Here is a 55,426-nt window from a genome sequence, read left to right as displayed (position 1 = left end):
CCCTACGTCGACGATGGGAGGTTTGGCTCCCCCCATGTTGCGGGTAACAGTATCGGCTCGATCCGACAATCTTCGGGCAAGTGGACGAAGTGTTACCTCGTTGATGTGAGCTATCGGTTGCCGATGCGGGTTCGCTACAGCCATGCGTTGGGTGCGGTTGGATCGGTGGAGAAGGTCCGTGCCCGATGCCCGTGACCTGAGAGAACGATTAGACGAACAGCTGGCCGGTTCGCGCGAAATGGTCCAGCGGGGGGAAGTCACGCGTGTCGATCCACGGACGATCGACAACCTTCCGCGCGTCCTCGTGACTCACCTGCTTCCCCAGGGCAGCCGATAACACATGCAGAGCAAGCACGGGTGGAATCGCATTGCCGATCTGTTGGGCGATGTCGTTGCCCGACCAGGGATAATCGAGCGGGAACGTCTGCAGTCGGCCCGCCTCGGGCAGGCTGAACCGTGGAGTGTCGAGTCCCGTGCCGTCAACGATCTTGTTCCGAGACACCTTACCGGTGATTGTTGCCGATGGCTCTCGAGAATGGCGACGACCCCGAAGCTTGGGGTCGCCACCAGTGCCGTAGTTCGAGATGACGTGGAAGTCGTATCCGCGATTGAGCGCAGCGCCCATCGTCTCCCAGGGAAGCAGATCGGAATCACCCGCGGTGCGTTCGACGCCCTTACGGTAGGGGCGGTGGGTGGGCACCGGAAGTTCGCGTTCACCTTCGAGGCTGGCGATCAAAATGGCCCTACGGCGAGTCTGCGGAACGCCGAACTGTTCGGTACGCAGAACGCCGCACCGGACGCGATACCCGATCTTCTCCAGAATGGCGCCCATCTCTTGCCATATGGGCAAGACTGCCGGAACCTGTTCCAGCACAATGACTCGATACGGTTCGCGGCGGCGGTTCGCGGCCAACGCCCATCGCAAGGGTTCCAGGACGAGGCCTGTTCGCTCGTCCTTCAACGTCTCCAGATCGGCGGACACGTCTTCACCGTGACCCATTCGGACGACGTAACTTACGACCTCGTCGAGCGCCTTGCGGCCCGCTCCCGAACCGGCGACGGTAAACGTCTGACAGGGCGGCCCACCGGCTAGTATCCAGGCGTTCGGTGCTGTGTCGGGACCGAAGTCACGAACATCATGCGGGCGATAGTTCAGACCGGCAGCCGACCTCGTTGCGCATGCGTTCCGGTCCCACTCGAATCCATGGACACTCAGTCCCAACCATCGGGCCGCCACATCGAGCCCGCCCGGTCCGGCGAACAGGTCGACCATGTCGACCCGATCGGGTCTGGGCTGCTCATGTGGATCGGAGGGCATGACTCGCGATCTTAGCGGCGTGGCACAGCCTGCCTGTCCGGCGCTCAATGGTCGGTCAACGCTGCCCGCAGGGCAAGGCCAACCGCGAACGCGGCGGGCGGCGGGGTCGCATTTCCTACCTGGCGATATCGCGCCGTTTTGCGGCCTTCGATGCGCCAATACGACGGGAACCCCTGCAATGTGGCGACCTGTTCGATAGTGAGTTTCACCATGCGCTCATGCCCAAGGGCCGGATTCCACACGAAGTCGGCGGCTGGTGGCTCGTCGCTGATCGAACGACCGTTGACACCGATTCTCGCCCAAGCTCGAACAGAACCCTGAGGCCCGAGATCTGCACCGCCACGATCCCACGAGCCACCGACGATGGTGGGTGCGATCTCGTCCGCCTGAGCCGCCCACTCGTCGACTTGAGGCCAGCCGCGCGCACCCATGGATGCCCGCAAAACCGTGCCGACTGTCAGGTTCAAGCTCGGAGGCAGAGCCTTCAGATTCGTGTCGAAGCTCGCGATGCCTCCATCGCGTAAGGCGACCAGCAAGCCCAGCAGACGGTGCTGCGGTACGCCGAAGTCACGAGCGTCGATTACGAGCCACCGGTATTCGTAGCCAGCCTTATCGAGGTATTTTTCGACACAGGACCGGCTTTCGCGGTATTCGAGTCGGGTGACCAGCTCGGGCACATTCTCGATCAGCAAGGAGCGGGGTCGCAGCTCCGACGCCAACCGGCCTGTTGTCTCAAGCAATTCCAGTTCCCAGCCGCTGCCGCGCGGTCTCGACACCGTTGCCGCAGATTTCACTCTCGGAAGGCCGGCTGCCAGGAGATCAATATGGGTTGACCGTGGTAGATGCAACCGCGGTTCGAACCCCAGTAGGTCTGTGCTGAGGATATTCCAGCGAGGTCGATTCGCGCGCAGCGTCGCGCAGGAGGTGTCGCGATTGTCAACGAGCAGCGCGGGATCGAATCCCGCCTGCTCGAGACCTAGAGCGAGTCCACCTGCCCCTGCGCAGAGTTCCACCGAACGCATTCGCCGACCCGTGGGCACCACTCGTAGGTCGGTCTGTTCTGCGTCGGACAATGCCCCGCCTCCCCACCCGATAGATATTCTCACTCAGGATAGTGCGCGGCGGCATCACCATCCGCTGCCGCGCACTCGCTCTCGGGGCTCCGCCGGATCAACTGCTGAAGGATATCGTTCGAACGGCTGGCTCGATTCTGCATCGTCAGTCTGGTCTAATCGGATGTCGCCACTGGTTTTTCGGAGCTCGAACGGTCCAGTCGCGCTCGCGCACAACAGCTACAACTCGGATAGCCCGTTGACCTGCAATCGGGGCCCAGTCCGCGTCCGCCGAACGGACCGTCAAGTGGGGAGTCGTCTCTTACTGGGTCTCCCGCAGCCGTCAGCGCTGCACGAAGGTGGCATGAAGCAGCCTGGAAGTTCAGTTCGGCCGTCCGCGCTGTTTCTGTGCTGCGTCGTTGAACAGAAGTGTTGGCTCGGCAAGGATGTCGCGTGCTGTTTCGCTCCTGTAGATCTCGTCCACGCTGCCGAAGCGGGCAACGGAGTAGTCGAGGCCGAGGCGGGCGGCTGCGCTGCGGACCGCTGCCTCGTCGGCGCCTTCGATCTCGAGAAACGTCGGCAAGCCTGGCCAAGTGTCGATATCGAACACCGTGTCGCCCAACTTCCATTCCTCGCGGTAGTTCTCTTGGTATCGGACTTCGCGTAGGCCGAGATGCGTCAAGATCTCGGCCACAGCCTGCAGGTCACCGACGGTGGTCTCGATCTCGGTGGTGCCATCGATCGTGGTGGCATCGGTGACCTGCTTCAGCGTCAGCGTCGAGTGGGGTCCTTCGTTGCGAAGACGAACCCAGGCTCCCTGCGCGAGCGATTCGTTTTCAAATATCTTGCGGGTCAGCAACGTTCGAGGGATGGACTGGGTGGCGCCGAGTGAAACGAGCTTGGCTCGCACAGCCTCGACGTCTACGGACAGGAACTTCGCTTCGTACTCATGCTTCATCGTGGCTGGGTCCACCTTTCGTATAGCCGTCCGGATGCTTTGTGGCCATGAGCATGCCCATCCGGTGTGTGTGGTCGTGCATTTGCCCCACGTGGGCGCGCTCGAGGAAAGGGGCGGTCTGCAAGACCAGCAGCGTGGTCCAGGCGTCACCGAAGTGGCTGGCGAGTGCGTTTGGCGTGGTGTAATGCTCGATCTCATCATGCCGGTCATCGCTTGGCATCATGAACTCTGCCCCGCACAGCCCACCCGGTTGGACGAGCTGTTGCATGCGGGTCACGAATTCACTGAGAGGGCGCCGGTGGTTGACGCTGTAGTGCCAGGAGCAGCTCGTCCAAACCGCGTCGGAAACCAGCCCATCGACCTCGGTATCGAGGAAGTCCTCGGCGACGATGCGCACTCGCTGCTGCAAGTCGGCCTCTTTCAAGCGTTCGACCAGGCCAGGTGCATAGGCGAAGCCGGACACCGGGAGCAGGACCTCACCGCCGCAGAGCGCAAGTGGATCGTTCTCGATCGCGATGACATCGTATCCGGCCTCAGCCAGCGGCAGCACGAACTTGCCGTCACTGGCACCGATCACGGTGACGGTCGCGCCCGGCCGGCACTCTTCAGCGAGTGCACGGCGAAACTGTGGGAAGAAGGTCAGAGTGTGTTCCCAGAGGCTAGTGGATGGCATGGTCTACCTCGGCTGCGTTGAGTGACAAGATGCTTCGGACAACGTCGTCGGGTGTTGCCGCTGTGGTGTCGATCCGACGGACCGGGAACCGGCGGTAGGCGTCGGTGAGTTGGTCGGTTTGCTGCTCGGCGAGGACGTCCCAGCGCGTCATCGGTTTGTCCCGCTCGGCCAGACGTTTGAGTCGTTCGCGCGGCTCGCACACCAGTTGGTAGGTGACCGGCTGGGGCAGGCCCTCCGGGAGGGCGACTTTGAGCTGGGCGCCGAACACACTGTGAGTGGTCAAGCAACGAGCGAAGTAGCTCTCGACGACGACCGGGATCCCGGCGTCCAGGTAACGGCGGATCTGATCGGTCGCGGTGAACAAGGCGGACAGGAACAAGCACATCCGCGCGTCGGCGTTCTTGTAAAGGTCGAGCTCCCGGCGCAGCGGCTGGTACAACGGCGGTACCGTGGGTACCAGCACCGCCTGGCGAGCCTCGGCAAGCAGCGGCGTCACCGTCGATTTTCCCGTTCCAGGTAAGCCTTCGATGCTCTCGAAGAGGTTGCGGTCAGGCATTGCCGTACACCACATCCGGAATAGCCAGCGTCAGTTCGTCATTCGCCGACGGCCGGTATGTGATCTCATCCGCGTCCTTGTCGTACCAAAAGGCGTGCGAGTCCTTGCCCACCGCCTTGCACGACATGGTGAGCGCGCCGCGCGGGTCCGACTCGATCCGGTCGATCTCATGGCGCACGGTCGGTACCGCACAGATAGCAGTGCCGTTCTCGGAGAGGTCTTCGTCCAGGATCACCTCGATACCAAGTTGAGCATCACGCAGCTGCGCGCGTAGACGCACGTAGTGAGCCGCGTCGGTGACCAGCATGTCCGGGTGGTGGGTGGCGTTGCCGACAGGTCGCAGCTGGTGCAGTTTGAGCTGCGAAACGTCCAACGCCGCGAGAGTGCCGGCGAGCTCCACTACTTCAGTGATGTTGTACCGATTAACTGTCAGCGTGGCCCCGGTTTGCACGCCGAGATCGCGCGCCAGTGCGAGCGATTCCATTGCCGCGGCGTAACTTCCGGCGCGGCGAATCAGGTCATTGGTGGTGCCGACTCCTTCCAGCGAGATGCGAAGCAGGTCGATGCACGGCGCGATCTGGCGCAGGCGCGGGCCGATACGATAGCCGTTACTGCAGATCTCGACCGTCAGTCCGAGCGTGTGCTTGGCGTAGCGGACCACACGCGGCAGGTCCTTGTGGACGAAGGGTTCGCCGCCGAGCAGGGTCACGGCCTCGGTGGCGTACTGCTGTTGCATGAGTCGCATGAGATTGGATGCCTGCTCGGCGGTGAACGCGTCGGCGTACTCCAATCGCTCGCCGTGGAAGCAGTGCTTGCAGGCGAAGTTGCAGCGATACAGCAACTGCAGGTAGAGCATCTCGATCTTGCGAATGCCTATGGTTTCCCGGATCACACTGGCCCCCTTTAGGTTTTAGGAGAGGGAGACCATCGTGTCGGGCTACCCCGGGACCCCGTAACCGCGTATAGGACGCCAGGAGGGACGTCCTGGAACGTTCTGGGGACACGTCATGGTGTGCTTGCCCGACACCCCGCAGTTGGGTTCTATTGAAAGCGTGAACGTCCGGCTTCAGTCCGTGCTCCACCAGCGGGGGGTCATGCCCGAGTCGTTGGCTGATGTCTGCCAGGTCGACCCGAAGACGGTTAGCCGCTGGCTCAGTGGCCGGGTACCGCACCCCAGGCACCGCCGGCGGGTGGCTCACCACCTCCGTGTAGAAGAGACATTCTTATGGCCCCCGTCCCCCGACACGCCGCCGGTGTCGAAGAACATCGAACTTGTCACCACCTACTTCAACCGAGCCGAAGTACCACGGGAGACTTGGCTGTCACTGCTGCGCGATGCCACCGAGCAAATCGACGTGCTCGTTTTCTCCGGGACGTTCTTTGCACAATCGAATCCGCACGTTGCGAAAATGCTCATCGAGCGGGCAACGCAAGGCGTCCGCGTTCGCCTGTGCTTCGGCAACCCCGAAAGCGAGGCCGTCGCCGCTCGCGGCGGGGAGGAAGGCATCGGCGGCGACACCTTGGCGGCGAAAGTCCGGGCTTCGTTGAGCTACTACCGCTCACTGTTGTCGCACGAGCGGTGCGACGTGCGGCTCCACGGCACCACGCTGTACAACTCGTTGTTCCGCTACGACGACGTTCTGCTGGTCAACCCTCACATCTGGGGACAGCCGGCCAGTGCGAACCCGGTCTTCCAGCTCAGACGCGTGGGTGAGACCGGATGGTTCGACAGCTACACCGAAAGCTTCGATGCGATCTGGGCTGACGCACAGCCCTGGACACCCTGAGTGAGAGGCAAACGATGGGCAGGATCGAGTACTACCACGACCCGAAGGCACCCAAGCCGAACTCCCTTGTGGTGGCCTGCAATCTACTGGTCACCAATGAGTCCGGTGCGATCCTGTTACAGCGTCGCCGCGACACCGGGCAATGGGCGCTTCCCGGCGGTGCCATGGACTTCGGCGAAACTGCGGCCGAGTGTGCGGTCCGCGAATGCCAGGAGGAAACTGGCATCACCGCAGAGATTACGGGTTTCCTTGGCGTATACAGCAATCCGAACCACATCGTCGCGTACACCGACGGCGAGATCCGCCAGCAATACGAGAACTGCTACGTTGGCCGGCCGGTTGGGGGGGAACCGACGATCAACGATGAGGCCGACGGGGTGACCTTCGTTGCGCCAGAGGATCTGGATAAGTACGACATCCACCCGAGCATGCGCCAACAGATCGGCGACTATTTGTCAGGGAACTATCCCTACCTCGGTTGAACCTCTTGTGCGCGTTCGATCCGGCCCACGGCGGCGCGGATATCCGGGTCGGCCCGCTGAATGAATTTGCCTACCATGGTGTCTGGACCGTAGCGTGCCAGGATCTCAGCGACCCGATCAGCAGCCGTGGTCGGTGTGCCGCAGGGGGTGGTGGTCATATCGCAGTAAATCAAGGCATCGACCAGCAGCGGATTGTCGAGGATCGGAAAATTTTCTTCCAATTCTTTGCGTAACCCGCGCTCCTCGGCCTCCAGGAGCGCGTAGGTGTGGTTGGCAACCAGACGAAGAAGCCGCTCATCGGCTTGGTGCTCATCCCGCAGGAAGCGGGCACCGTCCAGCGGATGAAAGCCGGTCATCACGAGCCGGGGAGCATAACCCACGTCATGCAAGATCGCGCTGGCTATGAGGAGATCGTGGTCATCGTCCACCAGAATTGACAGCGCGGCGGCTGCACGCGCAACTCCCTGCGAGTGCGCCCAGCGTCGAGGCAATGCCTGCGCCAGTTCGCTCTGAGCTACCCGCCACGCCCAGGACGATAGGTGATCAGCCACTGCCCCACGCTACCGAAATCCACTGCCATCGGTTGATTCGTATTCTCCGACCTTCGCCAATAGAAAGCTCTGCCAGCCGGGTACAACGCTTCGACCGTTGCACGCAGCGCGGCGATCACAGCCGCCGCAACTACAACGAGCTGGCACCGCGGCGCGATAATTTCTACGCGTGCACACGTGCCGACCTCGAGGTTCGTAGCGGTGCACTTCCAGCCAGCTACCGTGATCGGCTTCCCTCGGCTCCGGCGGCAAACGATTTCGGGAATTCATGATCAGGCCCGAAGCTGGCGGCGATGGTGTCTGGGCGATCGATCCGGGCGAGCTCGTCGCCGGTAGGCGGGCCTACCGGCGAAGCGGAGCATCAGCGAACTTCGGCTACCTTGACCGGTCGTGCTTCCCGGCGGGAAAGTTCGCAGGCCTCGGCGATATGGAACGCCTCGAGGGCGTCGGTGGGGTGATAGGGATTGTCGAGATCGCCGGTTACGACGGAGGTGAAGGCGGCCAGTTCTTCGGTGTAGGCGCGGCGGAAGCGGTCGATGAAGCCGGGGTAGGCGGGGGTGAGGAAAAGGGGTGTGGTCGGGTTCGACCGACGACAACGGTGAACGGTCGTCCAGGCGGCGTTGGAACCCGATGTGCTCGAACTGTCACCGAATGATCCATCGTGGCCCACGCTGGCTCCAGCCGGACGAACTGCGTGAGCTACTGAACATCCAGTCATCGAAAAGATCTTCCGTCGGGAGAATGATTGGCCTTGCACTGGACAGCCATGTGCTCCTGACCTGACGTAGGGGGAGGTCAGGAGTGCACGTATTCAGGGCTCCAGGTGGAGGCTATCGAACGTGGCCATGTCTCGTATCCAGGTGACTCGTATTCGTAGCGATTCGGTCCCACAGCTTGCGCGGCATCAGGCCGAAACACTCTCCCGGGGATGGCGCCCGTGACTCTGGGTAGTCGTGCCGTCCTGATGCCGAACACTGACCACACGGATCACTCCGCTGTCTACGAATCATGTGGCTGCTACGCCGTCCCGTTCGGTGGGGTGCGTCTCGTCGCTCACGGCTCTACCTACCAGATTCCCGAGGTCCGGCACATGCGCGGATGGCCCCGATGACGGCCAGCCCGGACGGGCGGTAGCTGTCGCCTGGTGGCTGTACCTATACCCGAAACCCGTGCCGGTCGACCGGCGACGGGAGTGCGATTCGGGCACCGAGGCGGGCGACGGACGCATTGAGGCGGAACAGTTCCAGCCGCGGGCCGAGCGGGCGCAGTGGGCGGCGCTCGATCTGTACCCGCCGCACAGTCGGCGCGGGCCCGTGCAGATCGAGCTTCAGCGCGCTCTGTGCTTGGTACGCAGCGGAGACCCTAGCCAGGGCACCCGATACGCGACGACGACCTTGGAAGGCTTGCCGACCGAGCATCGGACCCGATTCGTCATGGGGTTAGGAGAACAAGTGCTTGCGGCGGTGGCATCCGATCAGCGCCGTAAACCAGCCGCTCAGGAACTCCACGAGCTTCTCCGGGACGATGTCCTACGCGCTCAGCGGGCGATCGAGTCATGACTACCGTCCCACTCGAGCTCGCGCGCTACGGCGCAGCCGAAACGCTCGAATTCGCCGACGAACTCCAGGCCGTCTACCTTGCCTCGCACCGCGAGCAGCAAGACAATCCGTGGTACAGCCCCGAGAAATTCTGGGAACGCTTAGCAGAGATGTACGCCCCCATACCGGGTTTCGAATTGGTGACGGGACGGATCGACGGACGCATGATCGGCTATTCCTTCGGCACCCCCTATGGCCGGCCTCGAGCCGTGTGGCACAAGGCTGTTCGGATCTACCCCGAACTACTCCCCGTATCGACGGGCGCACCGGTTTACATCTTCCGCGAGTTCGCCGTACACCCTGATCAGCAGGGCCGGGGGTTTGCGCGAATCATCCACGACGCTTTGCTATCCCAGCGTCCGGAATCACTGGCTTACCTGCTGGTGCGTGTCGGCAACCCTGCCAGAGCGGTGTATGAGTCGTGGGGCTGGCGGGTGATCGGACAAGACCAACCCTTCGCCGAGTCGCCTGTGATGGACGAGATGGCCCGGCGGTTGGCCTGAGCGCCGACACATGACGCACCTCGGCAGCGCTGGCAAGGCGTTGATGCCCGTCGCGCAGGCGCGCGGCAAGATCGATTCGGCGGCACCGCGAATCCGTCAAGCCGGTGCGCTTCAGGGTGGTAGATCGCCCGGCCGGCGGACAAGAGAGCTGACACGCTGGCGGACAGTGCTTTCCCCGCGTGCGCGTTGGTTACCGGCTGGCGTGTGTGGTGGGTGTCTGCTCGGTGAGGGTGGCGGTCGCGCGGTCGAGGAACTCGCAGAACAGGGTGTGCTCGTCGGGGGTGAATCGGTGGGTGAGGGCACGTTCGAGCACGACGACTTCCTGGTAGGCGCGGTCGAGCAGGTCGCGGCCGGCGGCAGTGAGGGTGGTGATCATGACTTTCGCGTGCACCGGGGAGGGTTGCCGGTCGATGAGTTCCTTGTTCTGCATGCCGGTCAGGACGGTTGCCATGCTCTGCTGGGTGACCCCGCACGCGCGGGCGAGCTGGGCGCCGGACATACCGTCCTCGCGGGACAGGGTGAGCAGCACCGTGTACTGGATCATGGTCAGCCCGTAGCCACGCAGCACCGCCTCGTGGTGGGCCATCAGCGCTTGCTCGGCGCGACGGATACGGGTGCACAGGTATTCCTCGACCGGCACGCCAGCCATGTCACAACTCCCTTACTTGACTCAGGTATCTGACATTGCGTAGGTTCTTGTATCAGGATACTGAGTCAAGACAGAAAGTTGAATGTGATGAAGGCTGTTGTTCTGGACACCGACGATCAGTTCCGGATGAGTGAGGTGGCCGAGCCCGTGCCGGGGTCAGGTGAGGTCGCGATCCGGGTCGCCTATGCCGGCGTGCAGTACGGGGATGTGCTGGTGCGCGAGGGGCATTTCCCGATCCCGCGCCCGTTCGTGCCGGGTTTCGAGGCCTCGGGTGCGATCGTCGCGGTCGGCGACGGTGTGGACCAGGCGCGCCTCGGGGAACAGGTCACCGCGCTGATCAGCGGGGGCGGCTACGCCGAGATCGTCATCGCGCCCGCGGTACTGGCGATCAACGCCGCCGGAATCGACTTGCGTGACGCCGCGGGGTTCGGGTGGGTCGCCCCGACCGCCTATGACCTGATCAACACCGTGGCGGCAGTGCGGGCTGGGGCCAGCGTGCTGATCCACGCCGCCGCCGGGGGTGTCGGTTCGCTGGCGGGACAGTTCGCGGCCGCGGCGGGCGCCGAACGGATTGTCGGTGTGGTCGGCAATCCCGGCCAGCTCGATTACGCCCGACGACTCGGTTACCACCAGGTGCTGACCCGCGACGAGTTCCCCGCCGCCCTGGGTGAGGAGTCTTTCGACGTGATCCTGGATCCGATCGGCGGTGAGACCCGCATCGCGAACCTGGCGCGGCTGGCGGCGCACGGCCGGATGGTGGTCTACGGCAATATCGCCACCTTCGAACCGGTCACCGTGTCCGCGAACGACCTGCTGATGCGCGGGCAATCCCTGCTGACCTACAACAGCAACCTGGCCAGCCAGACCCGTCCGCAGCGGCTGGCCGACAGCGCCGCCCGCGCCCTGGCCCTGGTCGCCGACGGGTCGGTGCGCATCGACATCACCGCCGAATACGAGCTGTCCGACGTCGAGACCGCGATCGAGAACCTGGCCGGCGGACGGACCCATGGCAAGAGCATCGTCCGCGTCGGCTGAGCCGCGCCTTATCAAGCCCAGAGTTGTCAGCTTGTCGCCGGTAGGCGGGCCTACCGGCGAAGCGGAGCATCAGCGAACTTCGGCTACCTTGACCGATCGTGCTTCCCGGCGGGAAAGTTCGCAGGCCTCGGCGATATAGAACGCCTCGAGGGCGTCGGTGGGGTGACAAGGATTGTCGAGATCGCCGGTGACGACGGAGGCGAAGGCGGCCAATTCTTCGGTGTAGGCGCGGCGGAAGCGGTCGATGAAGCCGGGGTAGGCGAGGTGGGGGGAAGGGGTGTGGTCGGGTTCGACCGAGGACAGCGGTGAACGGTCGTCCAGGCCGACTATGGCGTTTCCCTTGGAGCCCAACGCTTCCAGTCGGACGTCGTACCCCGCCGCGTTGTATCGCGTGAGGGAGACGGTGGCGAGGGTGTCGTCGTCGAGGCGCAGCACGACGGCGGCGGTGTCGACGTCGTCCGCGTCGGCGAAGAAGGACTCTCCGCGGTTGGCGCCGATCGCGTAGACCTCGGTGACTTCCCGTCCCGTCACCCATCGAATGATGTCGAAATCATGCACCCCGCAGTCTCGGAACAACCCACCCGACCGCGCGACGTACTCGGCGGGCGGCGGCGCCGGATCGAGGGTGGTGGCGCGCAGCGTGTGCAGCCACCCGAGATTGCCGGACCTGATGGCCGCGCGCGCGGCGCGGTAGCCGGCGTCGAAGCGGCGTTGGAACCCGATCTGGACCGGGACGGCGGAGTGCTTGATGTGGTCGATGACGGCGCGGGTGCCTTCGATGTCGGCGGCTACCGGCTTCTCGCAGAAGACGGGGATGCCCGCGTCGACGGCGCGGATGATGAGGGCGGGGTGGGAGTCGGTGGCGGTGGCGATGACGAGGCCGTCGAGATCGGCGGCGAAGAGGGTGTCGAGGTCGGGGGCGAATTCGACGCCGAGTTCGGTGGCGGTGGCGCGGGCCCGGTCGGCGTCGGCGTCGGTGACGACGACGTTGGTGACGTTCGGGAGGTGCTTGAGGGTTTCGGTGTGCAAGGTTCCGATTCGGCCGGTTCCGGCCAGGCCCAAGGTGATGGCTTGATGGGATGACATCGGCACTCCTTTCAGGTGAAATCTCGATGTGCGGCGGTGGTGAGCCGTCCGCGAGGGCGGTTCAGTGGCCGGGGGCGGCCGTGGTCGAGCGGACGACGAGGGAAGGCTGGAGACGGCGTCGGACCGGGGCGGTGCGTCCGTCGCGGAGGCGTTCGGCGAGCGCCTCGATGGCCAGGCGGCCCATTTGGACGCGCGGCTGGTCGATGGTGGTCAAGGCGACGTGGCGCAGCGCCGCCAACGACGTATTGTCGTAGCCGACGACCGAAACTGATTCTGGCACAAGTAATTCCGCTTCCTCGAGCGCGGACATCGCTCCGACGGCGTTGAAGTCGTTGCCGCAGACCAGTGCGGTGGGAAAGTTGTCGCGGGAGAACAGGTTCAACAGTTTCCGCACCGCGGTCATGCCCGCGGAGTCGGTGTGCTCGCTCGGGATGACCATCGGCTCCAGGCCGTGGCGCGTCATGGCGGCGCGGTAGCCCTTGCGGCGCGGCGCGGAGGTGAAGGCGGCGCCGCCGTCGAGGTGCACGATGCGCCGATGACCCAGGGACACCAGGTGGTCGACGGCCAGGCCGGCGCCGATCTCGCCGTCGTCGTTGACCGTGTCGATGTCGGCGACCGTGGAGCTGCGGGAGACCAGCACCAGCGGTGCCTGTTGTGCCGCTTCGCGAATCGCGGCGGCGGGCAGGATCGGGGAGAGCAGGATGACGCCGCCGGGACGGAAGGACAGCAGGCTCTCCAGAGCGGTGCGCTCGCGGGCGGCGCTGCGGCGGCCGGTGTTGAGAATCAGTTCGAGGCCGGACTCCTGCGCCGCGGCGTCCATGCCCTCGACGACGTCGGCGAAGAAGGCGTTGCGCAGGTCGGAGACCATGACGCCCACGATGTTGGAGGTCCGGCTGGCCAGCGAGCGCGCCAGGATGTGCGGCTGATACCCCAGGTCTTTCGCGGCTTCCAGCACGGCCCGGCGGCGATGCTCGCTGACCTTGGGGGAGTCGCGCATGACGAGCGAAACGAGGGCGCGGGAGACGCCGGCGCGCTCGGCGACGTCTTCCATTGTGGGTCGCGCCATGTCGCCTCCGTTCCGCGTTCGTGAACCGTGCCGGGTCGGACGATACAAGATCGGCGAGTCCTAATCAATAGAGCGCTCTAACACGACTTTTCTCGCAGGGTATTTCTCGGACGCGCTGCGTGAATTGGGAAATATCACCTGGTAGTAGCGATAGAATCGGTCCAGGGGGAACCTTTGACACGCTATGACCCACGTTACATAGTTGGAGCGCTCCAAACGCTTCAACTCGACACCGAAGGTCGGAGAAGTGCCGATGACGGAATCGCTTTACCCGCTGCGTATCGCGGGCGCTCCGATCTCCTGGGGAGTCTGCGAGGTTCCCGGCTGGGGCCGCATGCTCGACGCGCGCACCGTCCTGTCGGAAATGGCCGGGCTCGGCCTGTCCGCTACCGAGCTCGGCCCACCCGGCTATTTCCCGCGCGACCCGGCCGAGCTGCGGACGCTGCTCGGGACCTTCGGGATCGCCTCGGTCGGCGGGTTCCTTGCCCTGGTGCTGCACCGGAACCCGCGCGAGGCGATCGAAGAGGCGAAGGACACCACCGCGCTGCTGTCCGCTACCGGCGCCGAGGTCCTCGTACTCGCCGCCGCGACGGGACTCTGCGGATACGATTCGCGCCCACAGCTCGACGACGCCGAATGGCACACGTTGGTGGACACCACCACCGCCATCCGTGACGTCGCTGCCGAACGCGGCCTGCACACGGTGCTGCACCCGCACGTCGGCACGCACGTGGAGAGCGAAGCCGAGGTCGAGCGTTTCCTCGCCGACTCCGACCTCGACATCTGCCTGGACACCGGGCACCTGCTGATCGGCGGCACCGACCCCGTGCGGCTCGCGCGGCGGCATACCGAACGGATCGGGCACATCCACCTCAAGGACGTCCGCAGCGCACTGGCCGACCAGGTGCGCGGCGGAAAGCTGGAGTACAGCGAGGCGGTGCGCCGCGGGCTGTATGTTCCACTCGGCGAGGGCGACGTCGACATTGAGGCGCTGGTGCGCGGCGTCCGCGCCGCGGGCTACCGGGGCTGGTATGTGATGGAGCAGGACACCGCCCTGTTGCCGGCCGGCTCGGCGGAGCTGCCGCGCCGCGACACCGAACGCAGTCTGCGCCACCTCGCGGACATCATGCCTGCCGCGGCACGAATCTAGTGGGAAAGTAGTGATGACAACGATGTCTTCGAGACCACAGCGCGGTGCGACCGCGTGGTGGCGGCGTCAGGGCCGCCTGCTGCCGTGGGTTGCCGCGGCAGCCCTCCTCGCCGCGTGCAGCGGACCCGGCACCGACGCGCCCGCGCCGGCACCGACGCCGGTCGCCGCGGGCCGACTGGAGTCGGTAGCGGTGGTGACACACGGCAGCCCGGGCGACGCGTTCTGGAACGTCGTCAAGAACGGGGCGGAGGCCGCGGGCAAGGATCTCGGCGTCCGCGTGGAGTACAACGCCTCGGGTGACCCCGGCCAGCAGGCGAAGCTGATCGACAACGCGGTGGCGCAGGGCGTCGACGGCCTCGTCGTTTCGATGGCCAACCCCGAGGCGTTGCGGCCATCCCTTGAAAAGGCCGTCGCCGCGGGCATCCCGGTGGTGACGATCAATTCCGGTGAGGCCGAAAGCGCGAAGTTCGGCGCGTTCGCCCATGTGGGCCAGAGCGAATCGCTCGCGGGCCAGGCCGCGGGCAAACGGCTCGCGGACGCAGGGCGCGGCAAGATGCTCTGCGTGATCCACGAGGCGGGCAATGTCGGCGCCAGCGAACGCTGCGGTGGCGCGACGAAGGCCTTCGGCAACGCGACCACGCTCCAGGTGGACATCAACAACCCGACCGACGTGCAGTCACGGATCAAGGGCGCGCTGGAGGCCGACCATTCCATCGACTCGGTCCTGACGCTGACTTCCCAGATCGCCGCGCGGGCGGTGGACGCGGTACACGAGGCGAGATCGGCGGCTACGGTCGCGACCTTCGACCTGAATTCCGATGTGGTGGAAGCGATCCGGGCAGGCAAGCTGCTGTTCGCGGTCGACCAGCAGCAATACGAGCAGGGCTACCTGCCGATCGTGCTGCTGCAGCTCTACCGAGCGAATCTGAACACCGTCGGAGGCGGCGCGCCGGTGCAGACCGGCCCTGGCTTCGTCGACAAGAGCAACGTCGACGCCGTGGCGGCGCTGGTCGCACAAGGCACGCGGTGAGGTGGACGACATGACCGTTGTGACAAAGACTTCCGACGCGCCGCAGGACCAGACCGCGGGCGCCTCGCCGCTACAGCGCCTGTTCCTGCGGCCGGAGATCGGGGCCGCGCTTGGCGCGCTGCTCGTGTTCGTGTTCTTCTCGATCATCACCGATCGGTTCCTCAGCCCGCTCGGCGTGGCGACTTGGCTGGATGATTCGTCCACGCTGGGCATCATGGCGGTGGCCGTGGCCCTGCTCATGATCGGCGGCGAGTTCGACCTGTCGGCGGGCGTGATGACCGCCTCCACCGCGCTCGTCACCGCGTTGCTCGCGGTACACGCCGGGTGGAACGTGTGGTTCGCGCTGCTGGTCTCGCTGGTGTTCGCCCTCGCCGTCGGCGCGTTCAACGGCTGGGTGGTGATGCGCACGGGCCTGCCGAGCTTCATCGTCACCCTCGGCACGTTCCTCGCGTTGCAAGGCTTGAATCTCGGTGTGACGCGGTTGGTTACCGACACGGTTCAGGTGTCGGGTGTGCGCGCCGCGGACGGCTACCAGTCGGCGGGCTGGGTGTTCGCCTCGACGCTGAACATCGGTGACGCCCGCCTCCAGGCCTCGGTGGTGTGGTGGATCGTGCTGACCGCCCTCGCCGCGATCATTTTGGTGCGTACCAGGTTCGGCAACTGGATCTTCGCGGTCGGCGGTGAGCTGCCCAGCGCCCGCGCGGTCGGTGTGCCCGCCGATCGCACGAAGATCCTGCTGTTCATGGGTACCGCGTTCGCGGGCTGGGTGGTCGGTTCCTGCAACATCCTCCGCTTCGCGAGCGTGCAGGCCAACCAGGGTGTCGGGCTCGAGCTGCACTACATCATCGCCGCCGTGGTGGGCGGGTGCCTGCTGACCGGCGGCTTCGGCTCGGCGGTCGGCGCCGCGATCGGCGCGCTGATCTTCGGCATGGCGCGCCAGGGCATCGTGTTCGCCCGCTGGGACAGCGACTGGTTCATGCTGTTCCTCGGCGTGCTGCTGCTGGCGGCGGTGTTGGTCAACAACAGATTCCAGAAGCGAGCCGAAAGGGTACGCCGATGACCTCCCTCATCGAAGCCGTCGACCTCGGCAAGAGCTACGGCGGTGTGGTCGCTTTACGCGAGGTGTCCACCGTGGTGAACGCGGGCGAGGTGACCTGCGTGCTCGGCGACAACGGCGCGGGCAAGTCCACGTTGATCAAGATCCTGGCGGGGGTACACCAGCACGACCGCGGCGAGCTGCGGGTGGAGGGCGAATCGGTCCGGTTCTCCTCGCCGCGTGCGGCATTGGATCGCGGCATCGCCACGGTGTATCAGGACTTGGCGGTGGTGCCGCTGATGAGTGTGTGGCGCAACTTCGTGCTCGGCTCCGAACCCACCGTCGGATACGGGCCGATCCGGCTGCTGGATCGCAGAAAGAGCCTCGATATCGCGCGAACGGCGTTGGCGGACATGGGGATCGATATTCGCGACCTGGAACAGCCGGTCGGCACGCTTTCGGGCGGCCAACGGCAGTGCATTGCTATTGCGCGCGCCGTGCACTACGGCGCGAAGGTGCTCATTCTCGACGAGCCGACCGCGGCGCTGGGCGTGAAACAGGCCGGGGTCGTGCTGAAGTACGTCGTGCAGGCCCGCGATCGTGGCCTCGGCGTCGTGCTCATCACGCACAACCCGCATCACGCCTATCCGGTCGGCGACCGATTCCTGTTGCTCAAGCGGGGCGCCGTGCTCGGCTCGTACGAGAAACCGGAGATCGACGTGCAGGAGCTGACCCGCCAGATGGCGGGCGGCGCGGAACTGGACGCCCTGCAGCACGAGCTGCGGCGCGTGGTGACGCCGTGAATCCGGGCAGACGGGAGGCGGGCCCGTGACGGATCTGGAGGCTCTGACCATCGGCCGGGTCGGGGTGGACCTGTATCCCGAGCAGAGCGGCGTCGGGCTGGCACAGGTGCGGACCTTCGCGAAGTTCCTGGGCGGCACCGCAACCAATGTCGCGGTGGCCGCCGCCAGGCTCGGCAGGCGGTCGGCGGTGCTGACCAAGGTGGGGCCCGACGGTTTCGGCGATTTCGTGCGGTCGGCGCTCGACGATTTCGGCGTCTCGTCCCGCTACGTCACCACGGCACCGAATCTGCTGACGCCGGTGGTCTTCTGCGAGCTCGCGCCCCCCGCCGACCCGCCGCTGCTGTTCTATCGGGCGCCGATCGCGCCGGATCTCACCATCACCGAGGACGAGGTCCCCTGGGACGTGGTGGATTCGGTGCCGCTGCTCTGGGTTACCGGCACCGGCGTGAGCTCCGAGCCGGGGCGCGGTACCCAGCGCGCGATCCTGCGGCGGCGCGCGCGACGCGGGCACACCGTGCTCGACCTGGACTACCGGCCGATGTTCTGGCCCGACGTGGACACCGCGCGGGCCGAGATCGGCTGGATGCTCGACCACGTGAACGTGGTGGTCGGCAACCGCACCGAGGTCCAGGTGGCGGTGGGCACCGCGGACCCGGACGCGGCGGCGGACCGGGTGCTGGCGCGCGGCGTGCGCCTCGCGGTGATCAAGCGGGGCGCCGACGGGGTGCTCGTGGCCACCGACTCCGAACGATGGACGGTACCGCCGTGCCCCGTGGAGGTGGTGTGCGGGCTCGGCGCCGGCGACGGATTCGGCGGTGCGCTGATCCACGGACTGCTGTTGGACTGGGACCCGCGGCGGATCGCCACCTACGCCAACGCCGCGGGCGCGCTGGTGGCCTCGCGCCTCGCCTGCGCGGACGCGATGCCGACCGGGGCGGAGATCGAGGAACTGCTGTGCGGCTGAGTCGGAGCCGGACCGCGGAAAGGAGGAAGCAGTGCATGTGACCGACGGTCGCTGGCGTGAGCTGCTGCGCGTCCGCGCGACCGAACCCGCGGCGGTCGAACAGGCGTATGCGAAACGGGTGCGCCGCCCGAGCCTGCTTGCGGGCAAGCAGACCCTGTTCCTGGTCGCCGCGGATCACCCGGCCCGCGGCGCTCTCGGCGTCGGCGCGGACCGCACGGCCATGGCAGACCGGCGCACCCTGCTGGAACGGCTGCTGATCGCGTTGGAGAACCCGGATGTCGACGGCGTGCTCGGTTCACCCGACGTGGTGGAGGAGTTGCTGCTGTTGGACGCGCTGGACGACAAGGTCGTGATCGGCTCGATGAACCGCGGCGGACTGGCCGGCGCGGAATGGGAGATCGACGACCGCTTCACCGGTTACGACGCCGAATCCCTTGTGCGCTTTCGCCTCGACGGCGGCAAAATGCTGCTGCGTTTGGTCGATTCCGACGCGGGGACGGTGCCGACCCTGCAAGCCTGCGCGCAGGCGGTCTCCGAATTGGCGGCGCACGGGCTGATGGCGATGGTCGAGCCGTTGCCCTACCACCGGGACGATTCCGGCGCGCTGGTGATGAGCAAGGACGCGCCATCGCTGTCCAGGGCGATCACGGTGGCCTCCGGCCTCGGCGTCACCTCCGCCTACACCTGGCTGAAAATTCCGTCACCACAGGATATTTCGGTGCTGGACGCGACAACTCTTCCGGTGGTCGTGCTCGGCGGCGCGCCCTCCGGCGACCCGGCGGCGGATCTCGCGTACTGGCACGGCGCGCTCGGCCACGACGTGGTTCGCGGTCTGGTGGTCGGGCGGACCCTGCTATATCCGCCGGACGGCGACGTCGCCCAGGTGGTGGATGCCGCCGCCCGCCTGTTGCGGGACGCCCGATGAGACGTCGAGGCGCCCCTATGACGCGGCGCGGTCGCGGCGCCGACCGGGTGCGGGAGGAGGTGCGATGACGCAGCATCGGCCTGCGGGAACGCTGTGCCGCGACGACGACCCGATCGTGCTGACCCCCGAGGACGCCGGATGGACCTACACGGGACTGCGGGTGCTGCGGATCAGCGCGGGAACGTCGAGGACCGTGCGGACCGGGGAGTTCGAGGCGTTCGTCCTCCCGCTGGCCGGAGGATGCACTGTGCGCGTCGACGGTACGGATTTCGCGCTGACGGGACGGGAATCGGTCTTCACCCGGGTGACGGATTTCGCCTACGTTCCGCGCGACGCCGAGGTGGACATCGTGGCGGAGGGCGATCTGGAGGTGGCGCTGCCGATGGCGCGCTGCGTCCGTCGATTGACACCGAAATACGGTCCAGCGGAACAGATTCCGGTAGAAGTCCGCGGCGCGGGCGTGGCAACCCGGCAGGTCGCCAACTTCGGCGTACCCGGCGTCTGGGCGCACGCCGACAAGCTCAACGCCTGCGAGCTGATCACCCCGGACGGCAACTGGTCGTCCTACCCGCCGCACAAGCACGACGAGGCGAGCGACTGCGAGGTCGTCAACGAGGAGATCTACTACTTCCGCATCGCCGGACGTGACGGGATCACACCGGCGCGCGAGGGGTTCGGCCTGCACCGGACCTACACGGTCGACGGAGCGCTGGACGAGACCGTCGCAGTGCGGGACGGTGACGTGTTCCTGGTCCCACGCGGCTACCACGGCCCGTGCGTCGCCATGCCCGGCTACCCGATGTACTACCTCAATGTGCTGGCGGGTCCGGCGCAGGAGCGGTCGATGGCGTTCTGCGACGACCCGGCGCACCACTGGGTGCGCGCGCGATGGGACGCCGAGCCGATCGACCCGCGCTGCCCGGTGACCACTCACGAAGGACGGATCGGATGAAGCTGACCACGGCGCAGGCGCTGGTGGCCTGGCTGGTCGCACAGCGCTCCGAGACACTCGACGGCCGCGAAGTTCCGTTGTTCCCGGCGGTGTTCGGGATCTTCGGGCACGGCAATGTGCTCGGCCTCGGTACCGCGCTGCACGAACGGCGCGCGGAGATCCCGGTCTGGCGCGGGCATACCGAAGAGGGGATGGCCCTCGCGGCCATCGGTTACGCCAAGGCCACGCATCGCCGCCAGGTCGGCGTCGCGACCTCCTCGATCGGTCCCGGCGCGTTGAACATGGTGACGGCGGCGGGCGTCGCACACGCGAACCGCCTTCCGCTGCTGCTCCTTCCGGGGGACGCCTTTGCGGGGAGGGCGCCGGACCCGGTACTGCAACAGGTCGAGCACTTCGGTGACCCGACCGTCACGGTAAACGACGCGTTCCGTGCGGTGAGCCGGTATTTCGACCGCATCACCCGCCCGGAACAGTTGATTTCCACACTGCCCCACGCTGTTCGGGTGCTCACCGACTCCGCGGAAGCCGGGCCGGTCGTCCTCGCGCTCCCGCAGGACGTTCAGGCCGAGACCAACGATTTCCCCGACGCGCTGTTCGCTCCCGTCGTGCACCGCGTCGCACGGCCGCGCCCCGATCAGCGGGCACTCGCCGAAGCCGCCGCCGCGCTGTGCGCCGCGCGGCGTCCGCTGCTGGTTCTCGGCGGTGGCGTCCGGTATTCGGGCGCGGGTCGCACCACCGTGGAATTCGCCGAGCACGTCGGCATTCCGATCGCGGAGACCACCGCGGGCCGCACCTTGGTGCCGCACGACCATCCGCTGTTCGCGGGTCCGCTCGGTATCACAGGCTCGGCGTCGGCGAACGCGATGGCGGCCGACGCCGACCTGGTCCTCGCGGTCGGAACCAGGTTGCAGGATTTCACCACGGCGTCCTGGACCGTCTTCGCGCCGGACGTGCGCCTGGTGACGGTCAACGTGGCACGGTTCGATGCCGTCAAGCACGGCGCCCTCGCCGTGGTCGGCGACGCCGAGGCCACCGTGCGCGAGCTGGCCGGGCAGGTGGGACAGTGGCGTGTGGATCGGGCGTGGACCGCGCGTGCCGCGGTCCTGCGCAGCACCTGGGATTCGTATATCAACACGTTGCGCGCACCGACGCCGGGCACGCCGAGCTATGCGCAGGTCGTCGGGGTGGTGAATGAGCTGAGCGGGCCGAGCGACTACGTCATGACGGCATCCGGTGGTTTGCCCGGTGAGCTCGTCGGCGGCTGGCGCGCGTCGGGCGGAGCGCCGACGATGGACGTCGAGTACGGCTTCTCCTGCATGGGCTACGAGCTCGCCGGCGCGTGGGGTGCGGCCATGGCGCACCGGGACGGCGTGGTGACGACGCTGCTCGGGGACGGCTCCTATCTGATGTCGAACTCGGAACTGTTCTCGGCGGCCTTCGCCGGGCATCCGTTCGTCGCGGTGGTGTGCGACAACGACGGCTACGCCGTGATCGCCCGTCTACAGGAGGGCCAGGGCGCCGCCGCGTTCAACAACTTCTACGCCGACTGCCGCACCAACCGCGAAAAGCCGCCCCGCGTCGACTTCGCCGCCCATGCCGTCGCGCTGGGATGCGCCGTCTTCACCGCATCCGACCTGCACGAATTTCGTGACGCCTACCTGCGGGCGCGGGCGGCGGCGACCGGCACATCCGGGCCGGCCGTGCTCGTGGTGCGCACCCAGCCGTCCGCGTGGACCGAGGCGGGCGCCTGGTGGGAGGTCGGGGTGCCGGAGTATCTGTCGGGTCGGGCCGCTTATGACGAGTCGAAGCCGAACCAGGTGCGCTATCTGCGGCCGTGAACAGAACTCAGCTCTGGTGCGCAGCGCGGCACCGGCCGCTGGACTGAAGCGGTGGAGTCTGCGTGCGGTAAGCTGTATCACATTGGGGCACAAGGAAACTGGTAGCAGAAGCGTATCGGTGTCGCACCGCGTCGAAGAAGGAGTTCATGATGCCCGGCGCGGTAGCCCATGCGATCGGGGTGCGCTCGTCGGGGACGACGGCGAGCGCACCTGGCGAGAAATGCGGGTGCCCGAGTGGCTGTTCCGGTGCTTTGTAACCGGATCGAGACCCGACCGAGCAGGGAGGTGACAGAAGCAGCTCGCTGGTGAGCATTGGATAGCTCACAGTTTATCGGGCTGAAGGTGGAGGAATTCGTCGGATCATGGCATCGTTGATCTACGAGACCAGGGCATATCGATAACACCACCTGGCTCGTCTACAGAAAGTATGAAATGGCTCAAGGCATTGTGAAGTGGTTCAACAGCGAGAAGGGCTTCGGCTTCATCGCGCAGGACGGCGGAGGACCCGACGTCTTTGTGCACTACTCGGCTGTTAGCGGCGCGGGTTTCCGGTCCCTCGATGAGGGGCAGCGTGTGGAGTTCGAGATCGGCCAAGGGCAGAAGGGGCCGCAGGCCCAGGATGTCCGCGTTCTCTGATCGCGACTTAGATTTCTAAAGGCCCCGAACAATGTTGCGGGGCCTTTTCCCTGTTCAGGGGGCTTTTAGGCCTCGATGCCGGTGCCGGCCACAGGGTGACCGCCAGTGCTCCGGCTAGCCTGCCAGCGCCTCGGCGCGGAAGAACTCCGCCGTGATCGCTCTGGCTCGCGCGGAATCCCGGCTGCCCGACTTGGGGAACGCGTCGGCGGCGCGGTCGAATTCCGCCGCGATGAACGTGGCGATCGGTGCGGGAACCGTCCCACGCCCCATCTCGCGGGTGCGCGATTTCAGCTCGGTCAGCTCGGCCACCGCCGCCACGAGGTCGGTGGGGAGATCGCAGTGCCGCATCAGTGTCGGCAGATGCATCGGTGCGACCGTCGCATCGGGATGCTCGAGCAACCACCGCAGAGCCATCGCCGGACGTAACGAATAGAACACCTTTTTCAGCGACCGGGCGCGATCGAACAACGCCCACTGCTTGGCGCCCAAATGCAAATAATGCCGCGCCACCTTGTTCCGGTCGGCGACATCCTCTGCCACCGCGCGCAGCCGGTCGCGGAAATCGGCGTCACCGCGGTACACGATCGGCGACATCAGCCACTCGATGAGTACCGCATTGCCCTGCACCAGCAGGCGTAATGCCTTGGCCAGATCCCAGCCGTTCACGTCGAGCAGGCCGGCGAGCGGCGTCTCGAGCACATCGCGGGTACGCCACGGGGAAAGATAGGTCTCCAGCCCGGCGACGTACACGAACCGGCAGTCGTAGTCCGAGTCCGGAGAGGGGAATCCCCAAGCGCGACTGCCGCTTTCGATCGCGAGTCGGATCGACACGTGGTTTCCACGCTCGACCCGATCCAGTTCGCGATCGATGGATCCGACCACCGTCGGGTCCATCGAACCCGGTATCGCGCGCAAGGACATGGACGCGATAGTAGGTGTTCGAACGAGCGCGACGCAGCTCCTTTTCCGCCGTCGTTCATGGCTGCCGCGCAGCGTTGCCGAGCGCGGCGCCGCCGAGCCACATGGCCGCCGCGGTGCCGAGCCGGTCCGCCGCCACACCGCCGACCAGCGACCCCAACGCGATAGCGGCATTGAAAACCCCGGCGTGCCGAGCCGAGGCGGGACCGAGCAGGCCCCCGCACCGAGGTGTGGAGGCCCGTCGCTGTGCGAGGTCCGTCGCGCCGTAACGGCAGGCGGCTGTGTGAGGTCAGCCGCGCGCCGCGACGGCGGATATGTGGGCGAGCTCGGCCGCGAGCCGCGCCGGATAGGTCAACTGCGGGTAGTGGCCGGTGCCCTCGATCGAGATCGAGTCCCGGGGTGTCGCGACAGTGAGCGGATCGGCGGACCCGGCGACGATCCGCACTGGTACCTCGATCTCGTCGAGTAGCGCACGCAACTCGCCGCGCCTGGCAGGCATGCTTGCGCGGCGCAGCGCTGCGATGGTGCGCGCGGCGACACCGGGCCTGCGCAGGCTCCCCGCGGCGCTCGCGAGGGCAGTGCTCTCCGGCACGCCGAGCTGTTTCGCCAAGGCGGCGGCCGGCATCCGACGCAGCGCCGCTGCCGCCAGCGGTGAGCGAAGCAGCAGACCGGACCGCGGTTGCAGGAACGCGGGCGAGACCAGCACCACGCCGGAGATCCGCTCCGGATACGTGGCCGCATACCGCAGCACCGGGCCGCAGCCGAGTGAATGTCCTACCAGCACAGGGCGAGTGCACACCGAGAGCAATCCCGGTAGCACCGCATCGATGTCGCCGGGCGCCGACCGTCCCAGCCCGGGCAGGTCGAGAACCAGGCTCGGCGCATCGAGTTCGGCGCGGACCTCGTTCCACGACTCGCCGTCCAGCGGAAGGCCGTGCACCAGTACATAGGCCGGATCTTCGCGCGTACCGGAAACCCAGACGCCGTCGCTGAATCCAGCGGACGGATCGGCCTCTACCGTCCCGAATCGGCTGGCTACGAGATGGTCGGCCCACGCAAGCACGGTCGCCTCCGTCGGCGGCATGGTGAGCCCGAGCCGCCGTGCGACTTCGTCCGCGGCGGACGTGTCGTAGCGGTCGTCGGCGATGAACGTCAGCGATTCCGGATCAGCGCCGGTCAGCGCGCGCGGGAGTTTCGCGATCACGCCGACCGGAACCGAGAAGCGCGGCGCACGGACCCCCAGATGGGCGGCGATCAGGCGAATCAGCTTCGGCAACACCGGAGTTCTGGGGTCGAGCACGGTGTACGACCGGCCCGCGGTGTCCGGCAGGGTGGGCAGACCGATCAGAAAGTCGGTGAAGTAGCCCAGATCGACGATCGGAACGAAGGTGTCCCGACCGCCGGGAATCGCCGCGAGCTTGCCGTGCCACAGCTCCTCGACCACGCTCGCGAGCCCGACGTACTGGCCGGGACCGATCACGGAGCTCGGGTTCGCGATGGTCAGTGCGACCCCCAGGTCGGCGGCGCGCCGCCGCAAGAGCGGATCCGATTCGAACTTGGACGCCCCATACGCGCCGCGCGCATAGTGCTGTTCGTCGGATTCCTCGACGGTGATTCGGTATCCGGTGATGTGCACGACGCGCCGGAGGTCGGGCAGCGCGGCAGCCCAGTCGAGGACGCGCAGCGCCCCGGTGACGTTGACCGCGTACGCATCCTCGGGCGCGAGCCCGAAGGCGAAGCGGGCCGCGCAGTTGTAGACGTCGCGGATGCCGGAGGGATCGAACCCGGCGGGCAGGCCGAGGTCGGGTGCGGTGACATCGCATGCCACCACGTCGAGCGCGGCCGGGTCCACGCCGCGTTTCCGCAGCCACCCGAGGAGTCGCTCCTCGCTGCCCTGCCGCACGGCGGCGGTGACGGAATGGCCTCGCTCGAGCAGGCGGGCGACCGCGGCGCGGCCGAGGAACCCGGCGGCGCCGAACACGATGCTGTCGGACATGACATTCTCCTGACTAGACCGGTCTACATATTATTTGGGCAAATAGAACTCTTTGGGAAATCACGTCATCGGGCTTCAGATCAGAGCGCGGATGGTGCGCTCTACCCGTTCCAGCGGCTCGCGGCTGCGCTGCGCGCGGGCCAAAAGCAGCGCCCCCTCGACCATGGCGAGCAGCGCGGCGGCCAGATCGTCGGCATCGGCGCGGCCGTCGGCGCGGAGCCGAATCCGCAGCGCCTGCTCCCATGCCGCGTAGGCGGCCGCGCACTCGGCCTGGATCGGGTCGTTCGCCGCCGCGATATCCAGAGCGACCGTGGCGACCGGGCAGCCCTGCTGCCAGCCGGAGTCCTCCAGGCGGTCGCCGAACACCGCGAGCAGCCTGGTCGCTGCGGCGGCGGTGTCGCCGGGCTCGATCGTGTCGATCAGAGCCGCGATCTCCTTGCCGGACTGGGCGATCGCTTCTGCCACGAGTTCGTCCTTGCCGCCGGGGAAATGGAAGTACAGCGAGCCGCGCGGTGCGCCGCTGGTCGCCAGGATCTGGTTGAGCCCCGCGCCGTAGTAGCCGTGCCGCTCCATCAGCGTGCGCGTCGCGTCGACCAGCTTGCCGCGTGTCTCGGTTCCCTTTGCGCCCATGCCGCCACTGTAGACCGGTCTTCATATTTTTTCGACCCGCGGGACTGACGACGGCCGCCCACCAGGTGGTAGGAGGGACCCGAATCGCGCGGACTAAGCTGGTCGGCGGTAAATGCCGACCCCCTTTCCCCAGGAGTACCCCACAGTGAGCCAAGCAGGCCGTCCTGTAGTTCTGATCGCGGACAAGCTCGCCCAGTCGACCGTCGACGCGCTCGGTGACGGTGTCGAGGTTCGCTGGGTCGATGGTCCCGACCGCCCGGCGTTGCTCGCCGCGGTGCCCGAAGCCGACGCACTGCTCGTGCGCTCGGCGACCACGGTCGACGCCGAGGTCTTGGAGGCCGGAAAGAACCTGAAGATCGTCGCGCGCGCGGGCGTCGGCCTCGACAACGTCGACGTGCCCGCCGCCACCGAGCGCGGCGTCATGGTCGTCAACGCGCCGACCTCGAACATCCACACCGCCGCCGAGCACGCGGTCACCCTGCTGCTGGCCGCCGCGCGGCAGATCCCGGCCGCGGACGCCACGCTGCGCGAGCACACCTGGCAGCGCAGCAAGTTCAACGGCGTCGAGATCTTCGACAAGACCGTGGGCGTTGTCGGGCTCGGCCGCATCGGCCAGCTGTTCGCCGCGCGCCTTGCCGCCTTCGAGACGAAGATCGTCGCCTACGACCCGTACGTGTCGCCCGCGCGCGCCGCGCAGCTCGGCATCGAGCTGCTGAGCCTCGACGAGCTGCTCGAGCGCGCCGATCTGATCTCGATCCATCTGCCGAAGACCCCCGAGACCAAGGGCATCATCGGCAAGGAGGCCATCGCCAAGACCAAGCCGGGCGTGATCATCGTCAACGCCGCCCGCGGTGGTCTGGTCGACGAGGCCGCGCTGGCGGAGGCGATCAAGTCCGGTCACGTGCGCGCCGCGGGCCTGGACGTGTTCGAAACCGAGCCGAGCACCGACAGCCCGCTGTTCGACCTGCCGCAGGTCGTCGTGACCCCGCACCTGGGCGCCTCCACCTCCGAGGCGCAGGACCGCGCCGGCACCGACGTCGCGAAGTCGGTGCTGCTCGCCCTGGCCGGTGAGTTCGTGCCCGGCGCGGTGAACGTCACCGGCGGCACCGTCGGCGAGGAGGTCGCGCCGTGGCTGGACATCGTGCGCAAGCAGGGCCACCTGCTCGGCGCACTGTCCAACGAGCTGCCGGTCAGCGTCGAGGTCCAGGTGCGCGGCGAGCTGGCCGCGCAGGACGTGGCGGTGCTGGAGCTGTCCGCGCTGCGCGGCGTCTTCTCCGCGCTGGTCGAGGACCAGGTCACCTTCGTGAACGCGCCTGCCCTCGCCAAGGACCGCGGCATCACCGCCGAGGTCACCACGGCGTCGGAGAGCCCGAGCCACCGCAGCGTCGTCGACCTGCGCGCCGTGTTCGGCGACGGCCGCACCCTGAACGTCGCGGGCACGCTGACCGAGCCGCAGCAGGTGCAGAAGATCGTCAACATCAACGGCCGCAACTACGACATGCGCGCCGAGGGTCTGAACCTGGCCGTGCTGAACTACGAGGACAGGCCGGGCGCCCTGGGCAAGATCGGCACCAAGCTCGGCGAGGCCGAGGTCGACATTCTCGCCGCGCAGCTGAGCCAGGACGTGGACAAGGAAGGCGCGACCGTGGTGCTGCGGGTGGCCCGCGAGGTGCCCGCCGATGTCCAGGCCGCGATCGCCGAGTCGGTCGGCGCGTCCAAGGTCGTCCTGGTCGATCTGTTCTGATCGGATCGGGGTCTGGCGTCCCGATACCGGAAGATCGATGCCGCGCACGAAGCAATTCGTGCGCGGCATCGGTCTGCCGCTGCGCGATCGGCGCGATGCGTTGCCGATCTGCTCGCGAGAGGCGTGCGCGGTGGGTTCGCCGCAGCGCCCGGTGCTCGACCGTCCGGCCGCACCAAGTACCGTGACGGTGCTGCGGTCACCCGGTCGGAAAGTCGGTGCCTCACCCCCGACGGCCTTACCCGTGCCCGCGCGCTGCGGCGGCCGCGGTCGGCAAAATCGAACGGAGCATTGTTGTCATGAAGCTTGCTGTCATCCCGGGCGACGGTATCGGGCCCGAGGTCATCGCCGAGGCGCTCAAGGTGCTCGACGTGGTCGTGCCCGGTGTCGAGAAGACCGAATACGACCTCGGTGCGCGGCGCTACCACGCGACCGGCGAGATCCTGCCGGACTCGGTTCTGCCGGAGTTGAAGCAGCACGATGCGATCCTGCTCGGCGCGATCGGTGATCCGTCGGTGCCGAGCGGCGTGCTCGAGCGCGGACTGCTGCTGCGCACCCGGTTCGCGCTGGACCATCACGTGAACCTGCGGCCGTCCAAGCTGTTCCCCGGTGTGACCAGCCCGCTGGCCGGCAGCCCCGAGATCGACTTCGTCGTGGTGCGCGAGGGCACCGAGGGCCCCTACACCGGCACGGGCGGCGCGATCCGGGTCGACACCCCGCACGAGGTGGCGACCGAAGTCAGCACCAACACCCGCTTCGGTATCGAGCGCGTGGTGCGCTACGCCTTCGCCAAGGCGCAGGCTCGGCGCAAGCACCTCACGCTCGTGCACAAGAACAACGTGCTCACCTTCGCCGGTTCGCTCTGGCAGCGCACCGTGAACGAGGTCGCGACCGAGTTTCCTGATGTCACAACGGCTTACCAGCACATCGACGCCGCGACCATCCACATGGTGAACGACCCGGGCCGGTTCGACGTGATCGTCACCGACAACCTGTTCGGCGACATCATCACCGACCTCGCCGCCGCGGTGAGCGGCGGCATCGGCCTTGCCGCGAGCGGCAACATCGACGCCTCCGGGACCAACCCGAGCATGTTCGAGCCGGTGCACGGCAGTGCTCCCGACATCGCGGGCCAGGCCAAGGCCGACCCGACGGCGGCGATCCTCTCGGTCTCCTTGCTGCTCAGCCATTTCGGCGACACCGAGGCGGCAGCCCGCATCGAGTCGGCTGTCGCCAAGGACCTCGAGTCCCGCTCCGGCGCCGCCACGACCGTGCAGATCGGCGACCGCATCGCCGCCACCGTCTGACCCACCGCACCCGGCGAAGGTCCCGTCCCCGACCCGGGGCGGGGACCTTCGTTCAGTTGACTTGTGGCCCAAGGGTTCGGCCGACGGGATCGGTCGCCTCTCAGCTGATCGGGTCGCCGGGTACCAAGGGGATTGCCGCTACTGCCGTTGCGGCCGCGAGCAGGAACGCGGCGGGGAAGCCGCTTGCCGTGATGAGGGCGCCGAATAGCGGGGGGACGGCGGCCATCGCGAGGTTCTGGCCGGTGTTCTGGATGCCTAGGCCGCGTCCGCTCCAGTACGGCCCCGCGATTTCGGCGACCGCGGTGAACGCCAATCCATTGTCGGAGACGGTGATTACCGACGCGGCGATCAGCAGCGGGATGGCGGCCAACCACCAGTGCGTCCACGCGGTCATGGCCAAGGCGGCCATCGAGATGACGGCGGCGACGGCCACAGTGCGCAGCGGGCCCATCCGGCTGCCGACGCGATCCGACCACGCCCCCGCGCCGATTCGACCCAGCGCGCCCAGGAGTTGGGTGGCGGTCACCAGCACGCCCGCCGCGGCCAGCGACCAGCCGACGTCGCGGTGCAGCCACAGCAGTGCGAACGTCCAGACGGTGCCCTGTGGGACAACGAGCAGCACGGAGACCAGATGGATTCGCCACAGTGTGGTGTCGTCGCGATAAGGGTTGGCGCGCAAGGCCGAATCGGCGGCGGAGCCCCCGGGGCGGGGCGGGTCGACGATGCCGATCCGGCAGCTGACGGCGGCAACGCCCGCCATGATCGCAGGTACCAGAATGGCCGCGGGCACACCGTAGGTCCCGGCCACGGCCGGAATCGCAAGGGCGCCCACTCCGACGCCGAGCGGCTGCGCGGTCTGCCGGATGCCCATGGCCAGCCCGCGCCGCTCGGGCGGGAACCAGCCGACGATCACCCGGCCGCTGGCGCCGTTGGTACTCGCCGCCCCGATGCCGCCGAGAAACAACAGCGCCCCCAGGGCGATGTCATCGGTCGTGGCGGCCGCCGCGCAACCCGCCGCCAGCATCAGCAGCGGGCCGCCGACCAGCACCCTGCGCTCGCCGATCCGGTCGACCACGTATCCCCACGCGATCAGCGTGCACACCAGTGCGACGGTCGGCATGGCTACCAGCAGACCGGCCGTGGCCAGCGGCATGCCGCGGTCGGTCAGCGCGGGCAGGAGGAAGGGGACGCCGTGGATGAAGACCGCGCTGGATGCCTGTGCGAAAACCCCGAGTCCGAGCATGGACCACCGGCGAACATCGTGGATCTGCGTCACGGTAGCCATCGGCATCACCCCGGAATCTCAATATTTGGGACAACGTTCTCACCTTATGAAAGGTCTGCTTACCGTACACCGCTGACCGAGCCGAATCGCCGGACAACGACTGTCGCACTGCTCACAGCTGATCCGGCCAGATGTGAGCCGGGCCGAGCCGCTTTGTGGTTCCGTACCACTCGGTCGGGCGCGTTCAAGCAGGTGAAGGCAGGTCGATAGACTGCCGGGCATGCGTCTAGGTCGAGTTGCCAGTCCCGATGGGGTCGCCTTCGTCAGCATCGAAGGCGGTGGAAGCGACATCGCGGGAGGGAGTAGGGCGGGATCGGAGATCGCCAAGGAGATCGCGGAACACCCGTTCGGCACGCCGACGTTCACCGGCCGGAGCTGGCCGCTGGCCGACGTGCGACTGCTCGCGCCGATCCTGGCGAGCAAGGTGGTCTGCATCGGCAAGAACTATGCCGCGCACGCGGCCGAGATGGGCGGTCCCGCGCCTGCCGACCCGGTGATCTTCCTCAAGCCGAACACCTCGATCATCGGGCCGAATGTCCCGATCATCCTGCCGCCCAGCTCCGCTCAGGTCGATTACGAGGGCGAGCTGGCCATCGTCATCGGCCGTCCGTGCAAGGACGTGCCCGCCTCTCGCGCGCTGGACGTCGTACTCGGTTACACCGCTGCCAACGACGTCACCGCCCGCGACCAACAGCGCCACGACGGCCAGTGGACAAGAGGTAAGGGCTACGACACGTTCTGCCCGCTCGGACCGTGGATCGAAACCTCTTTGGATCCTTCGGATCTGGAGATCGTCACCGAGCTCGACGGTGAGGTCCGTCAGCGCAGCCGCACTTCTCTTCTGCTGCACGATATTCCGAAGCTCATCGAGTGGATCACCACCGTGATGACGCTGCTGCCCGGTGACGTCATCCTCACCGGCACCCCCGAGGGCGTCGGCCCGCTGCAGAACGGGCAGCAGGTGTCCGTGACTGTGGAGGGCATCGGAACCCTCACCAATCCCGTTGCCGCCAAACGCTGATCGAAAGAGAGCCATGACTGAAGTACGGGTCCGATTCTGCCCGTCACCGACGGGAACACCACACGTCGGCCTGATCCGGACGGCGCTGTTCAACTGGGCATACGCCCGCCATCACGGAGGCACGTTCGTCTTCCGCATCGAAGATACCGATGCCGCACGCGATTCCGAGGAGTCCTACCGGGCGATCATCGACGCGTTGCGCTGGCTCGGCCTCACCTGGGACGAGGGGCCGGAGGTCGGCGGGCCCTACGAACCGTACCGCCAATCGCAGCGAAGGGATCGGCATCTGGACGTGGTTCGGCGTTTGCTGGAGGCGGGGGAGGCCTACGAATCCTTCTCCACGCCTGAGGAAGTCGAGGCCCGCCATCGCGCCGCTGGACGCGATCCGAAGCTCGGCTACGACAACTACGACCGCGACCTCACTCCCCAGCAGATCGCGGCGCATCGCGAGGCCGGGCGCCCCGCCGTGGTTCGGCTCCGGATGCCCGACGAGGATCTGTCCTGGCACGATCTCGTGCGCGGCGAGACCACCTTCAAGGCGGGGACGGTGCCGGATTTCGCGCTCACCCGCGGCAACGGAGATCCGCTGTACACACTGGTCAACCCGGTCGACGACGCGCTGATGCGGATCACCCACGTGCTGCGCGGTGAGGACCTGCTCTCCTCGACCCCGCGTCAGCTCGCGCTCTATTCCGCGTTGCGCCGGATCGGGGTCACCGACTTCACTCCTGAGTTCGGCCATCTGCCCTTCGTCATGGGTCAGGGCAACAAGAAGTTGTCCAAGCGTGATCCGGAGTCGAATCTGTTCGCTCACCGCGACCGAGGATTCATCCCAGAGGGTTTGCTGAATTACCTCGCCCTACTTGGCTGGGGCCTCGCGGAGGATCGTGATGTGTTCACTATGGCGGAGATGGTCGAGGCTTTCGACATATCGAAAGTAAATTCGAATCCGGCCAGATTCGACCAGAAGAAGGCGGACGCGATCAACGCCGAGCACATCCGATTGCTGGAGCACGGTGATTTCGCATACCGACTTCGGGATTACCTCACCGAACACGGCCACATCGGTGCGGAAATCGATGAGAAGGTGTTCACCGCGGCGGCCGAACTCGTGCAGACCAGGATCGTGGTGTTGTCGGACGCTTGGGAACTGTTACGTTTCTTGTTCGCGCCTGCGGATCAGTTCACGATCGATCCCGTCGCGGGCGCCAAGAATCTCGGCGCCGACGCGACCGCGGTATTGCAGGCTGCTATTGCCGCGGTGGAGCCGCTGACGGAATGGACGGCACCGGCGCTCGAAGACGCGCTGAAAACGGCGCTGATCGATGATCTGGGACTCAAACCGCGCAAGGCCTTCGCGCCGGTGCGGGTCGCGGTCACCGGCTCGCACATCAGCCCGCCGCTGTACGAGTCGCTGGAACTACTCGGCCGTGCGGTCACCGTGGAACGGCTGCGCGCGGCGCTGGCGTGGGCCGCGCAGGCCTGAGCGCGCGCACCGGGTGGAAATGCGGCTTTGACCAGGCGATTTGTAATATACCGGTAGCCGTTTGGTACTCTTCTTCTCGGCCCGGAACACGGTCTCGAGTCAGCCAGACGCGAGACTGAACGACCTGGTCATTGGGGTATGGTGTAATTGGCAACACAGCTGATTCTGGTTCAGCCATTCTAGGTTCGAGTCCTGGTACCCCAGCGGAGAGTGTTGTTCGACTTCGGTTCGCGGCCGAAATGAGTACAGCATCCGGCGATTTGGTCGCCGGGCTTCGGCCGGTTAAGCTAGCCGAGCATCCTGATCGAAAGATCATCACGGCGCTCCTCGCGGAAGCGAGAAGCAGTCCTGGCCCCGTCGTCTAGCGGCCTAGGACGCCGCCCTCTCAAGGCGGTAGCGCGGGTTCGAATCCCGTCGGGGCTACACGAGTGAGAGGCCCATGCCCATGAGGCATGGGCCTTTCACGTTTCGCAATGTTTTGTGGGGGTGCAACCCCCACGCCCCGCCCGGCGGGCTGCGCCCCCGGACCCCCGGCGTTGGCTTCGCCTCGCCTTCGATCGTCGCCGGGGAACTACCCGTTATGCAGGGTGTTGTGGGCTGTGCCGGTGTGCTGGGTGCTTCGGGATGTTCCGGTGTGCTGAGTGCTTCGGGATGTGCTGTGTCGGCTGCCTTGGGCTGTGTTCTGTCGGCCTGTCGAGATGAGTTGCCGGAGCGAGGGAGCGGCGCGTGGCCGGGACTATGCGTGGTGGGGCTGGAACTCATCGCTGCGCGGCATGCCGAAATCCACGAGGTTGCGATGGTGTCGGGGGCTTGGTTCTTCGCGGCAGATGGCGGGACCGAGTCGTCCGGTCGGGGCGCCGGCCAGGGTTGGCGGCCGGATGGAGATGGTTAGCCGCAAATTTGCTATTGAGGGTGTGATTGTTCGCCCCATCGGTTTCGCGCTGTGAATGCACTGGGAGCGCGGTGGGATTGTGTTGGTCGAGTTGTCCGGTGTCCGGTCACTGGCCGGAGGGTTCTGGGTGGATCGGTCAGGCTGATTCGTGTGGTCGAGCCGCCGGGTCGACCGGCTGGGCGCTCTCGCCTGAATCGCTCTGCCTGCGATCGCGTCCGTGGCGGATAACGGAAGGCCCCCCTGCCGTTCGGCTGGAGGGCCTTGCTCGTCTCGCGGACTAACCGCTCTTGCGGCGGAATTCCCGCTTGTGGCTGGCCGCGGTGTGCGCCCCCGAAGCCTTGGACCGGCCGTCGAGGTGGTCGGCCGCGCGGGCGTGCTGCTGGGTCTTGCGCTCCAGTGCCTCGCGGAACTTCCGCTTCACCTCGTCGGCGCTGCCATTGGAACTATCCGAATCCGCCATCGCCTGCTCCTCGTCGTCGCGGCCGTGCACCGCATCCCTGCGGGCGGCGGTGCCCGGCCGATTCGTGTCGAACGCCTCGACGCTATCGGGTTCGAGGCGGTTGTGTCAGTTGGAATTCGGACGCGTCGCTCGCCCGGTTCGGGCCCGGCTCAGTCGAGCCACTGCGCGGTGGTGCCGCCGAGTGGTAGCTGCGGAAGGCCCAGTTTGCGGTGATCCCAGCTGCGTACACGTTCGGGAACGACGCGGACGGCGACCCGTTTGTGCAGCATGGACTCCACCATCGGGCGCGCCTCTTCGCTGTAGGGCCCGGTGTACCGTTCCCAGACGCTCACGCCGACCGCGAACAGTCTCCCGGCGTCCTCGACGATTTCGGCACGCCCTTCGATCGACACACCGCGCAGCTGGTCATAGGTCTGGCCCGCCTCGACCATGCAGGTGACCCGTGGATCGCGGCGCAGGTTCACCGCCTTCTGCGACTTGGCTTTGGTCTCGAACCAGATCTCGCCGTCGATCAGCGCGTACCACATGGCGATCAGGTGCGGCGTGCCCAGCGGGCCGATGGTCGCCAGTGTCGCGATCCGGCTGTGCTCGAGGAACTCGGTGATCTCGGCGTCGGACATCACGATCTGTGCCCGTTGGTTGACTCCCATGGGCCAACCATAGAGAGTTCGACCCGAAACGTGTTACAGGCGCTTGTGCAATGCCTCGGCCGCCGCGACCAGATCCGCGGCCCAGCGGGCGCCCGGCCTGCGGCCCATCCGGTCGATCGGACCCGACACCGATACGGCGGCGACGATGGTGCCCGCGGCGTCGCGCACCGGCGCGGAGACGCTGGCCACACCCGCCGCGCGCTCGGCAGCGCTCTGCGCCCAGCCGCGCTTGCGGACCTCGGCCAGCGCGCGCTCGCCGAACACCGCGTCGGGCAGGATGGTGCGCTGCAGTTCCGGGTCGGACCAGGCGAGCAGCACCTTGGCCGCCGAGCCCGCGGTGAGCGGAAGGCGCGCCCCGATCGGGACGGTATCGCGCAGTCCGACGGGGGGTTCCAGCGCCGCGACGCAGATGCGCGCGTTGCCGTCGCGGCAGTAGAGCTGAACGCTCTCCCCGGTGATCTCGCGCAGCCGGGGCAGAATGGCCGACGCGGCCTCGAGTAGCGGGTCGTTGGCGCCGGTCGCGAGCTCGGCGAGGGCCGGTCCTGGGCGCCACATCCCGTTGTTGTCGCGGGCGAGCAGGCGGTGCACCTCCAGGCCGACGGCAAGGCGGTGCGCGGTAGCGCGGGGCAGTCCGGTGCGCACGCACAGCTCGTTGAGACCGCAGGGATGCTCGGCTACGGCGTACAGGACCGCCACTGCTTTGTCGAGGACGCCGACACCGCTATGCTGTCTCATAGAACGATACTAGCGTCTCGGATGTTGAGAAATCCATCGGCGAAATCGCACCTTCGCGGATTCCGGTCTCCATGGTCCGACCAGGCGCAGCTATTCCAACAGGTGCAACCGTCGCCGCGCCACAGCCCGGATCGCGGAACGGCTGCTCGTCCGAAAGGTGATCGACAATGGCCGAACCGCGCACGCTGGCCGAGAAAGTATGGGACCAGCATGTCGTCGCTCGCGGTGAAGGTGAAGGTGCCTCGCGCGAACCCGACCTGATCTATATCGACCTGCATCTCGTCCATGAGGTGACCAGTCCGCAGGCCTTTGACGGGCTGCGCGCCGCGGGGCGTCCGGTGCGGCGGCCGGATCTCACCATCGCGACCGAGGATCACAACGTCCCGACGATCGATATCGACAAGCCGATCGCCGACCCGATTTCGCGCACCCAGGTGGAGACGCTGCGGCGCAACTGCGCGGAATTCGGTGTCCGGCTGCATCCGATGGGCGACCTGGACCAGGGGATCGTCCACGTGGTCGGGCCGCAGCTCGGCCTGACCCAGCCGGGGACGACGGTGGTGTGCGGCGACAGCCACACCTCGACGCACGGCGCGTTCGGCGCCCTGGCGATGGGTATCGGCACCTCCGAAGTCGAGCATGTGCTTGCCACCCAGACGCTCTCGCTGCGCCCGTTCAAGACCATGGCGATCACCGTCGACGGCACGCTGCCTGCCGGCGTGACGAGCAAAGACCTGATCCTGGCGGTCATCGCGAAGATCGGCACCGGCGGCGGCCAGGGGTATGTCCTGGAGTATCGGGGCGAGGCCATCCGCGCCATGTCGATGGAGGCCCGAATGACCATCTGCAACATGTCCATCGAAGCGGGCGCGCGGGCGGGCATGATCGCGCCGGACGCCACGACCTATGAATTCTTGAAAGGGCGGCCGCACGCCCCGCAGGGGGCCGACTGGGAGGCGGCAGTGGCCGCCTGGGAGGCGCTGAAGACCGAAGAGGGCGCGGTTTTCGACGCCGAGGTGCACATCGACGCCACCGAGCTGTCCCCATTCGTCACCTGGGGTACCAACCCGGGCCAGGGCGCCCCGCTCGGTGCCGCGGTGCCGGACCCCGCCGGGATCGCCGACGAGGTGGCCCGTGAATCGGCAGAGAAGGCACTGCGGTACATGGATTTGGAGCCGGGCACTCCGCTTCGGGAAGTGTCGGTCGACACCGTATTCGTCGGTTCGTGCACCAACGGGCGCATTGAGGATTTGCGGGCGGTGGCCGGGATTTTGAAGGGACGCCATGTCGCCGACGGGGTGCGAATGCTGGTTGTACCGGGGTCGATGCGGGTTCGCGCACAGGCGGAAAAAGAAGGACTGGGCGAGATTTTCACCGCGGCAGGCGCTGAATGGCGGCAGGCGGGGTGCTCAATGTGTCTGGGAATGAATCCGGACCAGCTCGAGCCCGGCCAGCGTTGCGCTTCCACCTCGAACCGGAACTTCGAAGGCAGGCAGGGCAAAGGCGGCCGTACCCACCTGGTTTCCCCCCTCGTAGCGGCCGCGACGGCGCTCCGTGGAACTCTGTCCTCGCCTGCGGATCTGGACTGACCGGCCCCGCTACACCCAATCGAACCCAGGAGATTCGTTATGGAAGCCTTCACCGTGCACAAGGGCATCGGGGTGCCGCTGCGCCGATCCGATGTCGATACCGATCAGATCATCCCCGCCGTCTACCTGAAGCGGGTAACCCGCACCGGATTCGAGGACGGGTTGTTCGCTGCATGGCGAACGGATCCCGACTTCATTCTGAACATCGAGCCCTACAACAGGGGTAGTGTGCTGGTCGCGGGTCCGGATTTCGGTACAGGATCCTCACGTGAGCACGCCGTTTGGGCGCTGTCGGACTACGGCTTTCGGGTGGTCATCTCGTCGCGGTTCGCCGACATCTTCCGTGGCAATGCGGGTAAAGGCGGTCTGGTGGCGGCTCAGATGTCACAGAACGATGTCGAAATGCTCTGGAAGTTGATAGAGGAACAGCCGGGCCTGGAATTGGTTGTGGACCTCCGGGCGCGCACCGTAGCGGCCGGAACCGTCGTGTTGCCGTTCGATATTGATGACTACACCCGGTGGCGTCTGCTCGAAGGATTGGACGACATCGGACTGACTCTGCGCCGGAGTGACACCATCGCCGAGTTCGAAAGGACAAGGCCAGCATGGAAACCCACCACCCTGCCAGCACATATTTCGCAGACGTAATCACCCCCGCGTGTTAGCTGTGCAGCCTGAGTGGCGGTAGCTGGACGTGTGCTAAACCACATGAATTTTGGCGTGGCACATAGACTCTTGCCCAAAGTGGGTTTACCGTGGTACCTAGTCGGTCCGACGACGGGCCATTAGTCTGCGGAGGATTCAATGAACAAGGCGGAACTGATCGACGTTCTGACCGAAAAGTTGGGTACGGACAGGCGCACGGCCACCGCGGCAGTCGAGCATGTGGTCGACACCATCGTGCGCGCGGTGCACAAGGGTCAGAGCGTCACTATCACCGGATTCGGTGTGTTCGAACAGCGTAAGCGTGCGGCTCGCGTCGCACGGAACCCGCGCACCGGCGAAACCGTGAAGGTGAAGCCCACTTCGGTGCCCGCGTTCCGTCCCGGCGCGCAATTCAAGGCGGTCATCGCGGGTAAGCAGAAGCTGGCCGCGAGTGGTCCCGCCGTCAAGCGCGGCGTGAATGCGCCGGTGGCCGCCAAGAAGGCCGCCGCGAAGAAGGCGGCGGCTAAGAAGGCCGCCGCGAAGAAGGCGACCGCGACCAAGGCGCCTGCCAAGACGACAGCCCGTAAGGCCGCCGCCAAGGCTCCGGCAAAGACCACCGCCCGCAAGGCGACTGCGACCAAGACCGCCGCGAAGAAGGCGCCCGCGAAGAAGGCGATGGCGGCCAAGAAGGCTCCGGCCAAGAAGACAGCTACGAAGGCTACCGCGGCCAAGAAGACCACCGCCGCCAAGAAGACCGTCGCCAAGAAGGCGCCTGCGAAGAAGACCGCTGCCAAGAAGGCTCCGGCTCGCCGCGCCCGCTGATCTCACCCACCGTCGTATCGGCGCCGGACGGCCCGCCGGAAGGCTGGGCCATTCGCCTCACCGATTGAAAGCGGCCCCGGGATGCACCCCCCGGGGCCGTTTTCCGCGGTGCGTGGCCCGCGGCCGTGCCGAGAGGTGGCTCCGACGCGACAAGGCGGCCGCGGTGCCGGTCTGTCAGGGCTTCACGACGCCGGTCGAGAGCGACCGATCCAGGTGGTCGGCGGCCACCAACCGCCCGTCCGCGAACGACAGCACCCACACGCTGCCCTTGCGATTGCGCGCCGACGGCAGCGTGACGCCGTCGCGGTCGGCCCACCACGGCAGCAGGTCCGGAATCACCTTGCCCTGGCTGCAAACGACGCGAACGGCCTTGTCGGTCACCAGGGCTCGGATGCGCTCGCGGGCCGCTTCGGGCGCCGCGGCGTAACCGGCCTCGGAAAACAATGGCTCCACGATGATTTCGACGCCGAGTTTCTCGGCCAGCGGCGCCACCGTCTGCACGCAGCGCAGCGGATCGGCGGAGAAGATCTCGGATGCCCCGAACGCCAGCAGGTTCGGCACCAGAGCCTGTGCCTGAGCCTCGCCCTGTCGATCGAGGGGGCGCTGCTCGTCCGGCCCGTTGAAGCGGTCTCTGCGGCCCGCTTTCGCATGCCGCACGAGCAGCAGCGTGCTGGTGCGGGCGGGCAGGCGTGCGAAGGCGCGCAGCACCTGCCGGTCCATCGGATACGACAGGTGGTCCATCACCCGGTCCAGCGGGTGCCAGCTGAGTTCGTCCACCTCGGAATTGGCGGTGAACTTGCCGTCTACCATCTCGGCCGCCCAATAGTCGACCCGCTTCAGCTTGCGATGGCCGGGGATCGGGTACGTCACGTGCCCGAGGTAGCGGCCGAGCCTGCATTCCAGCCCGGTCTCCTCGGCGACCTCGCGGACCGCGGCGAGCACCGGGGTCTCACCGGGGTCCAGCTTGCCCTTCGGCAGCGACCAGTCCTGGTATTTGGGGCGGTGGACGATCGCGATCTCGACCGCTCCCCTCGCTGTCCTTCGCCACGGCACCGCGCCCGCGGCGTGGATATTGGCGGTGACGCGGGGATCCCAGAACGGACCCCCGTCCATCTCGTACCCGGTGCTGCCGCTCACTGCTGTTCGGGCCTCCGCAGCCGCATGAGGAACTCCTGATGGTCTCGGATGTTGTCGCCGTCGGTGGTCTGCTCCGGCCAGGCTTGCCAGGCACCGTCCGCCCGGAGTACCCAGCAGCGCGTCGTCGTAGACAGCGCCGAGTCGAATACCTCGCCGAGCTGCTCGGTCAGCCGCGGATCCTTCACCTGCGCCATCACCTCGACCCGGCGGTCCAGGTTGCGGTGCATCATGTCGGCACTGCCGATCCAGTACTCGTCCTGCGCCTGGAAGTGCATGATGCGCGAGTGTTCCAGGAACCGACCCAGGATCGAGCGGACCTCGATGTTCTCGCTCATGCCAGGAACGCCGGGGCGCAGCCCGCAGATGCCGCGCACCACGATGTGCACCGGTACGCCAGCCTGCGAGGCACGGTACAGCGCGTCGATGACCTCCTCGTCGACGATCGCGTTGGCCTTCAACCGGATTCGTGCGTCGTGCCCATGGGACGCCAACTCGGTCTCGCGCTGGATCCGCTCGATGATGCCCGCGCGTACGCCGTGCGGTGCGACAAGTAGGTTGCGGTAGTTCTCTTTTCGCGAGTAACCGGTCAGCGAATTGAACAGGTCGGTCAGATCGGCACCGATTTCCGGTGCGGCGGTGAGTAATCCGACATCCTCGTACAGACGCGCGGTCTTCGGGTTGTAGTTTCCGGTCCCGATGTGGCAGTAACGGCGGATGGTCGCGCCCTCGCGGCGCACCACCAGGCAGGTCTTGCAGTGGGTCTTGAGTCCGATGAGGCCGTAGACCACGTGCACACCCGCCTGCTCCAGCGCGCGGGCCCACTTGATGTTGGCCTGCTCGTCGAAGCGCGCCTTGATCTCGACCAGCGCGACCACCTGTTTGCCCGCTTCGGCGGCGTCGATGAGCGCGTTGACGATCGGGGAGTCGCCGGAGGTGCGGTAGAGCGTCTGCTTGATCGCGAGCACCTGCGGGTCGGCGGCTGCCTGTTCGATGAACCGCTGCACGCTGGTGGAGAACGAGTCGTAGGGGTGGTGCACGAGCACGTCGCCCTCGCGCAGCGCCGCGAACACGTTGCGCGGCGTTTCCCGCTCGCCGAACGCGGGCGGCGTCGCGGGGACATACGGGGTGTCCTTCAGATTCGGCCGGTCGACGCCGTACACCTGCCAGAGGCAGGACAGGTCGAGCAGGCCGGGCACCTGGATCACGTCGCCGGGGTCGACGTCCAGCTCGCGCAGCAGGAGATCGAGCATGTGCTCGGTCATGTCGTCGGAGACCTCGAGCCGTACCGGCGAACCGAACCTGCGCCGGGCCAGTTCGCGTTCCAGCGCCTGCAGCAAGTCCTCGTCGCGGTCTTCGTCGACCTCGAAGTCGGCATTGCGGGTGATCCGGAACGAGTGGTGCTCGGCCACCTCCATGCCAGGGAACAGCAGCTCTAGATGCGCCGCGATGAGCGCTTCCATCGGCAGGAAAGCCGCGATGGGGGAGCCGGATTCGGTGCGGCGCACGCGGACGAAGCGGTCGACGTTGTCGGGGACTTTGACGCGGGCGAAGTGCTCGCCGCCGTTGGAGTAATCCTTCACCGTCACCGCGAGGTTGAGGCTGAGCCCGCTGATGTAGGGGAATGGATGCGCCGGGTCCACCGCGAGCGGGGTGAGGACCGGGAACACCTGATCCTGGAAGTGGCCCGAGAGGCGCTGGCGCTCATCGTCGTCCAGATCGGTCCAGTCGATGATCGCGATGCCCTCGTCGGTCAGCGCGGGCAGCACGTCGTCGAGGAAGACACGGGCATGCCGCACCGCGATTTCCTGAGCGTGCGCCGCGATCAACTCCAATTGCTCACCAGGCGAGCGGCCGTCGGCCGACCGCACGAGCAGACCGGTCTCGGCGCGCCGTTTCAGGCCCGCCACCCGCACCATGTAGAACTCATCGAGATTCGACGCGAAAATAGCGAGGAACTTCGCCCGCTCCAGCAAGGGAAGCGACGCGTCCTCGGCGAGGGCGAGCACCCGGGCGTTGAAGTCGAGCCAGCTCACTTCGCGATTGAGGTAGCGATCACGGGGCAACCGTTGTGCCGTCGAGTCGGCGGACGGTGGCGTAGCCGCCGGGAGAGGTGTGGGAAGCAACGGTTGCTGCTTGATAATTTCCGTATCGCTCACGTCACCGATCATCCCCTACGGACGGGGCCGTGTGCAGTCCTCGATCGGGATTGCCGTCCATGGCGACCGTCTAGCATACATGCGGAACGTGCTCGTGAACGCGACCTGGCCAGCCGATGTCGTGCAGCACGGCGCGCGTCGCGTTCCCGGCCCCGAGCGCCACCGCGCGGTCCAAATCGTCGGCGGTGTCGACGTCCAGGCGCAGGCCCGGCCAGTCGCCGGTCAGATCGACCGCGCCCGCGGCGACATGGCGAAGTGCCGAGCCGGGACCGAAACGCGGATCGAGCGCGGCGACCGGGTCGCGGACCAGGAGCGCGGCGGTGCCACTGCCCGCGTGGTCGACCACGATCGACCGCACGCCGCGCGGGGCGGTGGCGAGCATGTCGGACAACTCCTCCGGGCGCAGCGCGGGCAGGTCCGCCTGGAGGGCGAGCAGATCGCTCGGGCCGTGCGCGCCGCGCAACGCGGCGGCGGTGGTGGCCAAGGCGGTGTTGAGTCCGTCGGAGTCGGCGCCGAGCGGCTCGGGATGGACGTCGGCGCCCAGGGTGCGGGCCAGATCGGCGACGGCGGGATCCGGGGTGACCACCGTGACCGACACGACATCGGGGACCGCCGCGGTGGCGGTCACGGTGTCGGCGAGCATTGCCAGCACCAGTCGCGCCCGGTGCTCCGGGCGCAGCCGGTCGGCCAGTCGGCTCTTGGCCTGATCGAGGCTCTTGACCGCGATCACGGTATGCACGGCGTGCGGGCGCATGCGACCAATCCTTTCATGGCATATTGGGCTGATGACGAGGGCGGCGGTACTTGGCGCGGGATCGTGGGGGACGGCATTCGCGAAGGTGTTGGCGGACGCGGGAACCGACGTCACGATCTGGGCCCGGCGACCCGAGGTGGCCGCGACGCTGGCCTCCGAACATCGCAATCCGGATTACCTGTCGGATATTCCGCTGCCGCCGATCGCGGCCACCCATGACCCCGCGGTGGCGCTGGACGGCGCGGACATCGTGGTGCTCGCGGTGCCGTCGCAATCCTTGCGTGTGAATCTCGCGGAGTGGAAGGGCCTCATCGGGCCGGATGCCTCGCTGCTGAGCCTGGCGAAGGGAATCGAGACCGGAACGCTGCTGCGGATGAGTCAGGTGATCGAGGAGGTCACCGGCGCCGCCCAGAGCCGGGTCGCCGTGCTGTCCGGGCCGAATCTGGCGCGGGAGATCGCGGTCGGTCAGCCGGCCGCGACCGTGATCGCCTGCACCGACACCGACCGCGCCGTCGCGCTGCAGCACGCCAGCGCGACCGGATACTTCCGGCCGTACACCAACACCGACGTGATCGGCTGCGAAATCGGCGGCGCGTGCAAGAACGTCATCGCACTCGCCTGCGGCATCGCCTCGGGAATGGGATTGGGCGACAACTCGATCGCCAGCCTGATCACCCGCGGTCTGGCCGAGATCATCCGGCTCGGGGTGGCGCTCGGCGCGGAGCCGGCGACCTTGGCGGGTCTGGCCGGGGTCGGCGACCTGGTAGCCACCTGCACCTCGCCGCTGTCGCGCAACCGGTCCTTCGGCCACGTGCTCGGCGCGGGCGGCTCCATGGATGCCGCGCAGTCGGCGACTCGTGGCCAGGTCGCGGAGGGTGTGAAGTCCTGCACATCCATCCGAGCGCTCGCCGAGCGGCACGAGGTGGAGATGCCGCTGACGACCGGGATACACCAGGTGTGTCACGAAGGTCTCTCCGTGCGCGAAGCCGTCGGCAATCTGCTCGGGCGGCGGATCAAACCGGAGTGATCCGAGCCGGCCCGAGTGCGGTCGAAATCGCCGTGGCCGGGACAGTCAGCGGTTAGGCCGGTCGTAGAAACGGGTACGGTTCGGGGCATGACGAACCGGATCAGGGTGGCCGTGATGTTCGGCGGCCGCAGCAACGAGCACGCCGTGTCCTGTGTGTCGGCCGGCAGTGTGCTGCGGAACCTGGATCCGGAGAAGTACGAGGTGGTGCCGATCGGCATCACCACGGAGGGCCGGTGGGTTCTCGGCGGTTCCGACGTCGCCGCGCTCGGCATCCACGACCGTGCCCTGCCGTCGGTGGACGCCACCGGCACGGTGCTGACGCTGGCCGCCGACCCGAGTCGCCCGGGGGCGCTGATCGCGCTGGACGATCCGAGCGCCGCGCTCGGCTCGGTCGACGTGGTGTTCCCGATTCTGCACGGACCGTTCGGTGAGGACGGGACCTTGCAGGGAATGCTCGAGCTCGCCGGGATCCCGTACGTCGGTCCCGGTGTGCTGGCCAGTGCGGCGGGCATGGACAAGGAATTCACCAAGAAACTGCTTGCGGCCGAGGGACTCCCGATCGGCACCCAGGTGGTGCTGCGGCCCGGCACTGCGACGGTCGCCGAGGCGGACCGGGCGCGCCTGGGACTCCCGGTGTTCGTCAAGCCCGCGCGCGGTGGATCGTCGATCGGCATCACCAAAGTGACCGAATGGAGTGCGCTGGAGACGGCGATCGCGCTGGCGCGCGCGCACGACCCCAAGGTGATCGTGGAGGCGGGCATCGTCGGACGCGAAGTGGAGTGCGGTGTGTTGGAATTCCCGGACGGACGGCTCTCGGCGAGCGTGGTCGCGGAGATCCGGATGCCGGAAGAGGACACCGCCGCGGGCAGTCCCGAGTTCTACGACTTCGATACCAAATACCTTGATGACGTCTGCGAATTCGACGTTCCGGCCAAGCTGGACGACGACGTGTCCGACCGGATCAGGGAACTCGCCGTGCGCGCCTTCCAGGCGCTCGACTGCCAGGGCCTCGCCCGCGTCGACTTCTTCGTCACCGAGCAGGGGCCGGTGATCAACGAGATCAACACCATGCCGGGCTTCACCGCGATCTCCATGTATCCGCGCATGTGGGAGGCCACCGGCATCGACTACGCCGTGCTGGTGTCCACCCTCGTCGAAACCGCCCTCACCCGGGGCACCGGCCTGCGCTAGGTCGAGATCACCGAAGCGACCATCCGGTCAGTTGGGGATCGGGCCTGGGTCGATCGGCTGTGCGGGAAGGGTGGCGGTGACAGTGTCGGAGACCTCTTGCAGCGGGGTCGGGCCGGAGCCGTCGGGGACGGTCAGGGCGAGATAGGTCTCCCGGTCTACGGCGAACCAGGTGCTCGTCTTCGCGGCCTGGTCGCGGACCTCGAACCACTGGACGGCGTTCACGATCTGCAAGGGTGCGGCGCGGTTGAACTCCAACGGGCGGTCCAGGCCGCAGCGCAGGACGATCGGGTCGCCGCCATCGTCGCGCTGCCACGCTCGAGTGGCGGGCGGGGCGGGCTCGACGAGGGTCGACTTCGTGAATTCACCCAGGTCCGCGGGCAAGGCGGGCAGCAGCGCGGTGCAGGAGGGACCGGCGGCGGCAGGCGCGGGAACGGGACCGAGCACCAGCGGTTCACGGTCGACCGGCGCGCGGCGCGCCAGCACGGCGGCCACGAGCACGGCGACGACCAGGACGACGGGAAGGGCAACCGCGGTGGCGATCAGGGCCGGGGAGTACTGGCGTGTCGGGCCCACCGCGGGCGAGGTGTCTCCGGCCGCGGCGGGATCCGTCGCGTCGTCGGCCGGTTTGGTGGTCACTGCGTCCGTGCCTGCGGCCCGAGCGCTCCGGTCCGGGACTTCTTCCTCAGCCGCTGGTGTCCCCGCATCGGGCGCGGTGGCTTCGGTGTCCGACCCGGTGGCCTTGGCGGGGGAGGCCGCGGGTTGCTTGTCCTCGGCCGAGTCCCGGTCCGGCGAATCCGCCGCCATGCTCACCGATCCTTCCTGCTTGCGCTGAACGGCGCCGGTCGTCGGCGCCGCGGGAGCGCGGCGCGGGTGGACCGGCCCGGTGGTACTCGATTGCCCTGGAAAGGGTACCGTCGGGCCGATTCCAGCAAGCGGCGTGCCTGAAAGGATCGGTCATCAGCGAGAGCACAGGCCCGAGGACGGTGCGTGAACTGGGGGAGTTCGCGCTGATCGACCGTATCAACGCGGGTCGGGTGCAGGCGGGAGGTGTGCTGCTCGGTCCCGGCGACGATGCGGCGATGGTGTCCGCGCCGGACGGCCGGTTCGTGGTCACCACCGACATGCTCGTGCAGGATCGGCATTTCCGGTTGGACTGGTCGAGCCCCGAGGACATCGGTCGCAAGGCTATCGCCCAGAACGCTGCCGATGTCGTCGCCATGGGAGCGGTGCCGAGCGCGTTCGTCGTCGCGATCGGCTGCCCGGCCGACACCCCGCTCGAGGTGGTCGACGGCCTCGCGGACGGCATGTGGGCCGAGGCCGCCGGGGTGGGCGGGTCGATCGCGGGCGGCGACTTGGTTCGCAGCCGCGATCTGGTCATCTCCGTCACCGCATTCGGTGACCTTCGTGGCGGGGCGCCGATCACGAGAGCCGATGCGCGCGTGGGCGACACGGTCGCGATCGCGGGCCGCCTCGGCTGGTCGGCCGCGGGCCTCGCCGCGCTCACCGCCGGTGTGACCGCCGCCGACCTCGCCGAAGCGCTTGCCGCTCACCGCATTCCGCGGCCGCCGTATGCGGCGGTGCTGGACGTGCTGCACGGCGCCGCTGGTGTGGATGCGCAGGCGGCAGTGGGCAGTTCGGAGCGGAACCCGGATGATCCGGAGCGGACTGGTTCGTCGAGAGCCGGACTGCACGCGCTGACTGATGTATCCGACGGGCTGCTCGCCGATGTGGGGCATATCGCGGCGGCCTCCGGCGTCGCCATCGATGTGGATTCGGCGGCCCTGCGTGACCCGGCACTCGAACAAATCGCCGCGCGGCTGGATGCGGATGCGGCGCAATGGATCCTGACCGGCGGCGAGGATCACGCCTTTGTCGGCGCGTGGGCGCCGGGGCGTGCGCTGCCCGCTGGATGGGTCGCGATCGGGCGGGTTGTCGCCGGTCGCGGGGTCACCGTCGACGGCGTGACGCACGCGGGTGACGGTGGGTGGGAGTCGTTCCATGGGGCGGACTCGGCATCTGAGGGTCGACCACGATAAGTTGTGCGGTCATGGGCGAGAAACCACTGTCGGAAGTGATGGATTCGGGATGGGCGAAGGCGCTCGAGCCGGTGACGGATCAGATCGGTGCGATGGGGGATTTCCTGCGTGCCGAGAACGTCGCGGGCCGTGGCTACCTTCCGTCCGGTGAGAATGTCCTGCGCGCCTTCCAACGTCCGTTCGACGCGGTGCGCGTGCTCGTTGTCGGCCAGGACCCCTACCCGACGCCCGGCCACCCGATGGGCCTCAGTTTCTCTGTGGCGCCCGATGTTTCGCCGATTCCGCGCAGCCTGGCCAACATCTTCTCGGAGTACAGCAAAGACCTCGGCCACCCGACACCGTCGTGCGGTGACCTGAGCCCGTGGTCGGACCAGGGTGTGCTGATGCTGAACCGAGTGCTCACAGTGTCGCCCGGTAAGCCTGCCTCGCATCGCGGCAAGGGCTGGGAGGCGGTCACCGAACAGGCGATTCGCGCCCTGGTCGCCAGGGACGAGCCGCTGGTGGCGATCCTGTGGGGCAAAGACGCGTCGACGCTGAAGCCGCTGTTGGCCGAGGACGAGATCCCCTACATCGAGTCCGCGCATCCGTCGCCGTTGTCCGCGTCGCGTGGTTTCTTCGGTTCCCGCCCCTTCTCGAGAGTGAACGAATTGCTCGACGAATTGGGGGCCGAACCGGTTGACTGGCGCCTGCCTTGATGGCGTCTGTGTGTGATCGACCAGAGAGATATCGAGTGAGGAGCTTTTCCATGCACAACACCACCGTCCGTGGCGCGCTGCGCGGCACGACCGCGACCCTGGCCGTCTGCGCCGCGCTCACTGCCGGCGCCGCTGTCGCCGGTGCGGCCCCACTGCGGCTCGAGCCCGCCACGGAAACCACCTCGGCGCCGGTCGCCGAGGAGTTCACCTCCACCGGCTCCTCCACCATTTCCGCGTCGGTGAACGCCAAGGTCGCGTGCCTGTTCCTGGTGGGCAACCTCGCCTGCTGAGGTCCTGACCGAGGTTCCCGCGAGCCGCTACCGGCATTGTGCGATCCTCAGATCGTGAGTAATGCGAATAATCTTCTCGAACCGTCCCGGCTCCGGCTGCGCGGTTCGGGGGGAATCGAGCTGGCCGCCGATCAGTTCGGCCCGGTCGACGGCCCGCTCGTCGTCTTTCTGCACGGGGGCGGTCAGACGCGCCACTCGTGGAAGCAGACCGGCGCGCGTCTCGGCGCGTCGGGAATGCGTGTGGTCACGCTGGACGCGCGCGGGCACGGCGACAGTCAGTGGGCGCCCGACCGCGACTATCGACGCGACACCATGGTGCGGGACCTGCTGCTCGTGCTCGAGCAGCTCGGCGCACCCGCGGTCGTGGTGGGCGCCAGTATGGGCGGGATCACCGGTCTGCTCGCCACCGTCGTGCCCGGCGGGGAGGCGATCACGGCGCTGGTGCTCGTCGACATCGTGACCCGGCCGGAGCCGGAGGGCGTCGCCAGGGTGATCGACTTCCTCGGCAAGCACCGCGACGGCTTCGACAGCCTCGACCAGGCCGCCGACGCGGTCGCCGAGTACATGCCGCATCGTCCGCGCCCGGAGAACACCGACGGCCTGCTGCGGAATCTGCGCGAGCGCGACGGCCGCTGGTACTGGCACTGGGATCCGGGCATGCTCGGCGATCGGGTCGAGGACGCGGCGGCGATGACCGAGCAGATGGAGGCCGCGGCGCAGGTGCTGACCATTCCGGTGCTGCTGGTGCGCGGCATGCGCTCGGACGTGGTGAGTGCCGAAGGAGCCGAGGCATTCCAGCGGCTGGTGCCGCACGCGCAGCTGGTGGAGATCGGCGGCGCCGCCCACACCGCGGCCGGTGACGACAACGACTCGTTCACCGACGCGGTGGCGAAATTCGTGCTGGAGACGCGGGAGTGACCCGGCGTCAGACGAGTCCGGTGTAGTCGGGCTTGCGCTTCTCGGCGAACGCGTTCACGCCCTCGCGTCCCGCGGGGGAGTTCGCGGCCGCGGTGATCGCGTCACGTTCGCGGTCGAGCTGGTCGCTCAGCGTCGCCGAATCCGACTGCCGCAGCAGCGACTTGATGCTCGCGTAGGTGGAACGCGGGCCTGCGGCGAAGGTACGCGCGAGTCGCAGCGTCTCATCGGCGATATTCTCGTCGGCCACGAGCTTGCCGAGGATGCCGAGTCGCAGCGCCTCGTCGGCGTCCAGAACGGCGTCGGTGAGCAGGATGTTCCGGGCCCGGCCCGCGCCGACGCGGCGCGGCAGGGTCCAGGACATGCCGCCGTCGGGACTCAGGGCGATGCCGGGGTAGGCGGGCCGCAGCTTGGTGCCAGGGCCGCCCACTGCGATGTCGGCGAGACAGGCCAGGCTCATCCCGGCACCCGCCGCCCAGCCCTGGACCGAGGCCAGCACCGGAACCGCGGTCGCGTCCAATGCGCGCACGAACTCGTGCAGGTCGGTGGCCAGACCGTGGATGTGCGCCGAACGGTCCTGCGCGGCGGCGAAGCCGCGCACGTCGCCGCCCGCGCAGAAGTTCGCACCGGTGCCCCGCAGCAGCACCGCGCCCACCTCTGCACCGAGCGAGTGCAGCGCGGCGGTGCCCGCGTCGATTCCCGCGAAGTCCATGGACGTGCCGTGGGCGGCGGTGGCGATGGTGATCAGCAGAACGCCGTCGACGGTCGTCACGTAGTCGGCTTGCCGGGTGGAGGTCATGATCTGCACCCTAGTGCGTGTCCTGCGGGGCGTCGGTGGGTGCGGAGTCGCCGTGCGGCACCGGCCCGCGCACCATGCGCACCTCGATCGCGGAGGTGAGCGGCTCCGCCCTGCGCGTGCCATCGAACGCGAAACCGTGTCTGCGGTAGAAGGCCTGCGCGCGTGGGTTCTGCTCGAACACCCAGAGCGAGCACGGTGTCGCCGGATCGAGCGCGATGCGGATCAGATCGTCCGCGACGCCGGTGCCGTACCACGCGGAGCGCACGTAGAGCGCGTGGAGTTCGAGCGGGGTCACGGCCTGCGCGTCGCGGGGCGGACCCGCGCTGGCGAATCCGATCACGGTGTCATCGACGACCGCGACATGCGTGTGGCCGGGATACCGGACCCGGTTGCGCTCCCACTGCTCGGCCCGGCGCTCGACGTCGAACGCGTCGAGCACGTGCGCGGGCACCAAGTCGCGATGGGCCTCGCGCCAGCACGCGATGTGGCACTCGGCGAGACTGTGCGTGTGCTCGGCGGTCAAGGGCAGGACGCGCCACAGCGGCTCGGTCATAGTGCTCGCCGCACAACCGCGGTCACGACTACGCCCCGGACCACCCGATGAGGGTGCCGGGGCGTGTGTCGGTAGTGCTGGTCAGCCGGGCGGATCAGCCGCGGACGACCTTGCCCGCCTTCAGGCAGGAGGTGCACACGTTCATGCGGCGGGTGTTGCCCGGCGCGACCTGAGCGCGAACGGTCTGGATGTTCGGGTTCCAGCGACGGTTGGTGCGCCGGTGCGAGTGCGAGACCGACTTCCCGAAGCCGGGGCCCTTGGCGCAGACGTCGCAGACGGCAGCCATAGTCGCGAACTCCTTCATGTCATGGTGGGGACCGCCGCATTCATACTGCGGCATGTCCGGAAACAATGTCGTGATGTGCCCTGCCGACGGATGTCGGCCAGCGCGGACCGGCGACGGCCGCGCGAGGCAACCCTGCAAGGGTAGCTGTGTAGGTCTCGATCCACCAAACCGGTCCGGGGAAACGAGGGCAGGAAGGTCCGCTGGGCATCCGCCAGTCCAGCGGCCTGGTATCTCGCGCTCTCTGTCGGTCTCGCCCGCTAACCTGGCGGGCGGTGATGGTGCGCAGGTGGCGGACGGGAGTGAGCGGTGACAGTGCCCGGAGTGCGGGATGTGATGGACGGCACGGCATTGCTGCGCTGGGGCCGAGCCTGCCTCCAGGGTCTGGAGCATCGGCGCGAGGAGATCAACGCGCTCAATGTCTTCCCCATCCCGGACGCCGACACCGGGACCAACCTGCTGGCCACGATGCGTGCCGCGGTCGCGGCCGCCGAGGTGGCCGTGTTCGCCGCAAGCGCGGAACCAGGTGCGGCGTCGGCCCATACCGTCGCCGCGGCGATGGCACAGGGTGCGACGATCGGTGCCCGCGGCAACTCCGGCATCATCCTCTCCCAGGTATTGCGCGGCATCGCCGACGCCGTGCGCGGCGGGTCCCTGACGGCGGACACGCTGCGTGCCGCGCTCGCCGGAGCCTCGGCGCTGGTGCGCGCGGGATTGAGTGTGCCGATCGAGGGCACCATCCTCACCGTGTTGGACTGCGCATCCGCGTGCGCCGCGGCCTGTTCGGAGGTATCTCTGGCGGGCGTGGCGCTGGCGGCGGCCGACGGCGCGGCGAAAGCGCTCGGAGACACTCCTTCCCAGCTCGGCGTGCTGCGCGACGCCGGGGTGGTCGACGCAGGCGCTCGCGGGCTGGTCGTGCTGCTGGACAGCTTGGTCTCGGTAACTCGCGGCGAGGTGCCCGCGCGACCGGAGTACGCCCGGCGCTCGGCGGTCGCGGTTCCACCGGCGTCGGAGATCGGGGTCGAGCCCGCCGAGCCGCGGTATGAGGTGATGTACCTGCTCGCCGACACCGACGAGCCGAGGGTCGCGACGTTGCGGGCGCGCCTGGGTGAGCTCGGCGATTCGGTGGTGGTCGTCGGCGACGGCGACCGCTTCTGGTCCGCTCATGTGCACTGCGCCGACGCGGGTGCCGCGGTGGAGGCGGGGATCGCGGCGGGCACGCTCAGCCGAATCCGCATCGAGGGCTTCGCGTTCTCCGAACACCTCGACCACGGGCCTGAGCACAGCGAGATCCCGCGGCAGGACCATGCCCGTCCAGCCGACGCCGCGCAGATCGACGCCGCGAGGTCCACCATCGCCGCGGCATCGGATTCCCCACGGGCCGTACCTGGTTCCGCCGATGTAGTGGCGGGCAACCTCGTCGCGCGGGATGTCGCGACCACCGCGACCCCCGAGGTCCCGGCCGACCGGAGGGTCCTCGCTGTAGCGTCAGGAGAGGGCGCCGCGACGCTGTTCGAAGACGCGGGGGCTGTGGTGCTCGGCGGCGACGAGCCGGTCACCGCGCGAGCGTTGCTCGCCGCGATCCGGCGGATGCCGAACCGGGAGGTTCTGGTACTGCCGAACGGGGCGCTGCCCGCGCACGAGCTGGTCGCGGTGGGCGTCGCGGCGCGCGACGCCCACCGGGACGTGCTCCTGCTGCCGAGCGCGTCCATGGTCCAAGGGCTCGCCGCGCTGGCCGTGCACGACCGCGGCCGGATCGCGGTCGACGACGCCTTCACCATGTCGGAGGCCGCCGCCACCACGCGCTGGGGATCGCTGCGCGCGGCCACGCAGCGAGCGCTCACCATGGTCGGCACCTGTGCGCGGGGCGACGGGCTCGGTCTGGTCGGCCACGACGTGGTGGTGATCGATCGCGACATGCGCACGGCCGGACTGACATTGCTCGATCGGATGCTCGCCTTCGGCGGCGAGCTGGTCACCCTGCTGATGGGGGCGACGGTGCCGGACGGGCTCGGCGACGAACTTGCCACGCACATCGCACGGGACTTTCCCGGTGTCGAGGTCATCGTGTATCCCGGTGGGCAGCGCGGCGACCTGGTGCAGATCGGAGTGGAGTAGGGCATGGCGACACTGAGCGATCGGCTCGACCACATCCTCGGCGTGAAGGCGGCCGCCTCGCTGGTGGATGCCTTCGACATGCATACCGTCGAGGACCTGCTGCGGCACTATCCGGTGCGCTACGCGACCCAAGGTCAGCCGCTCACCGAGGAAGACCCCGAGGACGGTTCGCACATCACCGTCATCGGGCGGATCACGAAAGCCGAACTGCGTCCGATGCGCAACCGCCGCGGTTCGCTGCTGAAGGTGGTCCTCGACACCGGTTCGGGGCGCGGCGTCGACGTCACGTTCTTCAACGGCGACAAGGTGAAATACGTTGTCCGCGAGGGTCTGCGGGCGATGATGTCGGGCACCGTGAACTATTGGCGCCCCGGTCACTGGAACCTCAGCCATCCCGGCTACCTGATCCTGCCCGAGGCCGACGGTGACGAATCGGTCGGCGCGTTGACGAAGGTGCGCGGCGGCGGCGACCTGCGTGGGCTCGCGCAGAGCGCGAAAGGTGCCGGGGGAGTGGACGCTTCGTTCATGGAACGGGAGTTCATCCCGGTCTACCCGGCGACCGCGAAGGTGCAGAGTTGGGACGTGCTCGCCTGCGTGCGCCAAGTGCTCGACCAGCTCGACCTGATCGAGGACCCGCTGCCGGAGCCGGTCAGAGCCGAACGCGCGCTACTGCGGGTATCCGACGCGCTGCGCTTGATCCACCTGCCCGACCACAAGTCCGACATCGATCAGGCCAGGGAGCGGCTGCGTTTCGACGAGGCGCTGGCATTGCAACTGGTGCTGGCCGAGCGGCGGCACGAGGTGTCCGGCCGGACAGCGCGGGTGTGCGCGCCGCACACCGACGGCATCGCCGCCGCGTTCGACCGGCAACTGCCGTTCGAGCTCACCGCCGGACAGCAGCAGGTGGTCGGCGAGATCTCGGCCGATCTGGCCCGAACGCAGCCGATGCACCGGCTGCTGCAGGGCGAGGTCGGCTCCGGCAAGACGATCGTCGCCCTGCACGCCATGCTGCAGGTGGTCGACGCCGGGTCGCAGTGTGCGCTGCTCGCGCCGACGGAAGTGCTTGCCGCGCAGCACTACCGGTCGTTGCGCGGCATGCTCGGCGAGCTGGGTGCCGCGGGCGAACTCGGCGCGGCCGAGCACGCGACCCGCATCGTGCTGGTCACCGGGTCGATGTCGGCCGCGGCCAAGAAAGCCGCCCTGTTGGAGGCGGTGACCGGCGAGGCGGGCATCGTGATCGGCACGCACGCGCTGATCCAGGACAATGTCGAATTCTTCGATCTCGGCATGGTGGTGGTCGACGAGCAGCACCGCTTCGGCGTGGAGCAGCGAGACGCGTTGCGCGCCAAAGCGAAGGCGGGCAGCAGCCCGCATCTGCTCGTGATGACCGCGACGCCGATCCCGCGCACCATCGCGATGACCACACTCGGCGATCTGGAGACCTCCACCCTGACCGAATTGCCGAGGGGACGTTCGCCGATCACCTCGAAGGTCGTGCCGCGCAGGCAGCATCCGAACTGGGTGGACCGCGCCTGGGAGCGGATCGTGGAGGAGGTCGGCGCCGGTCGCCAGGCCTATGTGGTGTGCTCGCGGATCGGCGACGACGAGGAGGGCTCTGGCAAGTCCCGCAATGGGCGATCGAAGTCCGGTGGCGGTGCGAAGGAAGGCCCGACCACCCAGGCGGTGCTCGACGTGTTCGAGATGCTGCGCAGCGGCCCGCTGGCCGACGTGCGGGTCGGTCTGTTGCACGGCAGGCTGCCCGCTGACGAAAAAGATCAGGTGATGCGCGCGTTCAACGAGGGATCGGTGGATGTGCTCGTCTGCACTACGGTGGTCGAGGTCGGTGTCGACGTCCCGAACGCGACGGTGATGGTGATCGTCGACGCGGACCGGTTCGGCGTCAGCCAGCTGCACCAGCTGCGCGGCCGCATCGGTAGGGGCAAGCACCCGGGGCTGTGCCTGCTGGTCACCGACGCCGCGCCCGGTGGTTCGGCGATGGCCCGGTTGGGTGCTGTAGCCGCAACCACTGATGGCTTCGAACTCTCGGTGCTCGACCTGCGGACCCGCCGCGAGGGCGACGTGCTGGGTGCCGCGCAGTCCGGCACTGCCCGCTCGTTGCGCCTGCTGTCACTGCTCGACGATCTCGAGGTGATCACCGCCGCTCAGGAATTCGCTCGCGAGGTGGTGGAATCCGATCCCGGTTTGCGGCGGCACCCCGGCCTGGCGGGCATGATGCACGCTGCCGTCGACTCCGAACGTTTGGAGTACCTGGCCAAATCCTGACGGTCGATACGGCGGATCCATATCGACGATGGATCTGTTCGCGTCCGGCAAGGCGGCGATGGCGCCGATTCGGATGTGCGAGCTGGCCATGGTAGCCAAGACGCCCGCCGCGGAGCTGTTCGGTTTCCGGCCACACCAGCGCCGATCGCTCTAAACAGCAACGGTTTCCGTCGCGGTCGACGACTCGGCATCCCCTCGCGTGTTCACCGTGCGCAACCCGAGGATCGCGGCGACCACTCCGATGACACCGCCGACGAACAGTGCCCGCCCGAACCCGGCGTTCATCGCGTCGAGCGGCGCATGCCCCGCCGCGAGCTGAGCGTTGGTGTGCGAGGTCGCGACGGCGGTGAGCACCGCCAGCCCC

The 55,426-nt window shown here is 67.5% G+C and carries 55 protein-coding genes and 2 tRNA genes (1 of these 57 cut by a window edge); 31 read left to right on the top strand and 26 right to left on the bottom strand.

Annotated features, from left to right (window positions below; genetic code table 11):
• Positions 1 to 208: 208 nt before the first annotated feature.
• The 6 genes from OHB12_RS15475 to OHB12_RS15450 form a co-directional block, all read right to left on the bottom strand.
• A complete protein-coding gene (locus OHB12_RS15475) occupies positions 209 to 1,318 on the bottom strand; it encodes a DNA cytosine methyltransferase (protein ID WP_327120140.1) in 1,110 nt (369 codons plus the stop codon).
• A gap of 44 nt (positions 1,319 to 1,362) precedes the next feature.
• Positions 1,363 to 2,340, bottom strand: a complete 978-nt coding sequence (locus tag OHB12_RS15470) for a DNA cytosine methyltransferase (RefSeq protein ID WP_327120138.1) — start codon at positions 2,338 to 2,340, stop codon at positions 1,363 to 1,365.
• A gap of 412 nt (positions 2,341 to 2,752) precedes the next feature.
• The gene (locus OHB12_RS15465; protein WP_327120136.1) at positions 2,753 to 3,328 is read right to left on the bottom strand and encodes a class IV adenylate cyclase; all 576 of its coding nucleotides are present in this window, start codon (positions 3,326 to 3,328) and stop codon (positions 2,753 to 2,755) included.
• On the bottom strand, positions 3,318 to 3,905 hold the full coding sequence (locus OHB12_RS15460; protein WP_327120134.1) for a hypothetical protein: 588 nt from the start codon (positions 3,903 to 3,905) through the stop codon (positions 3,318 to 3,320). The genes OHB12_RS15465 and OHB12_RS15460 overlap by 11 nt, the downstream gene beginning before the upstream one ends.
• Positions 3,906 to 3,987: 82 nt before the next feature.
• On the bottom strand, positions 3,988 to 4,557 hold the full coding sequence (locus OHB12_RS15455) for a hypothetical protein (protein WP_327120131.1): 570 nt from the start codon (positions 4,555 to 4,557) through the stop codon (positions 3,988 to 3,990).
• Positions 4,550 to 5,449, bottom strand: coding sequence for a radical SAM protein (locus tag OHB12_RS15450; RefSeq protein WP_327120129.1), 900 nt, complete (start codon positions 5,447 to 5,449; stop codon positions 4,550 to 4,552). Before OHB12_RS15450 ends, OHB12_RS15455 begins: the two co-directional genes overlap by 8 nt.
• A 115-nt stretch (positions 5,450 to 5,564) precedes the next feature.
• Between OHB12_RS15450 and OHB12_RS15445 the strand changes: the two genes are divergently transcribed.
• A complete protein-coding gene (locus OHB12_RS15445) occupies positions 5,565 to 6,344 on the top strand; it encodes a DUF5919 domain-containing protein (RefSeq protein ID WP_327120127.1) in 780 nt (259 codons plus the stop codon).
• A 14-nt stretch (positions 6,345 to 6,358) separates the two neighbouring features.
• Entirely contained in the window at positions 6,359 to 6,826 is a 468-nt protein-coding gene (locus OHB12_RS15440) for an NUDIX hydrolase (RefSeq protein WP_327120125.1), read from the top strand.
• On the opposite strand, the gene OHB12_RS15435 is transcribed toward OHB12_RS15440, so the two are convergent.
• The gene (locus OHB12_RS15435) at positions 6,814 to 7,377 is read right to left on the bottom strand and encodes an HD domain-containing protein (RefSeq protein ID WP_327120123.1); all 564 of its coding nucleotides are present in this window, start codon (positions 7,375 to 7,377) and stop codon (positions 6,814 to 6,816) included. The genes OHB12_RS15440 and OHB12_RS15435 overlap by 13 nt on opposite strands.
• Positions 7,378 to 7,738: 361 nt before the next feature.
• Positions 7,739 to 8,047 carry a Gfo/Idh/MocA family oxidoreductase gene (locus tag OHB12_RS15430; RefSeq protein WP_327120121.1) on the bottom strand — a complete coding sequence of 103 codons (309 nt, stop codon included), beginning with the start codon at positions 8,045 to 8,047 and terminating at the stop codon, positions 7,739 to 7,741.
• Positions 8,048 to 8,932: 885 nt separating this feature from the next.
• On the opposite strand from OHB12_RS15430, the gene OHB12_RS15425 reads away from it, so the two are divergent.
• Positions 8,933 to 9,478: a GNAT family N-acetyltransferase gene (locus OHB12_RS15425; RefSeq protein WP_327120119.1), complete on the top strand. Its 546-nt coding sequence runs from the start codon at positions 8,933 to 8,935 to the stop codon at positions 9,476 to 9,478.
• Positions 9,479 to 9,668: 190 nt separating this feature from the next.
• On the opposite strand, the gene OHB12_RS15420 is transcribed toward OHB12_RS15425, so the two are convergent.
• Positions 9,669 to 10,127 carry a MarR family winged helix-turn-helix transcriptional regulator gene (locus tag OHB12_RS15420; protein ID WP_327120117.1) on the bottom strand — a complete coding sequence of 153 codons (459 nt, stop codon included), beginning with the start codon at positions 10,125 to 10,127 and terminating at the stop codon, positions 9,669 to 9,671.
• An 87-nt stretch (positions 10,128 to 10,214) separates the two neighbouring features.
• On the opposite strand from OHB12_RS15420, the gene OHB12_RS15415 reads away from it, so the two are divergent.
• On the top strand, positions 10,215 to 11,162 hold the full coding sequence (locus OHB12_RS15415) for a quinone oxidoreductase family protein (protein WP_327120115.1): 948 nt from the start codon (positions 10,215 to 10,217) through the stop codon (positions 11,160 to 11,162).
• A 69-nt stretch (positions 11,163 to 11,231) separates the two neighbouring features.
• Here OHB12_RS15415 and OHB12_RS15410 read toward each other — a convergent pair whose 3' ends face one another.
• Positions 11,232 to 12,248: a Gfo/Idh/MocA family protein gene (locus OHB12_RS15410; RefSeq protein WP_327120113.1), complete on the bottom strand. Its 1,017-nt coding sequence runs from the start codon at positions 12,246 to 12,248 to the stop codon at positions 11,232 to 11,234.
• A gap of 61 nt (positions 12,249 to 12,309) precedes the next feature.
• Positions 12,310 to 13,314 (bottom strand): LacI family DNA-binding transcriptional regulator, encoded by a 1,005-nt coding sequence (locus OHB12_RS15405; RefSeq protein ID WP_327120111.1) that lies wholly within the window; start codon positions 13,312 to 13,314, stop codon positions 12,310 to 12,312.
• A gap of 253 nt (positions 13,315 to 13,567) precedes the next feature.
• Between OHB12_RS15405 and OHB12_RS15400 the strand changes: the two genes are divergently transcribed.
• From OHB12_RS15400 to OHB12_RS15360, 9 genes are all read left to right on the top strand, one after another.
• Positions 13,568 to 14,464, top strand: a complete 897-nt coding sequence (locus OHB12_RS15400) for a TIM barrel protein (protein WP_327120109.1) — start codon at positions 13,568 to 13,570, stop codon at positions 14,462 to 14,464.
• Positions 14,465 to 14,486: 22 nt separating this feature from the next.
• Positions 14,487 to 15,494, top strand: coding sequence for a sugar ABC transporter substrate-binding protein (locus OHB12_RS15395; RefSeq protein ID WP_327120107.1), 1,008 nt, complete (start codon positions 14,487 to 14,489; stop codon positions 15,492 to 15,494).
• Between the two features lie 10 nt (positions 15,495 to 15,504).
• Positions 15,505 to 16,554, top strand: a complete 1,050-nt coding sequence (locus OHB12_RS15390; RefSeq protein ID WP_327120105.1) for an ABC transporter permease — start codon at positions 15,505 to 15,507, stop codon at positions 16,552 to 16,554.
• Positions 16,551 to 17,333: an ATP-binding cassette domain-containing protein gene (locus OHB12_RS15385; protein WP_327120103.1), complete on the top strand. Its 783-nt coding sequence runs from the start codon at positions 16,551 to 16,553 to the stop codon at positions 17,331 to 17,333. Before OHB12_RS15390 ends, OHB12_RS15385 begins: the two co-directional genes overlap by 4 nt.
• A 25-nt stretch (positions 17,334 to 17,358) precedes the next feature.
• Positions 17,359 to 18,297 (top strand): 5-dehydro-2-deoxygluconokinase, encoded by a 939-nt coding sequence (gene iolC, locus OHB12_RS15380; RefSeq protein ID WP_327120101.1) that lies wholly within the window; start codon positions 17,359 to 17,361, stop codon positions 18,295 to 18,297.
• Between the two features lie 31 nt (positions 18,298 to 18,328).
• Positions 18,329 to 19,222, top strand: a complete 894-nt coding sequence (locus OHB12_RS15375; protein ID WP_327120099.1) for a Cgl0159 family (beta/alpha)8-fold protein — start codon at positions 18,329 to 18,331, stop codon at positions 19,220 to 19,222.
• 64 nt (positions 19,223 to 19,286) lie between these two features.
• Positions 19,287 to 20,174, top strand: coding sequence for a 5-deoxy-glucuronate isomerase (gene iolB / locus OHB12_RS15370; protein ID WP_327120097.1), 888 nt, complete (start codon positions 19,287 to 19,289; stop codon positions 20,172 to 20,174).
• Positions 20,171 to 22,012, top strand: coding sequence for a 3D-(3,5/4)-trihydroxycyclohexane-1,2-dione acylhydrolase (decyclizing) (iolD, locus tag OHB12_RS15365; RefSeq protein WP_327120095.1), 1,842 nt, complete (start codon positions 20,171 to 20,173; stop codon positions 22,010 to 22,012). The genes iolB and iolD overlap by 4 nt, the downstream gene beginning before the upstream one ends.
• A 432-nt stretch (positions 22,013 to 22,444) precedes the next feature.
• Complete coding sequence (locus OHB12_RS15360) at positions 22,445 to 22,648, top strand: cold-shock protein (protein WP_054814460.1); 204 nt, start codon at positions 22,445 to 22,447, stop codon at positions 22,646 to 22,648.
• 114 nt (positions 22,649 to 22,762) lie between these two features.
• Here the strand turns inward: OHB12_RS15360 and OHB12_RS15355 are convergent, their stop codons facing one another.
• The 3 genes from OHB12_RS15355 to OHB12_RS15345 form a co-directional block, all read right to left on the bottom strand.
• Positions 22,763 to 23,569 carry a nucleotidyltransferase domain-containing protein gene (locus OHB12_RS15355; protein ID WP_327120091.1) on the bottom strand — a complete coding sequence of 269 codons (807 nt, stop codon included), beginning with the start codon at positions 23,567 to 23,569 and terminating at the stop codon, positions 22,763 to 22,765.
• A gap of 286 nt (positions 23,570 to 23,855) precedes the next feature.
• The gene (locus tag OHB12_RS15350) at positions 23,856 to 25,562 is read right to left on the bottom strand and encodes an alpha/beta fold hydrolase (RefSeq protein WP_327120089.1); all 1,707 of its coding nucleotides are present in this window, start codon (positions 25,560 to 25,562) and stop codon (positions 23,856 to 23,858) included.
• A gap of 75 nt (positions 25,563 to 25,637) precedes the next feature.
• Positions 25,638 to 26,192, bottom strand: coding sequence for a TetR/AcrR family transcriptional regulator (locus OHB12_RS15345; protein WP_327120087.1), 555 nt, complete (start codon positions 26,190 to 26,192; stop codon positions 25,638 to 25,640).
• Positions 26,193 to 26,337: 145 nt separating this feature from the next.
• On the opposite strand from OHB12_RS15345, the gene serA reads away from it, so the two are divergent.
• On the top strand, positions 26,338 to 27,936 hold the full coding sequence (gene serA / locus OHB12_RS15340) for a phosphoglycerate dehydrogenase (protein ID WP_327120085.1): 1,599 nt from the start codon (positions 26,338 to 26,340) through the stop codon (positions 27,934 to 27,936).
• A gap of 296 nt (positions 27,937 to 28,232) precedes the next feature.
• A complete protein-coding gene (locus tag OHB12_RS15335; protein ID WP_327120083.1) occupies positions 28,233 to 29,240 on the top strand; it encodes a 3-isopropylmalate dehydrogenase in 1,008 nt (335 codons plus the stop codon).
• Between the two features lie 100 nt (positions 29,241 to 29,340).
• Here OHB12_RS15335 and OHB12_RS15330 read toward each other — a convergent pair whose 3' ends face one another.
• Positions 29,341 to 30,525: an MFS transporter gene (locus OHB12_RS15330; RefSeq protein ID WP_327120081.1), complete on the bottom strand. Its 1,185-nt coding sequence runs from the start codon at positions 30,523 to 30,525 to the stop codon at positions 29,341 to 29,343.
• 220 nt (positions 30,526 to 30,745) lie between these two features.
• On the opposite strand from OHB12_RS15330, the gene OHB12_RS15325 reads away from it, so the two are divergent.
• The 4 genes from OHB12_RS15325 to OHB12_RS15310 all read left to right on the top strand — a co-directional run bounded on the left by OHB12_RS15325 (position 30,746) and on the right by OHB12_RS15310 (position 33,455).
• The gene (locus OHB12_RS15325) at positions 30,746 to 31,546 is read left to right on the top strand and encodes a fumarylacetoacetate hydrolase family protein (protein WP_327120079.1); all 801 of its coding nucleotides are present in this window, start codon (positions 30,746 to 30,748) and stop codon (positions 31,544 to 31,546) included.
• 13 nt (positions 31,547 to 31,559) lie between these two features.
• Positions 31,560 to 33,032 carry a glutamate--tRNA ligase gene (gene gltX, locus OHB12_RS15320; RefSeq protein ID WP_327120077.1) on the top strand — a complete coding sequence of 491 codons (1,473 nt, stop codon included), beginning with the start codon at positions 31,560 to 31,562 and terminating at the stop codon, positions 33,030 to 33,032.
• Positions 33,033 to 33,164: 132 nt separating this feature from the next.
• Positions 33,165 to 33,236, top strand: a tRNA-Gln gene (locus tag OHB12_RS15315).
• A 146-nt stretch (positions 33,237 to 33,382) separates the two neighbouring features.
• A tRNA-Glu gene (locus OHB12_RS15310) sits at positions 33,383 to 33,455 on the top strand.
• A 746-nt stretch (positions 33,456 to 34,201) separates the two neighbouring features.
• Here OHB12_RS15310 and OHB12_RS15305 read toward each other — a convergent pair.
• The 3 genes from OHB12_RS15305 to OHB12_RS15295 form a co-directional block, all read right to left on the bottom strand.
• The gene (locus OHB12_RS15305) at positions 34,202 to 34,384 is read right to left on the bottom strand and encodes a DUF5302 domain-containing protein (protein WP_327120075.1); all 183 of its coding nucleotides are present in this window, start codon (positions 34,382 to 34,384) and stop codon (positions 34,202 to 34,204) included.
• Positions 34,385 to 34,533: 149 nt separating this feature from the next.
• Entirely contained in the window at positions 34,534 to 35,034 is a 501-nt protein-coding gene (locus tag OHB12_RS15300; RefSeq protein ID WP_327120073.1) for a pyridoxamine 5'-phosphate oxidase family protein, read from the bottom strand.
• Positions 35,035 to 35,067: 33 nt separating this feature from the next.
• A complete protein-coding gene (locus OHB12_RS15295; protein ID WP_327120071.1) occupies positions 35,068 to 35,769 on the bottom strand; it encodes an IclR family transcriptional regulator in 702 nt (233 codons plus the stop codon).
• A gap of 167 nt (positions 35,770 to 35,936) precedes the next feature.
• Between OHB12_RS15295 and leuC the strand changes: the two genes are divergently transcribed.
• The 3 genes from leuC to OHB12_RS15280 all read left to right on the top strand — a co-directional run bounded on the left by leuC (position 35,937) and on the right by OHB12_RS15280 (position 38,825).
• A complete protein-coding gene (gene leuC, locus OHB12_RS15290; RefSeq protein WP_327120069.1) occupies positions 35,937 to 37,358 on the top strand; it encodes a 3-isopropylmalate dehydratase large subunit in 1,422 nt (473 codons plus the stop codon).
• 39 nt (positions 37,359 to 37,397) lie between these two features.
• The gene (leuD, locus tag OHB12_RS15285; protein ID WP_327120067.1) at positions 37,398 to 38,006 is read left to right on the top strand and encodes a 3-isopropylmalate dehydratase small subunit; all 609 of its coding nucleotides are present in this window, start codon (positions 37,398 to 37,400) and stop codon (positions 38,004 to 38,006) included.
• 156 nt (positions 38,007 to 38,162) lie between these two features.
• A complete protein-coding gene (locus tag OHB12_RS15280; RefSeq protein WP_327120065.1) occupies positions 38,163 to 38,825 on the top strand; it encodes an HU family DNA-binding protein in 663 nt (220 codons plus the stop codon).
• A 174-nt stretch (positions 38,826 to 38,999) separates the two neighbouring features.
• On the opposite strand, the gene OHB12_RS15275 is transcribed toward OHB12_RS15280, so the two are convergent.
• Genes OHB12_RS15275 through cofC form a run of 3 tightly spaced genes read right to left on the bottom strand, consistent with a single transcriptional unit; the run spans position 39,000 to position 42,872 of the window.
• The gene (locus OHB12_RS15275) at positions 39,000 to 39,938 is read right to left on the bottom strand and encodes an NUDIX hydrolase (RefSeq protein WP_327121145.1); all 939 of its coding nucleotides are present in this window, start codon (positions 39,936 to 39,938) and stop codon (positions 39,000 to 39,002) included.
• A 20-nt stretch (positions 39,939 to 39,958) separates the two neighbouring features.
• The gene (locus OHB12_RS15270; RefSeq protein WP_327120063.1) at positions 39,959 to 42,130 is read right to left on the bottom strand and encodes an RNA degradosome polyphosphate kinase; all 2,172 of its coding nucleotides are present in this window, start codon (positions 42,128 to 42,130) and stop codon (positions 39,959 to 39,961) included.
• A 58-nt stretch (positions 42,131 to 42,188) separates the two neighbouring features.
• A complete protein-coding gene (gene cofC, locus OHB12_RS15265) occupies positions 42,189 to 42,872 on the bottom strand; it encodes a 2-phospho-L-lactate guanylyltransferase (protein ID WP_327120061.1) in 684 nt (227 codons plus the stop codon).
• A gap of 31 nt (positions 42,873 to 42,903) precedes the next feature.
• On the opposite strand from cofC, the gene OHB12_RS15260 reads away from it, so the two are divergent.
• A complete protein-coding gene (locus tag OHB12_RS15260; protein WP_327120058.1) occupies positions 42,904 to 43,899 on the top strand; it encodes an NAD(P)H-dependent glycerol-3-phosphate dehydrogenase in 996 nt (331 codons plus the stop codon).
• A gap of 87 nt (positions 43,900 to 43,986) precedes the next feature.
• The gene (locus tag OHB12_RS15255) at positions 43,987 to 45,090 is read left to right on the top strand and encodes a D-alanine--D-alanine ligase family protein (protein ID WP_327120057.1); all 1,104 of its coding nucleotides are present in this window, start codon (positions 43,987 to 43,989) and stop codon (positions 45,088 to 45,090) included.
• 27 nt (positions 45,091 to 45,117) lie between these two features.
• On the opposite strand, the gene OHB12_RS15250 is transcribed toward OHB12_RS15255, so the two are convergent.
• The gene (locus tag OHB12_RS15250; protein WP_327120055.1) at positions 45,118 to 45,894 is read right to left on the bottom strand and encodes a DUF3515 domain-containing protein; all 777 of its coding nucleotides are present in this window, start codon (positions 45,892 to 45,894) and stop codon (positions 45,118 to 45,120) included.
• Between the two features lie 179 nt (positions 45,895 to 46,073).
• On the opposite strand from OHB12_RS15250, the gene OHB12_RS15245 reads away from it, so the two are divergent.
• From OHB12_RS15245 to OHB12_RS15230, 4 genes are read left to right on the top strand one after another with little or no spacing between them, the layout of a single operon-like run.
• On the top strand, positions 46,074 to 47,126 hold the full coding sequence (locus OHB12_RS15245) for a thiamine-monophosphate kinase (RefSeq protein ID WP_327120053.1): 1,053 nt from the start codon (positions 46,074 to 46,076) through the stop codon (positions 47,124 to 47,126).
• Between the two features lie 11 nt (positions 47,127 to 47,137).
• On the top strand, positions 47,138 to 47,821 hold the full coding sequence (locus tag OHB12_RS15240) for a uracil-DNA glycosylase (protein ID WP_327120051.1): 684 nt from the start codon (positions 47,138 to 47,140) through the stop codon (positions 47,819 to 47,821).
• Positions 47,822 to 47,871: 50 nt separating this feature from the next.
• The gene (locus OHB12_RS15235; RefSeq protein ID WP_327120048.1) at positions 47,872 to 48,111 is read left to right on the top strand and encodes a hypothetical protein; all 240 of its coding nucleotides are present in this window, start codon (positions 47,872 to 47,874) and stop codon (positions 48,109 to 48,111) included.
• 54 nt (positions 48,112 to 48,165) lie between these two features.
• Complete coding sequence (locus tag OHB12_RS15230) at positions 48,166 to 49,029, top strand: alpha/beta fold hydrolase (protein WP_327120045.1); 864 nt, start codon at positions 48,166 to 48,168, stop codon at positions 49,027 to 49,029.
• Between the two features lie 7 nt (positions 49,030 to 49,036).
• On the opposite strand, the gene OHB12_RS15225 is transcribed toward OHB12_RS15230, so the two are convergent.
• From OHB12_RS15225 to rpmB, 3 genes are all read right to left on the bottom strand, one after another.
• Positions 49,037 to 49,825 (bottom strand): enoyl-CoA hydratase/isomerase family protein, encoded by a 789-nt coding sequence (locus OHB12_RS15225; protein WP_327120043.1) that lies wholly within the window; start codon positions 49,823 to 49,825, stop codon positions 49,037 to 49,039.
• 10 nt (positions 49,826 to 49,835) lie between these two features.
• On the bottom strand, positions 49,836 to 50,378 hold the full coding sequence (locus tag OHB12_RS15220; protein WP_327120041.1) for a GNAT family N-acetyltransferase: 543 nt from the start codon (positions 50,376 to 50,378) through the stop codon (positions 49,836 to 49,838).
• A 94-nt stretch (positions 50,379 to 50,472) separates the two neighbouring features.
• A complete protein-coding gene (rpmB, locus tag OHB12_RS15215; RefSeq protein WP_011210730.1) occupies positions 50,473 to 50,664 on the bottom strand; it encodes a 50S ribosomal protein L28 in 192 nt (63 codons plus the stop codon).
• A 333-nt stretch (positions 50,665 to 50,997) separates the two neighbouring features.
• Between rpmB and OHB12_RS15210 the strand changes: the two genes are divergently transcribed.
• The 3 genes from OHB12_RS15210 to OHB12_RS15200 are packed head-to-tail and all read left to right on the top strand — an operon-like array spanning position 50,998 to position 55,216.
• The gene (locus tag OHB12_RS15210; RefSeq protein WP_327121143.1) at positions 50,998 to 52,779 is read left to right on the top strand and encodes a DAK2 domain-containing protein; all 1,782 of its coding nucleotides are present in this window, start codon (positions 50,998 to 51,000) and stop codon (positions 52,777 to 52,779) included.
• 3 nt (positions 52,780 to 52,782) lie between these two features.
• Positions 52,783 to 55,062 carry an ATP-dependent DNA helicase RecG gene (recG, locus tag OHB12_RS15205; protein ID WP_327120039.1) on the top strand — a complete coding sequence of 760 codons (2,280 nt, stop codon included), beginning with the start codon at positions 52,783 to 52,785 and terminating at the stop codon, positions 55,060 to 55,062.
• 28 nt (positions 55,063 to 55,090) lie between these two features.
• Positions 55,091 to 55,216: a hypothetical protein gene (locus OHB12_RS15200; RefSeq protein ID WP_327121816.1), complete on the top strand. Its 126-nt coding sequence runs from the start codon at positions 55,091 to 55,093 to the stop codon at positions 55,214 to 55,216.
• Here the strand turns inward: OHB12_RS15200 and OHB12_RS15195 are convergent.
• A protein-coding gene (locus OHB12_RS15195; protein ID WP_327121814.1) for a hypothetical protein crosses the window boundary here: on the bottom strand, positions 55,213 to 55,426 show its 3' portion. 107 nt of this gene lie beyond the right edge of the window; 214 of the gene's 321 nt are visible here — the last part of the coding sequence; the start codon falls outside the window, past its right edge — the gene reads right to left on this strand; the stop codon is at positions 55,213 to 55,215. The genes OHB12_RS15200 and OHB12_RS15195 overlap by 4 nt on opposite strands.

The sequence above is a fragment of the Nocardia sp. NBC_01730 genome (assembly GCF_035920445.1).
In the GTDB taxonomy this organism is placed as follows: domain Bacteria; phylum Actinomycetota; class Actinomycetes; order Mycobacteriales; family Mycobacteriaceae; genus Nocardia.
Note: the sequence above shows the minus strand (reverse complement) of the source record. Positions and strands in the feature narration are given on the sequence as shown.

Bases quoted from the DNA above. Each gene is read 5' to 3' on its own strand.
- leuD (WP_327120067.1), top strand. From the start codon at position 37,398: ATGGAAGCCTTCACCGTGCACAAGGGCATCGGGGTGCCGCTGCGCCGA.
- OHB12_RS15210 (WP_327121143.1), top strand. From the start codon at position 50,998: ATGGACGGCACGGCATTGCTGCGCTGGGGCCGAGCCTGCCTCCAGGGT.
- OHB12_RS15300 (WP_327120073.1), bottom strand. From the start codon at position 35,034: ATGGGAGTCAACCAACGGGCACAGATCGTGATGTCCGACGCCGAGATC.
- OHB12_RS15360 (WP_054814460.1), top strand. From the start codon at position 22,445: ATGGCTCAAGGCATTGTGAAGTGGTTCAACAGCGAGAAGGGCTTCGGC.
- OHB12_RS15390 (WP_327120105.1), top strand. From the start codon at position 15,505: ATGACCGTTGTGACAAAGACTTCCGACGCGCCGCAGGACCAGACCGCG.
- OHB12_RS15225 (WP_327120043.1), bottom strand. From the start codon at position 49,825: ATGACCTCCACCCGGCAAGCCGACTACGTGACGACCGTCGACGGCGTT.
- OHB12_RS15395 (WP_327120107.1), top strand. From the start codon at position 14,487: ATGTCTTCGAGACCACAGCGCGGTGCGACCGCGTGGTGGCGGCGTCAG.
- OHB12_RS15405 (WP_327120111.1), bottom strand. From the start codon at position 13,314: ATGGCGCGACCCACAATGGAAGACGTCGCCGAGCGCGCCGGCGTCTCC.
- OHB12_RS15280 (WP_327120065.1), top strand. From the start codon at position 38,163: ATGAACAAGGCGGAACTGATCGACGTTCTGACCGAAAAGTTGGGTACG.
- OHB12_RS15475 (WP_327120140.1), bottom strand. From the start codon at position 1,318: ATGCCCTCCGATCCACATGAGCAGCCCAGACCCGATCGGGTCGACATG.
- OHB12_RS15250 (WP_327120055.1), bottom strand. From the start codon at position 45,894: ATGGCGGCGGATTCGCCGGACCGGGACTCGGCCGAGGACAAGCAACCC.
- OHB12_RS15200 (WP_327121816.1), top strand. From the start codon at position 55,091: ATGGATCTGTTCGCGTCCGGCAAGGCGGCGATGGCGCCGATTCGGATG.
- OHB12_RS15335 (WP_327120083.1), top strand. From the start codon at position 28,233: ATGAAGCTTGCTGTCATCCCGGGCGACGGTATCGGGCCCGAGGTCATC.
- OHB12_RS15410 (WP_327120113.1), bottom strand. From the start codon at position 12,248: ATGTCATCCCATCAAGCCATCACCTTGGGCCTGGCCGGAACCGGCCGA.
- OHB12_RS15275 (WP_327121145.1), bottom strand. From the start codon at position 39,938: ATGGACGGGGGTCCGTTCTGGGATCCCCGCGTCACCGCCAATATCCAC.
- OHB12_RS15305 (WP_327120075.1), bottom strand. From the start codon at position 34,384: ATGGCGGATTCGGATAGTTCCAATGGCAGCGCCGACGAGGTGAAGCGG.
- OHB12_RS15355 (WP_327120091.1), bottom strand. From the start codon at position 23,569: ATGTCCTTGCGCGCGATACCGGGTTCGATGGACCCGACGGTGGTCGGA.
- OHB12_RS15425 (WP_327120119.1), top strand. From the start codon at position 8,933: ATGACTACCGTCCCACTCGAGCTCGCGCGCTACGGCGCAGCCGAAACG.
- iolB (WP_327120097.1), top strand. From the start codon at position 19,287: ATGACGCAGCATCGGCCTGCGGGAACGCTGTGCCGCGACGACGACCCG.
- OHB12_RS15445 (WP_327120127.1), top strand. From the start codon at position 5,565: ATGGTGTGCTTGCCCGACACCCCGCAGTTGGGTTCTATTGAAAGCGTG.
- OHB12_RS15255 (WP_327120057.1), top strand. From the start codon at position 43,987: ATGACGAACCGGATCAGGGTGGCCGTGATGTTCGGCGGCCGCAGCAAC.
- OHB12_RS15415 (WP_327120115.1), top strand. From the start codon at position 10,215: ATGAAGGCTGTTGTTCTGGACACCGACGATCAGTTCCGGATGAGTGAG.
- iolD (WP_327120095.1), top strand. From the start codon at position 20,171: ATGAAGCTGACCACGGCGCAGGCGCTGGTGGCCTGGCTGGTCGCACAG.
- OHB12_RS15270 (WP_327120063.1), bottom strand. From the start codon at position 42,130: ATGATCGGTGACGTGAGCGATACGGAAATTATCAAGCAGCAACCGTTG.
- OHB12_RS15455 (WP_327120131.1), bottom strand. From the start codon at position 4,557: ATGCCTGACCGCAACCTCTTCGAGAGCATCGAAGGCTTACCTGGAACG.
- OHB12_RS15440 (WP_327120125.1), top strand. From the start codon at position 6,359: ATGGGCAGGATCGAGTACTACCACGACCCGAAGGCACCCAAGCCGAAC.
- OHB12_RS15260 (WP_327120058.1), top strand. From the start codon at position 42,904: ATGACGAGGGCGGCGGTACTTGGCGCGGGATCGTGGGGGACGGCATTC.
- OHB12_RS15465 (WP_327120136.1), bottom strand. From the start codon at position 3,328: ATGAAGCATGAGTACGAAGCGAAGTTCCTGTCCGTAGACGTCGAGGCT.
- leuC (WP_327120069.1), top strand. From the start codon at position 35,937: ATGGCCGAACCGCGCACGCTGGCCGAGAAAGTATGGGACCAGCATGTC.
- OHB12_RS15420 (WP_327120117.1), bottom strand. From the start codon at position 10,127: ATGGCTGGCGTGCCGGTCGAGGAATACCTGTGCACCCGTATCCGTCGC.
- OHB12_RS15325 (WP_327120079.1), top strand. From the start codon at position 30,746: ATGCGTCTAGGTCGAGTTGCCAGTCCCGATGGGGTCGCCTTCGTCAGC.
- gltX (WP_327120077.1), top strand. From the start codon at position 31,560: ATGACTGAAGTACGGGTCCGATTCTGCCCGTCACCGACGGGAACACCA.
- OHB12_RS15240 (WP_327120051.1), top strand. From the start codon at position 47,138: ATGGGCGAGAAACCACTGTCGGAAGTGATGGATTCGGGATGGGCGAAG.
- OHB12_RS15345 (WP_327120087.1), bottom strand. From the start codon at position 26,192: ATGGGCGCAAAGGGAACCGAGACACGCGGCAAGCTGGTCGACGCGACG.
- rpmB (WP_011210730.1), bottom strand. From the start codon at position 50,664: ATGGCTGCCGTCTGCGACGTCTGCGCCAAGGGCCCCGGCTTCGGGAAG.
- OHB12_RS15295 (WP_327120071.1), bottom strand. From the start codon at position 35,769: ATGAGACAGCATAGCGGTGTCGGCGTCCTCGACAAAGCAGTGGCGGTC.
- recG (WP_327120039.1), top strand. From the start codon at position 52,783: ATGGCGACACTGAGCGATCGGCTCGACCACATCCTCGGCGTGAAGGCG.
- OHB12_RS15400 (WP_327120109.1), top strand. From the start codon at position 13,568: ATGACGGAATCGCTTTACCCGCTGCGTATCGCGGGCGCTCCGATCTCC.
- OHB12_RS15385 (WP_327120103.1), top strand. From the start codon at position 16,551: ATGACCTCCCTCATCGAAGCCGTCGACCTCGGCAAGAGCTACGGCGGT.
- OHB12_RS15350 (WP_327120089.1), bottom strand. From the start codon at position 25,562: ATGTCCGACAGCATCGTGTTCGGCGCCGCCGGGTTCCTCGGCCGCGCC.
- OHB12_RS15330 (WP_327120081.1), bottom strand. From the start codon at position 30,525: ATGGCTACCGTGACGCAGATCCACGATGTTCGCCGGTGGTCCATGCTC.
- OHB12_RS15235 (WP_327120048.1), top strand. From the start codon at position 47,872: ATGCACAACACCACCGTCCGTGGCGCGCTGCGCGGCACGACCGCGACC.
- cofC (WP_327120061.1), bottom strand. From the start codon at position 42,872: ATGCGCCCGCACGCCGTGCATACCGTGATCGCGGTCAAGAGCCTCGAT.
- OHB12_RS15470 (WP_327120138.1), bottom strand. From the start codon at position 2,340: ATGCGTTCGGTGGAACTCTGCGCAGGGGCAGGTGGACTCGCTCTAGGT.
- OHB12_RS15220 (WP_327120041.1), bottom strand. From the start codon at position 50,378: ATGACCGAGCCGCTGTGGCGCGTCCTGCCCTTGACCGCCGAGCACACG.